Origin of the sequence: Paraburkholderia sp. PREW-6R (assembly GCF_039621805.1) — a bacterium.
Taxonomy (GTDB): domain Bacteria; phylum Pseudomonadota; class Gammaproteobacteria; order Burkholderiales; family Burkholderiaceae; genus Paraburkholderia.
In genome coordinates, this window is record NZ_CP155073.1 from 2,931,486 (window position 1) to 2,989,156 (window position 57,671).

Consider the following 57,671-nt stretch of genomic DNA (forward strand, 5'->3'; position numbering starts at 1 on the left):
TCATGCGCCCGCTGTTGCGCGTCACAGTTGATGCACGAAAGACCGGATTCCGCCGAGCATCATCTCCACTGAAATCGCCACCAGCACGAGACCCATCAAGCGTTCGAAAGCCATCATGGTGCGCTCGCCGAGCCATGCCTGAATGCGCTCCGCAAGCATCAGCACGATGGCGCACACCACCATCGTGACGGTCAACGCGCCGATCCATTCGAACATTTTGCCGGGTGCCTGCGACGTGAGCAGCATGACCGTGGCCAATGCGGACGGACCGGCGAGCGCCGGAATGGCAAGCGGCACGATCAGCGGCTCGCCGCCGCGCGTGTCACCGCCGAACGGCCCATCCGGATGCGGAAACACCATTCTTAGCGCGATCAGAAACAGCACAATTCCGCCGCCGATGCGCAGCGACTGGTCGGTCAGACTCATCATGCGCAGGAAGCCGTCGCCGACCACCATGAACACCAGCAGGATCGCAAAAGCGATTGCCACTTCCCGCAGAATGACCACCGTGCGCCGCTGCGGCGACACCCCGCGAAGACAGCTGATAAAGAGCGGAATGTTGCCCAACGGATCGGTAATCAGAATCAGCAGAATGGTGGCGGACAGGAAGGTGTACTCCACCGTCCGCTCCGCTTAGCGCGCCAGCGCTGCGCGCACTTTGCCGATCACCGTTTGCGCGGCTTCTTCGACCGGCAGCAGTGTGGCTTCCGCGTCGCGGCGGCCCTGATACTCGAGCTTGCCTTCTTTCAGACCACGGTCGCCAATCACGAGGCGATGCGGCACGCCGATCAGTTCCCAGTCGGCGAACATCACGCCGGGGCGCTCGCCACGGTCGTCCAGAATCACGTCGATGCCGGCTTCCATCAATTCTGCGTACAGCTTGTCGGCCTGCTCGCGAACGGCGTCGCTGCGGTCATAGCCCATCGGGCACAGCACCACTACGAACGGCGCAATCGACTCCGGCCAGATGATGCCCTTGTCGTCGAAATTCTGTTCGATCGCCGCGCCCAGAATGCGCGTGACGCCGATCCCGTAGCAGCCCATTTCCATCGGACGCGGCTTGCCGGTTTCGTCGAGGCACGTCGCGCCCATTGCTTCCGAATACTTGGTGCCGAGCTGGAACACGTGGCCCACTTCGATCCCGCGGCAGATGTCGATCTCACCCTTGCCGTCCGGCGAAGGATCGCCCTTCTTCACATTGCGAATGTCGGCGACGACCGGTTCCGGCAGATCACGGCCCCAGTTCACGCCCGTGATGTGGTAGTCCACTTCGTTCGCGCCAACCACGAAGTCGCTCATGTTTGCGACCGTGCGGTCCGCGACGACCTTGACCGGCTTCTTCGTGTTGATCGGACCGAGGTAACCCGGCGGCGTGCCGAAGGTCTCGATGATCTCGGCCTCGGTGGCCATGCGGAATTCCGCGAGGCCCGGCAACTTGCTGGCCTTGATCTCGTTCAGATCATGGTCGCCGCGCAGCATCAGCAACCAGATGGTCGGCTCGGCGCCTTCGTTTTCGGTGGCAAGAATGATGGACTTGATCGTGCGTTCGAGCGGAATGTTCAGCAACTCGGCGACGGCTTCGCACTTGGCCTTGCCGGGCGTAGCGGTTTTTTTCATGTCTTCGGCAGGCGCCGCGCGTTGCGCGTAAAGCGGCAACGCTTCGGCGGCTTCGACGTTCGCCGCGAAATCCGACGTCGGCGAATAGGCGATCGCGTCTTCGCCGGTATCGGCGATCACGTGGAATTCATGCGAGCCGCTGCCGCCGATCGAACCGTTATCCGCCGCCACCGCGCGGAAGTCCAGACCGAGGCGCGTGAAGATACGCACGTACGCGTCGTACATCTTGCGATACGACTCGCGCATACCTTCGACGTCCTTATCGAACGAGTACGCGTCTTTCATGATGAACTCGCGCCCGCGCATCACGCCGAAACGCGGCCGGATCTCGTCGCGAAACTTTGTCTGGATCTGATAGAAATTTACCGGCAGTTGCCGGTAGCTCTTGATCTGATTGCGCGCAATGTCCGTCACCACTTCTTCGTGAGTCGGTCCGATCACGAAATCGGACTGCTTGCGGTCCTTGAAGCGCAACAACTCAGGGCCGTACTTTTCCCAACGGCCCGACTCCTGCCACAACTCCGCCGGCTGCACGGCCGGCATCAGCAGTTCGATCGCGCCTGCCCGGTTCATTTCTTCCCGCACGATGGCTTCGACCTTGCGGATCGAGCGAAGGCCGATTGGCAGGTAGTTATAAATGCCGCCTGCCACGCGACGGATCATGCCGGCGCGGACCATCAGTTTATGGCTGACGATTTCGGCGTCGGCCGGCGCTTCTTTCAGGGTGCCGATAAAGAAACGGGAAGCTTTCATTCAGATTATCCAAAAGCGGCGGCTCCGGAAGGACCGCCCGATAGGTGACAACGAGAGGGATCGAAACAGGCCCGGCGTCGTGGCGCGCGGGTGCGTCAACGCGCAAAGCCCTTGCTGCAAGGGATCAGGCACGGAAAGACTGACAGGCTACCGCAAAGCCAGGGCTATTGCGGCCAATCGTTCCAATCTGGTGCGAATCGGTGCGTCGAGCCCGTTATCTGTTTATAATCAAAGCAATTTTAAAGGATTCGAAGGTGGTTGTATGCTGGATCGTGAAGGCTTTCGCCCGAACGTCGGCATCATCCTCTTGAACGCGCACAACGAGGTGTTTTGGGGCAAACGGCTCCGTGAACATTCCTGGCAGTTTCCGCAAGGGGGCATCAAGTACGGAGAGACCCCCGTGCAAGCGATGTATCGGGAGTTACACGAAGAAACCGGGCTGCTTCCTGAGCACGTTAAGGTGATCGGTCGCACACGCGACTGGTTGCGTTACGAGGTGCCTGACAAGTTCATCAAGCGCGAAGTACGCGGTCATTACCGCGGCCAGAAACAAATCTGGTTTTTGCTACGGATGGTTGGACGCGACTGCGACATCTGCTTGCGCGCCACCGACCACCCGGAGTTCGATGCATGGCGTTGGAACGAGTACTGGGTGCCGCTCGACTGTGTGATCGAGTTCAAGCGGGATGTGTATCAGTTGGCGCTGACGGAGCTATCCCGTTTCATGCGCCGGGCTGCGCCGCGTGCGGATAAACCTGGCGGGCATCATGGGCCGCGTTATCCACGGATAGCGTCGTCGATGGAGAGTCCGCCGGATTCTAAGGTAGTGACGGTGACTTCCGTAACATCGGTCACGTCCGTGAGCATCGAGACATCGGTTCGCACCACGATCACGTCCGATTGTGGTTCCGACGCCGACTCCAAGGCCTAGGCTGAGGCAGGAACCCCTTCCGGAGCACGGAGGCGGCCGGCGCATGAAAGCACCGGCACGCCGTTCCGCCCCGGGTGTGCTAACTGATCAACGCTGTACGGCTATTCCCTGCTGGCTCTGCTGGCGCGGCTTCTGACGCCGCGCCCGTGTTTGAAGGAAATCATATTGAAAGCATTTGCCCTCGTCGTGGCGTGCGTCGCCACCGGCGCCCTGCTGGCTGGCTGTTCGAGCTCCGGCAAACCCAGCAATAAAGACGACAGCGCATTCACCTACCTGCTGGACCGCAAGAGTAACTGGGTGGAAAACAAGGTGGATACATTGCCGCCGCTGCCGCAAGACGCCAATCTGTTGCCCTTCGACGTGTCCGGTAATACGCCGCTGCAATTCTCCATTGACCGGAATTCGCTTAGTGTCGGCACCGATGGTGTGGTGCGTTACACAGTGGTCGTCACAAGTCCGAGCGGCGCGCGAAACGTCAATTACGAAGGGATTCGCTGCGATACGTATGAATGGCGTCAGTACGCAGGCCTGAATGCGGATCACGACGGTTGGGATACCACCGTCGCCAACGATTTCACGCGCATTGAAAACGGCGCGCTGAATGCCTACCAAGCGGCGTTGTACCAGGACTACCTGTGCGCGAACAAAATGCCGACCGGGAGCGCCGCACAGATTCTTGAAAACATTCGCTACAAGCGGACGGCGAGTTCACAGATCCATTGAGGATGTCATGCGCGGCGCTGATGTCGATCGCGCCGTCGGTTAAAAAAAGCCGTTTCAGCTCGATCACGCTGAAACGGCTTTTTTGTCATTTGCGCTGGCGAACCGCGGGGCGTTCACACCAGCACGAGATTGTCGCGATGAATCAGCTCGGGTTCGAGCATGTAGCCCAGCACCGTTTCTATCTCGCCGCTCGGGCGCCGCTGGATCAGTTTCGTTTCCGCGCTGCTGTAGTTCGTGAGACCGCGCGCGACTTCGCGCCCCGCAGCGCTCAGACAGGCAATCACCTCGCCGCGCGCAAACGCGCCCTGCACGCCGACAATGCCGATTGGCAGCAAGCTCTTGCCGCCATCGGTAAGTTTCTCGACCGCGCCGTCGTCGATCACTACGTGACCGCGCACCTGCAGGTGATCCGCCATCCATTGTTTGCGAGCGGCCATGCGTGCCGTGCGCGCAATCAGTTGCGTGCCGATTGCCTCGCCCGAAGCAAGACGCGACAGCACGTCCGCTTCACGGCCGCTCGCGATCACCGTGTTCGCACCGCTGTGCGCCGCGCGTTTCGCCGCAAGAATCTTGGTGAGCATGCCGCCCCGGCCGAGGCTGGAGCCGGCGCCGCCTGCCATGGCCTCGAGCGTCGGGTCACCGGCGTCGGCCTGCTGAACCAGCGTCGCGGTCGGGTCCTTGCGCGGGTCGGCGGTGAAAAGACCTTGCTGGTCAGTGAGAATGACGAGCGCGTCGCCTTCAATCAAATTTGCGACCAGCGCGCCGAGCGTGTCGTTATCGCCGAACTTGATTTCGTCCGTTACGACCGTGTCGTTCTCGTTGATGATCGGCACCACGCCCAGACGCAATAGCGTGAGCAGCGTGGAGCGTGCATTCAGATAGCGTTCGCGGTCGGCAAGGTCCGCGTGGGTCAGGAGAATCTGCGCGGTCTGGATGGAATGCTCAGCGAAACGGCTTTCGTACACCTGCGCGAGACCCATCTGCCCCACGGCTGCGGCGGCCTGCAATTCATCGATTTCGCGTGGCCGTTTGGTCCAGCCGAGCCGCTGCATACCTTCGGCAATCGCGCCTGAACTCACCAGCACGACCTCTTTGCCCTGCGCGCGAAGCGCCGCGATCTGCGCGGCCCAGCGGCCGATCGCAGCATGATCCAGTCCGCGCCCGTCATTCGTGACGAGGCTCGAACCGACTTTGACTACCAATCGCCGTGAATCCGCGATGACAGAACGCATTGTGCGCAGTCTCCCAAGTGACGCGTGGTGCAAGCCGGCAGCCCGTTCACCGCCGGCGCTGGAGCCAGGATTATTGCTGTGGGTCGGCGCTGGACTCGTCTGAAGCCGCCGCTTCCGGCTTTGCGCGGAAGCGCACGTCTGCAGCGAGGTCTTCTGCTTCAGCGGCGCGCTGCGCATCCGAATGCGCGGCGATGTGGTCGTACACCGCGTAGCACAGGTTTTCGCAGCCCTGACCCGTCAGCGCGGAAATTTCGAACACTGGACCCTCCCAGCCAAAGCCTTCAAGGAACGCCGACACACGCGCCTCGCGCTCGCTTTCCGGAACCATGTCGAGTTTGTTCAGCACGAGCCAGCGCGGCTTTTCATACAGCAGTTCGTCGTATTTGCGCAGCTCGTTGACAATGGCTTTGGCTTCCGCAACCGGATCGACAGATTCGTCCAACGGCGCGAGGTCGACGATATGCAGAAGCAGTCCAGTGCGCTGCAAGTGACGCAGAAACTGGTGGCCGAGGCCCGCGCCTTCCGCCGCGCCCTCGATGAGCCCGGGGATGTCCGCGATCACGAAACTGCGGCTTGGGCCGACCCGTACGACGCCAAGGTTCGGCGCAAGCGTGGTGAACGGATAGTCCGCGATTTTCGGACGCGCGTTCGACACTGCTGAAATAAAGGTCGATTTGCCGGCGTTCGGCATGCCGAGCAGGCCGACGTCCGCCAGCACCTTCAATTCGAGGCGCACCATGCGACGTTCGCCCGGCTTGCCGTCAGTCTTCTGACGCGGCGCGCGATTCGTACTGGATTTGAAGTGCAGATTACCAAGGCCGCCCGCGCCGCCTTGCGCGATCTGCACGCTCTGATTGTGCTCGGTCAGATCGGCGATGAGTTCGCCGGTTTCCATGTCGGTAATCGTGGTGCCGACCGGCATGCGCAGCGTGATGTCTTCGCCACCCTTGCCGTAGCAGTCCGCGCCGCGGCCATTTTCACCGTTGCGCGCCATGTGTTTTTTCGCGTATCGATAGTCGATCAGCGTGTTGATGTTGCGGTCTGCCACCGCAATCACGCTGCCGCCGCGGCCACCGTCGCCGCCATCCGGACCGCCGAACGGAACGAACTTCTCGCGGCGCATCGACGCGCTGCCATCCCCTCCGTCGCCGGCGATGACTTCAATCCTCGCTTCGTCAATGAACTTCATGCGTAACTCCGTCCCGTGGTGTACTGCCTGATGGTGCTGCAAGATTTTGCTGCTGATTTGCTGCTATTTTGCCGCGCTCGCGGTGCGATGATCAATCAGACGAACGGCATAGGACGTTCGCGCCGGTATTCATCCACATGACGCGCGCTGCAATAAAAAAGGCCCCGCTAACTTCGCGGGGCCTTTTACCGGTCCTGAAGCCCGTGCCTGAGTGAACTCAGACTGCTGCCGGGACGACGTTGACCATGTGCTTCTTCGCTGCGCCCTTCGTCGAGAAATTGACGTGGCCGTCAGTCAGCGCGAACAAGGTGTGATCCTTGCCCATACCGACGTTCGTGCCCGGATGCATGCGCGTGCCGCGTTGGCGAACGATGATGCCGCCAGCGCTGATGGCCTGACCGCCGTAAACCTTCACGCCGAGACGCTTCGATTCAGAGTCGCGGCCGTTCCGGGACGATCCGCCTGCCTTTTTGTGTGCCATTTGATTTGCTCCTTAACCGTTGCGCTTACGCGTTGATCGCGTCGATGCGCAGTTCGGTATAGTTCTGGCGGTGGCCGCCATGCTTCTGGTAGTGCTTCCGGCGACGCATCTTGAAGATGGTCACTTTTGCGTGACGACCTTGCGACACGACGGTAGCCTTGACGGAAGCCCCACTGACCAGCGGCGCACCGAACTTAATCGATTCGCCTTCGCCCACTGCGAGAACCTGGTCGAGCGTGATTTCAGCGTCAATGTCTGCCGGTATCTGTTCTACTTTAAGTTTTTCGCCGACGGCAACCTTATACTGCTTGCCACCGGTTTTTATGACCGCGTACATTGAGAACCTCACTCTGTGTTCATTTTTCCCACGCACCGCGCGCGGAAACCCGTGATTATACATAGAGTTAGCTCCTCGGTCAAAACTCATTGAGAGACACAGCGGGCTTTGCACGGCGCCCTGTCGCACCATCCCGGCAAGCTTTCCCGTCGTGGCCCCAATTGCGCCGCGCCGCAGCCTGCGACCCGGAATTGTCGCGATTCGCCTTATAATTCGCGGCACTACCCAACTCAGCCATCATGTCGTCGACCGCCACCCCCTCCTCCAACGCCGCCAGCCTGCTTGCTCCGATCGCCGAAGACATGCAGCAGGTGAACCGCGTCATTCGGCACCGCCTGGCGTCCGACGTGATGCTGATCAATCAGATCTCCGAGTACATCATCAGCGCCGGCGGCAAGCGACTGCGGCCCGCATTGCTGCTGCTGGTGGCGGGCGCGCTGGGCGAGACGACAGGACATCGGCATGAATTGGCCGCGGTCGTCGAATTCATTCATACGGCTACGCTGCTGCACGACGACGTGGTGGACGAATCCGATCTGCGGCGCGGCCGTCAGACTGCCAATGCGTTGTTCGGCAACGCCGCAAGCGTGCTGGTGGGCGATTTTCTCTACTCGCGTTCGTTTCAGATGATGGTCGGCGTGGGCAAGATGCGCGTGATGGAGATTCTGTCCGAGGCCACGAACATCATTTCCGAAGGCGAGGTGCTGCAACTGCTGAATATGCACGACGCGGACGTGGATGAAGCCCGCTACATGCAGGTGATTCGCTACAAAACGGCCAAGCTGTTCGAGGCCGCCGCGCAACTCGGGGCAGTACTGGCCGGTTCGGACGCGAAAACGGAAGCAGCGGCAGCGGAGTTCGGCCGTCGCATCGGCACCGCGTTCCAGATCATGGATGACTGGCTCGACTACACCGGCACAGCTGAATCCATGGGCAAGAATGCCGGCGACGACCTTCGCGAAGGCAAGCCCACCTTACCGCTTATCTATCTGATTGAACGCGGCACGCCTGATCAGGCGGCGCTCGCGCGCGAAGCAATCGAGCAAGGCGGCACGGATCGCTTCGACACGATTTTCGAAGCGATCACGCGCTCCGGCGCACTCGACCACACGCTGGAATGTGCGAAGCAGGAAGCGCAGGCCGCTGCAGCCGCAATTTCTTCGTTTCCCAATTCCATTTTTAAAGAGAGCCTGCTAGAATTATGTTCTTACTCGACGGCAAGACAGTCTTGAATGAGACTGAAAGGCCGAGATAGTCTGAATCGAGTTCAGCAGTATCCAATTCGGGGTGTAGCTTAGCCTGGTAGAGCGCTACGTTCGGGACGTAGAGGCCGGAGGTTCGAATCCTCTCACCCCGACCAAATTTTCTCCTTACAAAAACAGCGGACTAGATGTCCGCTGTTTTTGTTTGTGCGCTCGGCAGTGGCAATTCGGTGGCAGTGGCCGCCTGGTTCGCCATTGAAAAAAGTTGAGAAAAAGTTGCCCGGCTGTTCTCAGGCACTTTTCGTCAACCACGCCCCCAGCGACAAATCATGCGCGCTTTTTCGACTTATACCGTGCTCCTCAACAAACTGGAGCATGGACATGGCGTCCATCGAAAACCGCTCGCGCTACGAAGTCACGGTCAGGAACCGGGATGACCTCACCAAGACCTTTCCCCACACCGCCAAATCGAGGGCCGAAACCTACTGTCAGCTGCTGACAGCTCAACGGCTCAAACCGAAGCTGGGTCGCCTGGATGATTGCTATGTCGTCCGTGACCGCAGCGTTTCGCGCAAGTCCCAGACGCTCCCTGCTTCCAGCGCCAAAGAGGCCAAGGAAATCCTGGACACGCTCAAAGCCGAACACAAACGCAGCCTGTTCATCGACTACGCCCAGGGGTTCAAGACAACCTTCGCTGACCTCCTGATTCGCTACCTGCGCGAAGAATCACCTCGTCACAAAAGCTTCGAGGTCGAGGCCTACAAAATCAACGCGCTCCTTGAGGACGCCGGGCTGGAGCGTCAGGACCTGGCTGAAATTGTCGCCAGGCACCCGAACGTCCATCCGAAGGTCGCTGCAATGAAGCTCCGGAAACCTACCGGAGCACGGATGGGGCAAACATCCGAGGCCAGCAAGTTCATCCGCAGGAGCTTCGCAGAACTTGTCCCGGACGACTTCAAGGACTACATCGACGAACGCTGCCAGGCCGTCGCAGAATCCACGGTCGACCGTGAAATTGATATTTTTTCTGCAGTCTGCCGCATGGCCATCGACAGCTGGCGCATTCACGTCGAAAAAAATCCGATGGACGGGGTGCGCCGTCCCCGTTATTACAACGAGCGGGACCGCCGACTCAAAGGCGATGAGGAAGAGCGCCTTCTCCGCGCAGCACGTGAGGAAGACCGCACCCAGTCCATCAACATGCGCCTCGAACAACTGATGGCGGCGGAGCGCCAGGAAGCCAACGATGCCCGCACGGTGTACCGCCGCAAGCAGGTCATCAAGAGCGCCCGCCAGCTCTACCTGCAGGAAGCCGAGAGCACCTATGAGCAGGTCCCGTTACTCGAGACCTTCGTGCAATTCCAGTTGATGACGGCCGCGCGGCGCAGCGAGACGCTGACGCTGACCTGGTCGAACGTCGACCTGGAAGCGCAGACGGCGTATCTGCCGGAAACGAAAAACGGCCGGGCGCGCAAGCTTGCGCTTCGCAGCGCGCTGGTCGAGATGCTGCGGCAACTGCCGCGCACCGGCGAGCTCGTGTTTCCGATTGGTGTCGACGGCCTGCGCAAGGCCTGGCAGCGGATGTGCCAGCAGGCTGGCCTGACTGACGGCAACGAACTGCGGATTCACGACCTGCGGCATGAAGCGATTTCGCGCGTCGCAGAAGCCGGCAGCAACACGCCCGGCGGATTTTCGCTGGTCGACCTCCAGCATTTCAGCGGCCATCGCGACGTGCGCATGCTGCTGCGTTATGCGCATCTCTGCACGCAGAGCCTGGCCAAGCGACTCGATGCTGCATTCGAATCGCCTTCCGAGTCCATTTCGCATCACGGACGGCGCCGTCTCACGGGTAAAGCGTCAATCACGCTCGAGGAGATTCTGAACGAAGCGACAGTCACGCCCGAATGCGCCATCGCCGTTCATAGCGACATCCAGCCCACCGCGCGCTGAACGCAAATCCCTCCAACGGTCAAGGACCCATCACCTTATGTCACATCTCACACTCGTTGCAGCCCATTCGGCGCCGACTAGCAAGACGACGGCTGCCGGCCGGACGCTGCACAGTGAATTTCTGGCCACAGAACTCGCACCTGGCATATCCATCGAAAAGGCATGCTACCCGTCCGTGGTTCTGTTCGAGATGCGCTGCCAGCCTACTCCACACGAGCTGGCTCAAGGCCGACTCCTACTTTATGGGGCTGGGCTTCTGTATTTGGAGGAGGACGCCTTCGAGCCGGGATACATCCTGCTCGAGAAACCGCTCAAGTTCGCCGCGAGATTCCCTGACCTGAAGCATCTCATCCCCCTCCTTTTGCATTCGAAGATACGAGTTCTGTCGAATTCAACCCCTATCGCACGCCCAAGCCTTGCCATCGTCCCATAACGTCCGAACGCTGCGCGAGTGTCCTATTAGGACACCGGTGAGCGATTTTTCGAAGACATGGGGGATTCACAAACCCGATAAGCATCATCTGATACCCACCATGCAGCAATATCACCAGTCGGCCGAATGCCCGGCTATTCGGCCAGCACGGGCTGCTGTGGCTCAGCGGCAAGACTAATGTGCTCCAGCCTCCAGCGCTTCAACTGCTTGAACATCTCGTACGTCAGCACCGACTCCGACATCGGCTCACAAAAGCGGAGTTCGATTTGCTGCCATTGCTTCGAAGGGGCGAGCAGCTTTTCCTTGAACGCCTTCTCGATGGCATCAGCGGCCGCCCTTGCAGCGCTTTCCGCAGCGACGAAATCAGGGGCCGCCTGGTGAAGAATAGTAATGTCGAGCACATAGGTGTCATCTGGACCGTTCCGAGTAACTTCCACACCTTCGTCCACGTCGAAGAAGACACCGATAATCAGTTCCCCATGCGGCTTGACGGCCTTCGCGATCTTCTCCGCCAGCTTGGTTTCCTTGGTCAGCCGGCGCTCGAATTCATCCGCAAAAGCGGAGCGACGGTATCGACTCGCCAGCCACATCTGAAGGACGGCGTAGTCCTCGGAACGGAGGCGGACTTCGGACCGAGGCAAGTATTCATTTAGCCTGAGCTTGTCGATACCAACTTTGGCCGTCGCCTCGAACTCCGCCCAGAAGGGAGCCTCGCCTGCAAATTCAACGTGAAGCTTGCGCGCATTTTTGGCGTGGGTGCAGTTGCCGTCCTTCACGGTCAAACATCCCACGACGACCTCGACGACCGGCTCGAACTGCGGGTCCTGTGCGAGGTCACAGTCGTGAGTTGCAACGACGACTATCGTCTTGTCGGGACTTGCCGCATGGCGAAGCCCCAACGCATCAATTGCGGCGTCGCTGAGCAGAAATCCTTGGCGCCACGGTGTCTCACGATTCCACTCCACCACTTCGCACCTTTACGCCTGGTCGTTGGATGAAGGAAGGTCAAAGTCGGCAGTAGCTGACGTCTTCGCGCGGTTCGCAATTCGAGCGTTCATACGCTCACGTTGTGCGCTCTCGCGCTGGTGAATCTGCGCCAGCACCAACGCTGCGTCGCGCGCAGACTCTCCTGACTGGGCGACTTGCATAAGCGTCCGGCCATTGGCGAATCTTCGCTTAAGCAATGCCGCGTTTACGGCGACCCCCTTGTGGGCTAGCACATCTGCCGCTTGAGCAAGGTCCGCCAATCTGGCTGCATTTTCCTCTGCAACCTGCTCGCCATTGAGCCAGTTGTAGACGGACTGACGGGACACACCGAGTGTCGCAGCAAGGTCCGACACGGCCGGACGCAAAACTTCGCGAATCCGCGCAAGGTCTTCTGCTGGCGTTCGAACATCCTCGACTACCGCTACATCGGCGGTGCTATAGAGCGCCTGCTGAGCACCAGTTTGAAGGCGCTCCAGTGACAAGTGGCCGCCCGTACCTATCACCGTCAATGCCGCTCCAGCCGCCGCGACCCACCCTACGAGCCGCACAAGGCTTGAACTGCCGCCAGTCGTCGCCGGGCGTTCGGTGACCCATCCACCGTAGGACATCTCGCTGCTCATAGCGCCTCCTTCAGGCCCAAGTGGCCAAGGCGTGGTCTGTTACGATAGCCTTGAAGCACTTGTCGATTTCGTTGTGAAGGGCTGTCAACCGGGTTTCGATTTTTTCCAAATCGAACACCTCCCGCTGAGTGACGGAGGCATCCGTATCGATTACGGCGTGCAAGCCTACGTGCTGTGTAAATCGAGGGTCTATATTTGGTGCCAGCGAGGTTAGTTCAACCGGCAGACCAACTTGCCCATGACGAATAATCACGCGCGAGACAAGCTGCCCTGCTGGACTGGTCACGAGCGTTTCACTGACCGAATGTTGGTGCTGCGCGTGGTCGCGCAACGAGAGTCCGAGGACCTCAGGTACAAGAAAGTCTCGCAGCGACTCCTTTTCTCCTGACGGCAACACAGCATCCAGATACCGGAGGCCGATTCTCTCGATAAAATCGAGATGCAGGGCGTCATGCACAGTGCCAAGACCTGCCAACAATGCATGAGAAAAGGCATCGAACGTTTCGTACTCTGTGGTCTGAAACGACAGTGCGTTCGTCTCCAGAACGAACCTTGTGCTGCCCGAAATATCGCCAAACTGGTACCTCGACTGAGGTGTGAAAGTCGGCGCCGCAACCTGGCCATGCTCAATAGCTCCGAAAGGAAGCACAAGTCGCTGGACCACCTCCTGTTTGAAGTCCGGAAAATGCTTTTCCCGCATTTTGGCCTGGATGGCCGAAATGTATGCGTCCAGATTCAGAACAGGGTTGAACTGGATTTGGGCGACGGTGTAGTAGACCGGTGCGTTGCTCAGCCTCTTACCCATGACTTCCTCGACATTAACTTGACAGGCGGGTTGACACTTTACACTGTACTTGACAGATTCACCATCGTAAAGTGCTTGCCGTTGTGTAATGTGACGCAGCGCCAAGCCCAGCATCTCGGTCGTACCTCGCCCGTTCGCGGGTGTCTCTCCAGCCTGTAAGCCTCCAGTCCGGGGCAAACGTTGCGTCCACCGTGTGTTCGCTCTCCGAGGGCAAATCGGTGGCATCTTTGATTCAATGTCGTGCGAAAAAAAACAGGTGGCAAATAGATGTCAATTTCGCGTGGATTGCCACCGAACAAAAAACATCACCCGACCATCGCGTTATACTAACTCATTGATATATAATGATTCTTCCCTAGCCCGGGGTACGGATATGTTCGGTAAAAGCGCGTTCGGGACGTAGAGGCCGGAGGTTCGAATCCTCTCACCCCGACCAGATTTACCTTGTTCGTTCAAGGTTCGAAAAACCGCCGCAGCTTGCTGGGCGGTTTTTTGTTTTCCGGCCGCTTTTCCCAAACTCCCAATTTGCCGCTCGGGCCACATCCCCGGGCGTTCGCGTTAGCGACGCAGTATGCGCGCCGGCTCGCCGCGCCCCCTCTGCTATATTCTCTCCATCCTTTCCCTCATCCTTCACTACGCGTGGAACAACTTCCCTTATGGGCGCAGATCGGCGCCGTCGCCGTGCTGCTCGTCTGCTCCAGCTTCTTTTCCATTTCTGAGACGGCGATGATGGCGCTCAACCGCCATCGGCTGAAACATCTTGCCAATCAGAACGCGCTCGGCGCGAGGACTACACAGGGATTACTGACGCACACCGACCAGCTGTTGAGCGTCGTGCTGATCGGCAACAATCTGTTCAACACGATCATCCCGGTGCTGACTACGTCGATCGCGCTACATACGTTCGGCCGCAACAACCTGGTGCTCTCGATCGCGACCGGGATTGTCGCGTTCCTGATTATCGTGTTCGCCGAAATTACGCCGAAGATCGTCGGCGCCACGTTCCCCGAAAAGATCGCGCTGCCGGCCAGTCTGCTGATCGCACCGCTAATGCGTGTCGCGAAGCCGCTCGTCTGGGTGGTCAACCTGTTTGCGAACGGCATTTTGCGCGTGCTGCATATCAATACGAAAGGCGGCCGCGACCAGCGCCTTTCTACGGAAGAGCTGCGCACCATCGTGCTCGAATCCGGCAGCTTCATGCCGACCAAACACCGCAGCATCCTGCTGAATCTGTTCGACCTCGAAAACATTTCTGTCGACGACGTAATGATCCCGCGCCGCCGCATCGAAGCGCTCGACTTCGACGCGCCGTTCGAGCAGATCCTGCATCAACTCGAAACGTGTTACCACAACAAGCTGATCGTCTATCAGGGCGACATAGACCGGGTTCTCGGCGTGCTGCACGTTCGCAAGACCCTGGCTGCGCTGCACAATCAGGAACTGGAGCGCGAAACGTTGCGCGAACTGCTCGCCGAACCCTATTTCGTACCAACCGGCACGCCGGTATTCCAGCAGTTGCAGTACTTCCAGGAAAGCCGTCACCGCACTGCGCTCGTCGTCAACGAATATGGCGAGCTGCAAGGACTGGTCACGCCGGAAGACATCATCGAGGAGTTGATCGGCGAGTTCACGACTTCCATTCCGCGCGGTGCGAATTCGCGCGGCGGGTGGAACGAGAACGGCGAATGCATTGTTGCCGGCAGTATGCCGCTGCGCGAACTGAACCGCTGGTTGCATCTCACTCTGCCCACCGATGGCCCAAAAACGCTCAACGGCCTGATCCTCGAAATTCTCGAGGACATTCCCGACGGGGACGTGTGTGTACAGATCGGCGAGGTAAAACTCGAAGTGATGCGCAGCGACGACCAGGCGATCCGCACGGTCAAGCTGTTCAAACCGCCCGCACGCACAAAAGCCCTCAAAGCATTGCGCGGCTAACTCCTCCACGCAGCAGCATTGCACACGGGCACGACGCCCGCCATTAGCCAAACGGCTGAATGGCGGCACCGATCGTGTTCCCGGAAGATGACGCCATTCTGTTCACAGGCGGCTCATCACCGGTCTCACATGCAAGCTTCCCCTCAACGCGCGGCAGCGCCACAGCGAACCATCGCGTTCGACCATGAGCGCGCGTCGAAAGCGAAACACGGCGCGTTCGCGAGCGAAGCGAGCGCCGGCACCAACGCCATGCCGGCCGATTCCGATAGCGCGCCTGCCGTGCGACTGTTGACCGACACGTTGCAGGAAGCAACCCGCCGCAACGCGTCCGACCTTCACATCGAACCTGCGGAACATGGCTGGCGCGTGCGTCTGCGAATCGACGGCGTGCTGCACGAAATCCCTGCGCCGCCGGCTCATCTGCGCGACGCTTTCATCACGCGTGTCAAGGTGCTCGCGCGCATGGATATCGCGGAACGGCGCGTCCCGCAGGACGGGCGGTTGCGAATCGCCACGTCGCGCGGCCGGGTGGAAGACTATCGCGTCAATTCGCTGCCCACGCTGTTCGGCGAAAAACTGGTGCTGCGCAGGCTGGATGCGTTGCCCACCGATCTCTCGCTCGACTCGCTCGGTCTCGACATGAATCAGCGCGAAACACTCGACGCCGCGATCCGCGCGCCGCATGGTCTGGTGCTCGTCACTGGACCGACCGGCAGCGGCAAAACGCTGTCGCTTTACTGTTTCCTGAGTCTGCTCAACAGCGAGGCGCGCAATCTCTGTTCGGTAGAAGATCCGGCGGAAATACAATTGGCGGGCATCAATCAGGTCAGCGTCAGAGAAAAGTCGGGCCTCACTTTCGCGGTCGCGCTGCGCGCGTTTCTGCGGCAGGACCCGGACGTCATCATGGTGGGCGAAATCCGTGATGAAGAGACTGCGGACGTCGCCGTAAAAGCTGCGCAGACCGGCCACCTCGTTCTCTCGACCTTGCACACGAACGACGCGCCTTCCGCGGTTGCGCGACTGATCGACATCGGCGTCGAGCCCTACAACCTGGCCGCCGCGCTGCGCATGGTGACTGCGCAAAGGCTCGTGCGCCGCCTGTGCGTCGCGTGCCGCCAGCCTGCGCCGCATTCAACCGCAGCGCTGCGTGCAGCCGGTTTCGCTGACCATCAGCTCGACGGCTGGCAGCCTTACGCGGCCGTCGGCTGCGCGACGTGTCACGGCATTGGCTATCGGGGGCGAGTGGGCATCCATCAGGTGATGCCCGTCTCCGACGCCATGCGCGAGTTGATCGTCGCGAGCGCCGGCACGCACGAGCTTGCGCGGCTTGCGCAAAGCGAGCGCGTCACCACGTTACGCGACGCGGCGCTCTCACGCGTGCGCGATGGCACCACCAGCCTCGCCGAAGCACTCGCCGCGACGGAGGTCGCATGAGCACCGTGCTGGTTCATCAGTCGCCGGCCGCCGACCTGCGGTTCAAATGGCGCGGCGTCGATACGGAAGGAACGCAGAAACACGGCGCGCTGATCGCACCGGATGCGCAGGCCGCCCGCGCAATGCTCAAGCGCGACCGGATGTTCGTCGTCGAACTTGCTGCGCAAGGGCCGGCACCTCGTCCCAAGGCGCGCGCGGTCGATGTCACGCTCTTCACGCGGCAGCTGGCCAGCCTGCTGCGCGCCGGCTTGCCGCTCGCACCTGCGCTCGATCTTCTCGCGCAAGCGCAGCCCTCGCGACGTCACGACTTGCCGCGCATCGCGGCCGCACTGGCTCGCGACATCACCGGCGGGCTGCGTTTCTCGGCGGCTTTGCAGCGGCATCCCGCGCAATTCAATGCGCTGTATTGCCAACTGGTCGAAGTCGGCGAGGCGGCGGGCGCGCTGGCTGCGGTGTTAGCGCGCATCGCCGAGGACCGTGAACGCGCCGCCGCGCAGCGTGGCAAAGTGCGCGCAGCGCTAACCTATCCCGTGGTGATTCTGCTGCTGGCTCTGGCGATCACAGCGGCGCTGCTGGTGTGGGTGGTGCCCACTTTCAAACAGATTTTCGACGGGTTCGGCGCCCAGCTGCCGGCCCCCACGCAATTTGTGCTGGCACTGTCGTCCGGCGCGGCGCGCTGGAGCGTCCCGTTGATCGTGCTAACCGCCGCCGCGAGTTCGGCGATGACCTTTCTGCTGAAACGTTCCGAACCGGCGCGTATCCGTTTTGCACGGCTCGCGCTGAAAATGCCGGTCGCGGGCCCACTGCTGCGCACGCTATGCGCGGCACGCTGGAGCCGAGCCCTCGGCACGTTGCTGTCAGCCGGCACGCCGCTCGCCGATGCTTTCGATTCACTCACACACGCCACCGGCAACGCTTTCTTCGACCGCGCCACTGCGCAGATCGCCACCCGCCTCAGGCGCGGCGAGCGGCTCGCCGCCGCCATGCACGCCGCGCACTGCTTCGCGCCGGAGGTCGTCCAGCCGGTTGCAATTGCCGAGGAGTCCGGAGCACTCGACACCATGCTGATCGACGTGGCGTCTCTCGCGGACCGGCAGGTGGATGAACAGATCGCCACGCTTTCGAGCCTGTGCGAGCCGCTCGTTATCGTCGTGCTGGGCGCGCTGGTCGGCGGCCTTGTAATCGCGATGTATCTTCCCATTATTCAACTCGGCAACGTGGTGTAGGATCGCAGCCGAATCCATCCTTTATCTATGCAGGCAATCTCCCCATTCGTGTCAGACACTTCCACCGGCCTGCTTTCGGGCGTGCTGTCCGGTCACTTTGCGTCCGGTCTGGGCATCGCGTTCCGCAGTTTGCCGGGCGGCGTGCAGTTCACGTTCGCGATCGTGTTGGGGCTCGTGATCGGCAGCTTTCTGAATGTGGTCGTGCATCGTGTGCCGATCATGCTCGAGCGCGCGTGGCGCGAGGAAGTCAGCGAGGCAACCGACGAGCCGCTCGAAGACGACGGCCTTCCCGCCCGCTACAACCTGTGGGTGCCAGGCAGCGCGTGTCCGCACTGCGGGCATGCGCTGAGCGCCTGGGAAAACCTGCCGGTGCTCAGCTACGTGCTGCTGCGCGGGCGCTGCTCGGCATGCAAGGCGCACGTGAGCTTGCGCTATCCGCTAGTGGAACTAGGCAGCGCTGCGCTTGCGGCCGGGGCGCTCGCCGTGTTCGGCCCGACTGGCGCCGCGCTCGCCGCATTTGGCCTCTGCGCAATGTTGCTCGCCATGAGCGCGATCGATGTCAACACGCACCTGTTGCCCGATTCGATGACGTTGCCCTTGCTGTGGGCCGGCATCATCGTCAATCTTGACGGCACGTTCGCGAGTCTGCACGACGCCGTGCTCGGTGCGATCTTCGGTTATCTCGTGTTGTGGGCGGTGCACTGGCTTTTCCGCCTGGTGCGAGGCGTCGAAGGGATGGGTTATGGCGACTTTAAACTGCTGGCGGCGCTCGGCGCGTGGCTCGGCTGGGCGGCGCTGCCGCAGATCGTGCTGATTGCGGCTGTCGCGGGCGCGGTGGTCGGTCTTGCGGCTACGTGGCGCGGCCGCATGCGTTTCGAGGAGCCGCTGCCGTTTGGGCCTTTTCTCGCAGTGGGCGGCGCTGTTACGCTGTTTCTCGGCACACCGCTCTACATGGCTCTGGGAGGCTGACGCATGTTTGCTGTGGGACTGACAGGCGGCATCGGCAGCGGCAAATCCACCGTCGCCGATCTGTTCGCCGCGCATGGCGTACCGCTCGTCGACGCTGATCTGATCGCACATCGCGTAACCGCGCCGCACGGCATTGCAATGCCGCAGATCGCCGCGGAATTCGGCGCTGAATTCGTCGCGCCCGACGGCTCACTGGACCGCGCCCGCATGCGAACCCTCGTCTTCAGCGACGAGACCGCGCGCAAGCGCCTCGAAAGCATCACCCATCCGCTGATTCGGGCGGAGACCGAGCGCGAGCAACGGGAAGCCCAAGGTCCGTATGTGATCGTCGTGGTACCGTTGCTCGTGGAGTCGGGCAGTTGGAAAAATCGTGTGGACCGCGTCTTGACCGTGGATTGCAGCGTCGGGACGCAGGTTGAGCGCGTGATGAAACGCAATGGCTTTAGCCGCGAACAGGTGCTCGCAATCATTGCCCGGCAGGCGACCCGGGAAGCACGCCTTGCCGCAGCCGACGACGTCATCGAGAACGACGACGCGCCGCTCGACGCACTCAGAGCGCAGGTCGACGCGCAACACAGCGCGTATCTGGCGCTCGCGGGCGCGTGAGGGCACGGGAGAGCGCGTCGGCCGTATCGGGAAGCGTCGAGAACGGGTTGAACTTTACGCACGGTTAAGAGCCGAATGCAGCGAGAAAACCGCCCCAAACACACCAGAAAAGTTGCAAAAGCACGCGGAAAAAGTGTGTGATTGCTAGGGTAGTCTCACGGCATTAGAATGTTCTGCATTCCCGTCACCGACCACGCCCGAGGCGAGCCCGCTTGATCCTTTACGAGTATCCCTTCAACGAGCGAATCCGGACGCTATTGCGCCTCGAAGACCTGTTCGAGCGCTTCACATTCTTTCTGACTCAGGAAGACGCCAGGGAACACCACGTCGCACTGACCACGCTGTTCGAGATCTCGGAGGTTGCGGGTCGCGCGGATCTGAAGTCGGATCTGATGAAAGAGCTCGAGCGTCAACGGCAGACGCTGGCGCCATTCCGCGGCAATCCGGGCATCGAGCAAAGCGCGCTCGAAGCGGTGCTGGGCGAAATCGAACAAACGCTGGCGGGCCTGTCGCAGATGCAGGGCAAAACCGGCCAGCATCTTGCGGAAAACGAGTGGCTCGCGAGTATTCGCAGCCGCGCGATCATTCCGGGCGGCACCTGCAAATTCGACCTGCCGTCATATTATGCGTGGCAACAACTGCATCCGGACCAGCGTCGGCAGGACATTGCGAAGTGGGTTACGCCGTTGCTGCCGCTGCGCGACGCGGCCACTATCGTATTGCGTCTCGCGCGCGAGTCAGGCCAGGCATCCAAGGTCATGGCCATGCAAGGCAGTTACCAGCAGATGCTGTCAGGCCGCTCGTATCAATTGATGCAAGTGCGCGTGGCACCTGAATTGCGGGTCATCCCCGAAGCCAGCGCCAACAAGTACATGCTGTGGGTGCGTTTTACGGTGCAGGACGGCGATCTGCGTCCGCGCGCTGTGGATGTCGACGTGCCCTTCCAGTTGACGCTCTGCAGCCTGTAGCGGGCCGATCGGCGCGCGTGTGACGTCGGTTGCATTCCGCGTGGCAGCACGAATCGAGGGGCCGCGACTTTGAAGCCGCCAAAAACGCCCCTATATTCGTTACTTGTTCTACTTGCGATTGACCGCCTGACCGTATGCCTACCGTCGTCAAATGCCCTACTTGCGGAAAGGACGTCCGCTGGACTCCGGAAAGCCGCTTCCGCCCTTTTTGCTCGGATCGCTGCAAGCAGATCGATCTCGGCGCCTGGGCCGCCGAAAAATACAAGATCGGCGGGAACGACCAGGAAGCCTCGTCCGATGAGCGACCGGCCGGCGAGCACAACCCGCACTGAGCGCGGCCTCCGCTTCTAGTTCTTCTCCGCTGCCAGCCATTCCAGCACGGGAATGGTGGCCGGCAACAACGGCTCGACATCGGCCGGCAGCTTTTGCCAGACAAACGCCTGACCTTCGCGGCCGTGCGGTTCGCCGATCCACTCTGTCACCTTGCAGAAGAATAACCGCACGTAAGCGTGCGGATAATCGTGCTCAAGCGTGTGCCACAGGTGGCTCGCCTTGACCTCGATTCCAAGTTCTTCGTGCAGTTCCCGAGCAAGCGCGGCCTCGACCGACTCGCCCGCTTCCAGCTTGCCGCCCGGAAACTCCCAGTAACCCTCATAGGGCTTTCCAGCCGGACGCTGCGCGAGCAGGTACCGCCCGTCTGGCTGAACCAGCACGCCGACGGCCACTTGCGTCACCTTGCGACCGGCCGCGTTTGTTTCGACATCGCTCATGCGGGGGCCGAACTCGAAGTCTTGCGCCCGGACCAGTCGCGAGCGAATTGCCACGCCACTCGCCCCGAGCGCGAACCGCGTTCGAGTGCCCACACCAGCGCGTCGCCGCGGGCGGCCTCGACTTCCGCGTCGTCGCAGCCGAAGTGCCGCAGCCAGTGGCCGATAATCGACAGGTAGTCGTCCTGTTTGAACGGGTAGAAGCTAACCCACAGCCCGAACCGCTCGGACAGCGAAATCTTTTCTTCCACCAGTTCGCCAGGATGAATCTCGCCGTCCGACGTGTGCTTGTACGTCTCGTTGTCGCTCATATACTCGGGCAGCAAATGGCGGCGATTCGACGTGGCGTAGATCAGCACATTGTCGGACTGCGCGGCAATCGAGCCGTCGAGCGCGACCTTCAGCGCCTTGTAACCCGACTCACCGTCTTCAAAAGACAGGTCGTCGCAAAACACCACGAAGCGCTCCGGCCGCTGCGCGATCAGGTCGACGATGTCGCCGAGATCGTGCAGATCGTCCTTGTCCACTTCGATCAGGCGCAGGCCGTCTTTCGCATACGCATTCAGGCAGGCCTTGATGAGCGACGATTTGCCCGTACCGCGTGCACCCGTCAGCAGCACATTGTTGGCCGGCTGTTTGTGCACGAATTGACGCGTGTTCTGCTCGATCAGCCCTTTCTGACGATCAATATTCTGCAAATCGTCAAGCGTGATCGTCGAAATGGCCGGTACCGGTTGCAGGTAGCCGCGGCCCTGACGCTTGCGCCAGCGGAACGCCACTGCGGCCGACCAGTCGATTTCCGGTGCAGCAGGAGGAAGCATGGCCTCCAGGCGAACGAGCACGGCTTCTGCCCGGGTCAAAAACTGTTCGAGTTTGTCCATGGTTTTAGGTAAGCGGCGCACAGGCCGCGCAATGAACCTGGTTACGAACGATAGTCGGCGTTGATGCTCACGTAATCGTGCGACAGATCGCAAGTCCAGATCGTGGCTTGCTCGTCGCCGCGGCCGAGTACGACGCGAATGCCGATCTCGCTCTTCTTCATGACGCGCTGGCCGTCTTCTTCACGGTAGGCCGGATTGCGGCCGCCGGCAGTAGCCACCAGCACGTCGTCCAGATATAGATCGATCTTGCCGACGTCGAGATCGTCCACGCCGGCATAGCCGATGGCCGCCAGGATGCGGCCAAGATTCGGGTCCGATGCGTAGAAAGCCGTTTTGACGAGCGGCGAATGCCCGATCGCATAAGCGATCTTGCGGCATTCGGCCACGTTCGCGCCGCCTTCCACTTGCACGGTCATAAATTTGGTCGCGCCTTCGCCGTCGCGCACGATCAGTTGTGCGAGGCTTTGGGCGACCGCGGTCACCGCGTCGCGCAGCGCTGCATAAGCGGGCGAATCGGTGGACGTAATCGCAGGCAGGCTCGATTTACCCGACGCGATCAGGATGAACGAATCGTTGGTCGACGTATCGCCATCGATCGTGATGCAATTGAACGAACGATCCGCCACGTACTTGACCAGCGCGTCGAGCACCGGCTGTGCGACCGCGGCGTCGAACGCGAGGAAACCGAGCATGGTCGCCATGTTCGGCTTGATCATGCCCGCGCCCTTGCTGATACCGGTAAGCGTGACGGTGTGGCCGTCGATCGTGACCTCGCGCGAAGCGGCTTTGGGCAAAGTGTCCGTGGTCATGATCGCCTGCGCAGCGTCGTACCAGTTGGCTTCCTTGCGGTTCGCCAGCGCGGCAGGCAGACCAGCCTTCAGACGGTCGACCGGCAGCGGTTCGAGAATCACGCCGGTGGAAAACGGCAGCACCTGTTCCGGCGCGATGTCCACGAGACGCGCGAGTTCTGCGCAGGTTTCGCGCGCCGCCACGAGGCCCGGCTCGCCCGTGCCGGCGTTGGCGTTGCCCGTGTTGATCACCAGCGCGCGAACCGGCTTGCCGCCGGCGCGCACGCGCTCCAGGTTCTCGCGACACACGGTAACCGGCGCCGCACAGAACCGGTTCTGCGTGAATACGCCGCCTACCGTCGCGCTTTCGTCGATGGAGATGACCAGCACGTCTTTACGGTTCGGCTTGCGGATATTCGCCTCGGCCCAACCGAGCGTGACGCCGGCGACAGGGTGGAGTTGAGCGGGTTCGATCGAAGGGAAATTGACAGCCATGGTCGCGACCTGTCGAAGAAATGCCGGCAGATGCCGGCATCGCGGATACGGAAACTGATGGCGTAGGCGTGCTGCCGAACCACCGCGAAATCAACAACAATCAGCGCGTAAAACGAAGCGGCGCGCCCATTAGCGCGCCGGCTTCGGCATTACGCGATCTTGCCGTGGCACTGCTTGTACTTTTTGCCGCTGCCGCACGGGCACGGATCGTTGCGCCCAACCTTCGGCACGTTGTCGGCCGTGACGTTCGCAGCAACCGCCGCTTGCGACGACGAAGCATGGCTCATTGCGTCGCCAATCATGGCGGCCGTGGCTGCTTCGACGGCGGCCGGTGCTGCTGCGGCAGCCTCGGCGAATTCGGCATGACGGAACTCGACGTTTTCGAGGTGGCCGCCCTGCTCTTCGAGTTGCTCGGCGGCCTGTTCCAGTTGTTCCGGCGACTGGATCTGCACGTTCATCACCACCCGCGTGACTTCGAGCTTGACGGCGTCGAGCATCGCGGCGAACAGTTCGAAAGCCTCGCGCTTGTATTCCTGCTTCGGATTCTTTTGCGCATAGCCGCGCAAATGGATGCCCTGACGCAGATGGTCGAGCGCGGCCAGATGTTCCCGCCAGCTGCGGTCGAGCGTTTGCAGCATGATCGAGCGTTCGAACGCGCTGAACGACTCGCGGCCGACCAGTTCGACCTTCGCCTCATAAGCCTCGTCCGCGGCGGCCTCGACGGCTTCGAGAATCTCGTCCGCGCTGATCGAGTTCGACTCGTTGATCATTTCCTGGATCGCGAGATCGAGCTGCCATTCGTTGCGCAGCACTTCTTCGAGCTCGGGCACATCCCACTGCTCTTCGATGCTGCCCGCCGGCACGAACTGATGAACGATATCCGCAATCACGCCATGACGCATTGCGCCGATGGTTTCGGTGATGTCGTTCGCTTCGAGCAATTCGTTGCGCTGCTGGTAGATCACCTTGCGCTGGTCGTTCGACACGTCGTCGTATTCGAGCAGCTGCTTGCGAATGTCGAAGTTGCGCGCTTCCACTTTGCGCTGCGCCGATTCGATCGAACGCGACACGATGCCCGCCTCGATCGCCTCGCCTTCCGGCATTTTCAGGCGGTCCATGATCGCGCGCACACGGTCGCCCGCGAAAATGCGCAGCAGCGGGTCTTCCAGCGACAGATAGAAACGCGACGAACCCGGATCGCCCTGACGGCCGGCACGGCCGCGCAACTGGTTGTCGATGCGGCGCGATTCGTGACGCTCGGTGCCGATAATGTGCAGGCCGCCGGCGGCCTTCACCTGATCGTGCAGAGCCTGCCACTCGTCGTGCAGCTTCTGGATGCGGCGTTTCTTTTCGTCCTCGGCGATCGTTTCGTCGAGTTCGATGAACGACGCCTGCTTTTCCGCGTTGCCGCCCAGCACGATGTCCGTGCCGCGACCGGCCATGTTCGTGGCGATCGTGATGCGCTTCGGACGGCCGGCTTCGGCCACGATTTCGGCTTCACGCGCATGCTGCTTGGCGTTCAGCACTTCGTGCGGCAAACCGGCCTGCTTCAGCAGGTGCGATAGCAACTCGGAGTTTTCGATCGACGTCGTGCCGACCAGCACTGGCTGACCGCGCTCGTAGCAATCGCGGATGTCGCGGATCACCGCGTCGTAACGTTCCTTGGCCGTCTTGTAGATCTGATCCTGCTTGTCGATCCGCTTCGGCGGACGGTTGGTCGGGATCACGACCGTTTCGAGACCGTAAATCTCGTTGAATTCGTACGCTTCCGTGTCCGCCGTGCCGGTCATGCCGGCCAGCTTCGCATACATCCGGAAGTAGTTCTGGAACGTGATCGACGCGAGTGTCTGGTTCTCGCTCTGGATCTTCACGTGTTCCTTCGCCTCAACCGCCTGATGCAAACCGTCCGACCAGCGGCGACCCGACATCAAACGGCCGGTGAATTCGTCGACGATAATGACTTCGCCGTTCTGCACGACGTAGTGCTGGTCTTTATGGAACAGCGTGTGCGCGCGCAACGCGGCGTACACGTGGTGCATCAGCGTGATGTTTTGCGGCGCGTACAGGCTTTCACCGTCGCCGATCAGGCCCCACTCGGCGAGCAGACGCTCGGCCTTTTCGTGGCCGGACTCCGTGAGGAATACCTGGCGGCCTTTTTCGTCCAGCGTGTAGTCGCCCGGCTTTTCCACGCCGGTGCCGTCCGCTTTTTCTTCGCCGATCTGGCGTTCGAGCAGCGGCGGCAGCGCGTTCATGCGCACGTAGAGTTCGGTGTGATCTTCGGCCTGGCCGGAGATGATGAGCGGGGTACGCGCTTCGTCGATCAGGATCGAGTCGACCTCGTCGACCACCGCGAAATTCAGCGCTCGTTGCACGCGCGCTTCGGTCTCGTAGACCATGTTGTCGCGCAGGTAGTCGAAGCCGAATTCGTTGTTCGTACCGTACGTGATGTCCGCGGCATACGCTTCCTGCTTCGCGCCGTGGTCCATCTGCGACAGGTTGATACCGACCGACAGGCCCAGGAAGTTGTACAGACGCGCCATCCATTCGGCGTCGCGCTGCGCGAGATAGTCGTTCACCGTGACGACGTGCACGCCGCGGCCCGACAACGCATTCAGGTAGACCGGCAGCGTAGCCACCAGCGTTTTACCCTCACCCGTGCGCATTTCGCCGATTTTGCCGTAGTGCAGAACCATGCCGCCGATCAGCTGCACGTCGAAGTGGCGCATTTTCAGCACCCGCTTGCTGGCCTCGCGACAGACCGCGAAGGCTTCGGGCAGCAGCTTGTCGAGCGACTCGCCGCTTGCCACGCGCTGGCGGAATTCACCCGTTTTGGCGCGCAGTTGATCGTCCGTCAATTGCTCGATCTGCGGTTCGAGCGCATTGATCGCCGCGACGGTCTTTTGATATTGCTTGACTAGCCGCTGGTTGCGACTGCCAAAAATCTTCTGTAGAAAACCGGTGGTCATCGGATCGGTGTCTGCGTCGCGGCTTCGGCTGGGAAGCGGCGTGCGGTTTCATGCACGTGCGCTCCGGGGGTCGGAAGGGCCTCGGCGGCTTAGTCCAAGAGTGAATTCGAATCGGGCATTTTAGCACGCGCCCCCGCGTGCGCCTGTGTCCGCGGTGCGACGACTGCCGGGGGTCCGGAGGCTATTGCGGCGCCACCGAAGGGCGCGCACAGGGGCGAGTCCGCCTACGTCCCGCGCGGTACAATCGCAACGTGACGCGCATTGGGTGCGCACACGCCTATGCCATCAAACATGAGCCGTTTTCCTTCCTTTTCAAGGCCGCCGCCCAGACAGTTCACCGCGCGCCGCCCGCAGCCGCTCGCTGAAGTGCTCAGTCGCACCGACGCGTTTGCAGCGCTGCGCGCGGGCGTCGAACAGATCGCAGCGCTCGAAAAGGATCTGCGGGAATTGTTGCCGGACTACCTGGGCTCCAGCGTGGAGCCGGGCTTCATCAAGGAAGGCGTGCTGGCGCTATTCGCCGCTCACAATGCGCTTGCCGCGCGCCTGCGGCATCTCGAACCGCGTTTGCTGTCGGATTTGCAGCAGCGCGGCTGGCCGGTCAACTCGCTGCGGATTCGCGTGCGGCCGCAACCGGCCAAAGCGCCACCGCCGGTGAAACAGGCGCGCATGTCTGCGGCTGGCGTGAATGCGCTGCACGAGTTGAGCGAGTCGCTCGCGCCGTCGCCGTTGCAGGAGGCGCTGGCGAAGATGGCGGCACGGCACCGGAAAAATCGCTGAACAAACAAAAAGCGGCCCTGAGGGCCGCTTTCGTTATCTACCCACGTTTCTGAAATTTCACACGAAACGTCGGCGGAATCTTAAGCAAATGCTGTTTGCGTCTCGAACGCGAAACCGCGTGGCGCTTTTTGCGTGTCGTCGAACGTGACGATTTCGTACGCATCTTCGTGGGCCAGCAGTTCGCGCAGCAGCGCGTTGTTCAGCCCGTGCCCCGACTTGTACGCCGTGTACGACGCCAGCAGCGGATGGCCGACTACATACAGATCGCCGATCGCGTCGAGCATTTTGTGTTTCACGAATTCGTCGTCGTAACGCAAACCGTCGTTGTTCAGAATGCGGTACTCGTCCAGCACGATCGCGTTGTCCATGCTGCCGCCGCGGGCCAGGCCCAGTTCACGCATCATTTCCACTTCATGCGCGAAGCCGAACGTGCGGGCGCGTGCGATTTCACGCACGTAGGACGTATTGGCAAAATCCACTTCCAGCGCCTGACCGGTTTTATCGACGGCGGGGTGACGGAAATCAATCGTGAACTTCAGTTTGAAACCAAAAAACGGGTCAAGACGCGCGTGTTTATCGCCATCGCGAATCTCGACCGGCTTGGTGACCTTGATGAACTTCTTCGCTGCGCCTTGCTCTTCAATGCCAGCCGACTGGATCAGGAACACGAACGAACCCGCGCTGCCGTCCATGATCGGAATTTCTTCGGCAGTGACATCCACGTACAGGTTGTCGATGCCCAAGCCCGCGCATGCCGACATCAGATGCTCGATGGTGGACACGCGCGCGCCGTCTTTCTGCAACACCGAAGCGAGCCGCGTATCGCCAATCGCCATCGCCGTCGCTGTAATATCCACCGGCGTAGGCAGATCCACGCGCGAAAACACGATGCCGGTATCCGGCGCCGCGGGGCGAAGCGTCAAGTTGACCTTGCGACCGGAATGCAGGCCGATCCCGACGGTCTTGACGATTGATTTGATAGTGCGCTGCTTCAACATGGTGGTCTTCTATTCGATTGAAAATCCCAATCGGGACTTTTTATTCCATAGCACGAATTATACTCCATCACCCTAAGGAGCGTCGTTGCGCGGAACGTATCAATCTGTTTCGCTGCATTACCCAATGGGCGCCCGTCAGGAAAGCGTGACGGGCCGACGTCCCGGAACGGAGGCGTTTCCGGTCGTCGGCCCGCGTAACGGCCTGTCACAAAAGCGTCTTCTCGACCGTTGCCGACGCACAACGCGCGCTGCGCGTTGCCGCTGCGAAGGTCGTGAGACCCGCCGTAACTAGCTCAACGTGGCGAGAATACTTGCTGCATCGCTGACTTCGAATTTGCCGGCGGCCTCGACGTTCAACGTCTTGACCACGCCGTCGTCGACCACCATCGCGTAACGCTGGGAACGGATTCCCATGCCACGCGCCGACAAATCCTGCTCCAGACCAAGCGCTCGCGTGAAAGCCGCACTGCCGTCCGCCATCATGCGCACCTTGCCCGAGGCGTGCTGATCGCGTCCCCACGCGCCCATTACGAACGCGTCGTTGACGGACACGCACCAGATTTCGTCGACGCCGAGAGCGCGCAACTTCTCGGCATGCTCGACATAGCCCGGTACATGTTTGGCCGAACAGGTCGGCGTGAACGCGCCCGGCAATCCAAAAATCACCACGCGCTTGCCCGCCGTCTGCTCGAGCACGCTGAAGCTGTTCGGCCCCAGCGTGCAGCCCGCCCGCTCGTCTTCGACAAATTCGAAAATCGTAGCGTCGGGTAGCTTTTCACCTGCCTGAATCATGCTCAGTCCTTTGCATCGATGCGAAGCACGCTCGCACGTCGTCGTGTCGCAGTGAAATTGGCGCGCCGCCTTGCGTAACTCCTTTCAGGGCGCCGCCAGCCGGCGACAATGGCCCAATCCGCTTCGCGAATCGAAGAGGGCACCTGTCCTTGTCGCGAATTTTTGACAATACGCGACTTGTTCGCCGTTCACCCACCACGCTCGTGCATTCGTCCGCCAGCGCGTGACAAAACCGCGCGGCAACGAAAGCCTGCCCCGTGCGCTCAGTCCGCCTGCTTGCGCAGGAACGCCGGAATGTCGTACGTATCGACGCCCTTTTCCTGCAGCGCCTGCACGTGCGAAGCCGCCGTATCACGCGACGTGCGCCACACAGCCGGTGTATCCAGCGCGCCGTAATCCGCCGTGTTCGCCTGTTGCGGTGCATACGAGCCATGTTGCATCGTGCCGACCGGCTGGTTGTCCGTGCCGGTGCGCAGCAGCGTCATCGGCGCCGACTGCTGCTTCTTCGCCGCGCGGCCCAGACCCGTTGCCACGACCGTCACGCGCAGCGCATCGCCCATTGCATCGTCGTACACCGCGCCGAAGATGACCGTTGCGTCTTCTGCAGCGTAGCTCTTGATCGTGTTCATCACTTCGCGCGTTTCCGACAGACGCAGCGAACGGCTCGACGTGATGTTCACCAGCACGCCACGCGCGCCCGACAGATCCACACCTTCCAGCAGCGGGCTGGCGACAGCCTGCTCGGCCGCGAGACGCGCGCGATCGACACCGGCCACCGTCGCCGTGCCCATCATCGCCTTGCCCTGCTCGCCCATGACCGTCTTCACGTCTTCAAAGTCGACGTTCACCAGACCGTCGACGTTGATGATTTCCGCGATGCCGGCAACTGCGTTGTTCAGAACGTCGTCTGCGCACTGGAAGCACTTGTCCATCTCGGCGTCGTCGCCCATCACCTCGAACAGCTTGTCGTTCAGGACGACGATCAGCGAGTCGACGTGATCCTCCAGTTGCTGCGAACCGGCTTCTGCCACGCGCATGCGCTTGCCGCCTTCGAATTCGAAAGGCTTGCTGACCACGCCAACGGTCAGAATGCCCATTTCCTTGGCGATCTGCGCGACCACGGGTGCTGCGCCCGTGCCCGTGCCGCCGCCCATGCCGGCGGTGATGAAGACCATGTGCGCGCCGCGCAGTGCGTCGGCGATGCGCTCACGTGCTTCTTCCGCTGCTGCGCGGCCCATTTCCGGCTTGGCGCCAGCGCCCAAACCCGTGTTGCCCAACTGGATCACCGCCGTGGCGCGCGAACGCGACAGAGCCTGCGCGTCCGTGTTCATCACGATGAAATCGACGCCTTGCACGCCTTTGTTGATCATGTGCTGCACGGCATTGCCGCCAGCGCCACCTACTCCGACCACCTTGATGATGGTGCCGTTCGTTTCGGTTTCCAGCATCTGGAATTCCATGTTGCCTCCGTCAAGATAAAAAATTACAGCCACTTCGGCCGTTATTCGGCAGGAGATCGGGCAACCTCCCGTCGCGCGCCAGCCGCCGGCACCAACGCGTATTTTTCAAACCGTGCTGCAACAGCCAACCGCACAAGCAAAAGCAAAAAGCAAAAGCAAAAATGGATGCGTCAGAAGTTGCCGAGGAACCAGTCCTTCATGCGCGTGAACACCTGGCCCATCGAGCCCGACTGCACCGCGACCTTGCGGCCACGCATGCGCTGCGAGCGTCCTTCGACGAGCAGGCCCATTGCCGTCGAATAGCGCGGGTTGCGCACGACGTCGGCGAGACCGCCTGCGTACTCGGGCACACCGATACGCACCGGCTTCAGGAAAATGTCCTCGCCCAGCTCGACCATGCCGAGCATCATCGACGCGCCGCCTGTCAGCACCACGCCGGAACTCAGCAGTTCCTCGTAACCCGACTCGCGCACCACCTGCTGCACGAGTGAAAACAGCTCTTCGACGCGCGGCTCGACCACCGCCGCCAGCGCCTGGCGCGATAACGTGCGCGGACCGCGTTCGCCGAGACCCGGCACTTCGATCATTTCGTCCGGATCGGCCAGCGCCTGTTTGGCGATGCCGTAGTCCACCTTGATGTCTTCCGCGTCCGGCGTCGGCGTGCGCAGCGCCATGGCGATGTCGCTCGTGATCTGGTCGCCCGCGATCGGAATCACCGCCGTGTGACGAATCGCGCCTTCGCTGAAAATCGCAATATCTGTCGTGCCGCCACCGATATCGACCAGCACCACGCCGAGTTCCTTTTCGTCTTCTGTCAATACCGCGAGCGACGACGCGAGCGGCTGCAGAATCAGGTCGTTCACTTCGAGCCCGCAACGGCGCACGCACTTCACGATGTTCTGCGCCGCGCTCACCGCGCCGGTGACGATATGCACCTTCACTTCCAGCCGGATGCCGCTCATGCCGATCGGCTCGCGCACATCTTCCTGACCGTCGATGATGAATTCCTGCGTCAGGATGTGCAGCACCTGCTGATCGGTTGGGATGTTGATCGCCTTCGCCGTTTCGATCACGCGCGCCACGTCCGTTTGCGTGACCTCTTTCTCCTTGATCGCCACCATGCCGCTCGAATTGAAGCTGCGGATATGGCTGCCGGCGATTCCGGTGAATACATTCGTGATCTTGCAGTCGGCCATCAACTCGGCTTCTTCGAGCGCGCGCTGAATAGACTGCACGGTGGCCTCGATGTTCACCACGACGCCTTTTTTGAGCCCCTTCGATTCGCTCTGGCCGAGGCCGATCACCTCGTAGTGACCCTCGCCCTTCAACTCGGCGACAATGGCCACGACCTTCGACGTCCCGATGTCGAGGGCGACCAGCAGATCTTTATAGTCTTTACTCATAGCGTGCTCATTGCGTGTGATGTCCGTTTACTTCTTGCCTTTGTCGGGTTCGCTGATAAAGCGCATGCCAGCGGCACGAATCGCGAAACCGTTCGGATAGCGCAAGTCCGCATACTCGATATCCTTTCCCCAACGTTGCGTCACTGCGCCCCACGCCGCCGTCAGACGTTTGCTGCGATCGAGCAGCGTGTCCTGATTGCGTTCGCGGCCAAGTTCAACCTGCGTACCATTCGACAGCTTCACCGTCCACGCATAACGCGCCGACAGCGTGACTTCTTCCGGCGTCGCGCCGAGCGGCGCAAACCACTTCTGGAAATCGTGATAGCGCGCGACGACTTCTTTGGCCGTGCCGTCCGGTCCATCGAACGCGGGCAGTTCCTGATCGAGCTCGCCCTGATTGGCGGTGAACAGATCGCCGTCCACGCTCACGAGCTGATCACTGCCCCAAGTTCCCAGCGGTTTGTACTCCTCCAGCGTGACAGCCAGCGCGTTCGGCCAGACTCGCCGCACACTGGCGTGACGCACCCACGGCATCTGCTCGAACGCCTGGCGCGCGACGTCGAGATCCACCGTAAAAAAATTGCCCTTCAGGCGGCCGACCACACCCGCGCGCACCGTGGGCGAATTGATGTGCTCCGTATCGCCGTCGATCTGGATTTCGCGCAGTGCGAAATTCGGCCGCTGAATCAGCCAGTAACCGCCTGCCGCCAGCAGCGCGAGCACCAGCAACGCATGCAGTGCGTTGGCGGCGAAATTGAGCTGGCGAACGTTGTTCCACATGGTGTTGCTTTCGGGTCGCCCCGGTTAGTCCTTCAACGTCAGCGCCAATACGCTGACAACCAGATCCTGATAGCTGATCCCCACCGCACGCGCCGCTTTCGGCGGCAGCGAGTGATCGGTCATGCCAGGCGCCGTGTTCACTTCGAGAAAATACGCGTTGCCTTGCGCATCGAGCATGAAATCGGCGCGGCCCCAGTCGGTGCAGCCGAGCACGTCGAATGCGCGACGCGCCAGCGCCTTCAACCGCGTTTCCTCTTCCGGCGCGAGACCGCACGGGATCAGGTACTGCGTGTCGTTGGCGATGTACTTCGCGTGGTAGTCGTAGAACTCGCCGGCCGGCACGATGCGGATCACCGGCAGATCGAGATCGCCCGCAATGCACGCCGTGTATTCGCCACCGCCTTCAATGCTCTTTTCCACCACGACGATCCTGTCGTATTGGACTGCTTCGATCAGCGCCGCCGGCAACGCGTCGGCGCTCTTGACCTTGATCACCGCGACGCTCGACCCTTCGCTTGCCGGCTTCACGAAAAGCGGCAAGCCGAGCTTTGCGACGATCTCTTTCGAGCGCGCTTCATAGTCGTCGCCGCGCATTACAGCCTCGAACGGCGGCGTGGGGATACCGAGTTGCTGCCACACGAGCTTGGTGCGGAATTTATCGAGCCCGAGCGCCGAGCCGAGTACGCCGCTGCCGTTGTATCTGATGCCGTAAAAGTCGAGCGCCCCCTGAATCTGGCCGTTTTCGCCATAGCCGCCATGCAACGCGATAAACGCGCGGTCGAAGCCTTCCGCTTTCAGGTCGGCGAGCGGACGCTCGGACGGATCGAACGGATGCGCGTCGATACCGGCGTCGCGCAATCCCTGCAGCACCAGGCGGCCGGACGTGAGCGACACCTCGCGCTCAGCGGACTCGCCGCCGAGCAGTACGGCTACCTTGCCAAATCGTTTCGGGTCGATACTGCTCATCTCACACCTTGTTTTCCTGCGCGAGACGACCCGGCACGCCGCCGATCGAACCCGCACCCATCGTAATCACCACATCGCCATCGCGCACGATTGCTGCAAGCGCGTCCGGCACTTCATCCACCGTATCGACGAACACCGGCTCGACCTTGGCCGCCACGCGCAACGCTCGCGCCATCGCGCGGCCGTCTGCGGCGACGATCGGCGCTTCACCGGCCGAATAGACTTCGGTCAGCACGAGCGCGTCTACCGTCGACAGTACTTTCACGAAATCTTCGAAGCAATCGCGCGTGCGCGTGAAGCGGTGCGGCTGGAACGCGAGCACGAGACGCCGGCCCGGGAATGCGCCGCGCGCCGCCGCAATCGTGGCCGCCATTTCGACCGGGTGATGACCGTAATCGTCGACCAGCGTGTACTCGCCCGCGGCGCGGCCTTCGGAGACGACCGGCACTTCGCCGTAGCGTTGGAAGCGTCGGCCGACACCGTTGAAATCCGCCAGCGCTCGCTGGATATCGGCATCTTTCACTTCAAGTTCAGTCGCAATCGCAATAGCGGCCAAAGCATTCTGCACATTGTGTTCGCCGGGCAGGTTCAACACGATGTCGAGCGCCGCCGCGTCTTCGCGCATGGCCGTGAAATGCATCTTGCCGCCATGCGCTTTTACGTTGACCGCGCGCACCTGGGCATCCGGCGCAAAGCCATAGCGAATGATGGGCTTCGACACGAACGGCAGGATCTCCTTCACGTTCGGATCATCGACACACAGCACGGCAATGCCATAAAACGGCAGACGGTGCGTGAATTCGATGAACGCCTGCTTGAGTCGCGCGAAATCGTGACCGTACGTGTCCATGTGATCCGCGTCGATATTCGTGATGACTTCGATCACCGGAAACAGGTTCAGGAACGACGCATCCGACTCGTCCGCCTCCGCGACGATGAAATCGCCCGTGCCGAGCCGCGCATTCGCACCCGCGCTGATCAGCCGGCCGCCGATCACAAAAGTCGGATCGAGTCCGCCCGCGGCGAGCACACTCGCGACCAGCGAAGTCGTCGTGGTTTTGCCATGCGTGCCGGCAATCGCGATGCCCTGCTTCAGGCGCATCAGTTCCGCGAGCATCACCGCACGCGGCACGATCGGAATGCGGCGATGGCGCGCCGCCAGCACTTCCGGGTTGTCGCTGCGCACGGCCGTGGACACCACCACGGCGTTGGCGCCTTCAATGTTTTCCGCCGCGTGACCGATCGCGATCCGCGCGCCGAGCGTGGCGAGGCGATCAGTCACCGCGTTGCTCGACAGATCCGAGCCGCTCACCTGATAGCCGAGATTGACCAGCACCTCCGCGATGCCGCTCATGCCGACACCGCCGATGCCGACAAAGTGAATATGTTTGACGATATGTTTCATTGCTTTCCTTCTGGGCTCGCGCCCGAATTCGAACCCGCCACGCTTGCGCAGATCTGCGCGACCTGCTGCGTGGCGTCGGGTTTCGCGAGCGAGCGCGAACGCTCCGCCATCTCCGCCAGCGTCTCCCGCGTCTGGCTGCGCAACCAGTCGGCGAGCATGTGCGCCGACAGATCGCGTTGCTGCACGACCAGCGCCGCGCCGTTGTCGGCGAGAAACGCTGCATTGGTTGTCTGGTGATCGTCTACGGCATAGGGGAACGGCACGAAAAACGCCGCCACGCCGACCGCCGAAATCTCCGACACCGTCATCGCGCCCGAGCGGCAGATCACCAGGTCGGCGTTCGCGTAGGCGCTCGTCATGTCGTCGATGAACGGCACGAGTTCCACGCTCGTCTGTTCATGCTCACCCGTTTGCAAACCGGCTGCCGCGTAGTTCTCGCGCAGCGCGTCGATGTGCTTCGCGCCCGCCTGATGCACGATGCGCGGACGTTCGTTCGGCGCAAGCAGCGCGACTGCGCGCGGCACCACTTCGTTTAACGCAGCCGCGCCCAGACTGCCGCCCACCACGAGCACATTCAGTGGACCGCTGCGTTGGGCGTAGCGTGCTTTGGGTGCGATTGCGCGCGCAAGTTCCTCACGAATCGGGTTTCCGGTCCATTCGCCGTGCGGCAGTGCATTCGGGAACGCAACGAGCACGCGTTTGGCGAGCTTCGCAAGCACCTTGTTGGCGAGGCCCGCAATTGAATTCTGTTCATGCAAAACCAGCGGACGGCCGCTCAACGCGGTCATCAGACCAGCCGGGAAAGTGATGTACCCACCCATGCCGAGCACGACGTCCGGCTTCACGCGACGCAGCACGCTCAGACTTTGCGTGCACGCACGCAGCAGATTGAGCGGCAGCATCAGCTTCGTCGTGATGCCCTTGCCGCGCACGCCGCCAAAACGCACGTATTCCATCGGGATGCCGTGCTTCGGCACGAGCGTCGCTTCCATGCCGGCGGGATTGCCGAGCCATACGACCTTCCAGCCCCACGCCTGCATCAGGTGAGCGACCGCGAGCCCCGGGAACACATGCCCCCCGGTGCCACCGGCCATCACCATCAGCGTGCGTTGCGGCAGAACGGTCATACTTTCCCTCCGCGCATCAACACCCTGTTCTCGTAATCCACACGCATCAAAACGGCCACGGCGACGCAGTTCAGCAAAATACCCGAGCCGCCATAGCTGACGAGCGGCAGTGTCAGCCCCTTGGTCGGCAGCAAACCGAGGTTCACGCCCATGTTGATGAAGGTCTGCGCACCGAACCAGATGCCGACGCCCTTCGCGACGAGACCCGCAAACGTGCGGTCGAGTGCGAGTGCCTGACGGCCGATCTCGAACGAACGGCGCACGATCCAGTAAAACATCAGGATCACCACGAGCACGCCGACAAAACCGAGTTCCTCACCGATCACCGCGAGGATGAAGTCGGTGTGCGCTTCCGGCAGATAGTTGAGTTTTTCGACGCTGCCGCCGAGGCCCACACCGAACCACTCGCCGCGACCGAATGCGATCAGCGAATGGGTCAACTGGTAAGCCTTGCCTTGCGCATAGCGGTCATCCCACGGATCGAGATACGCGAAGATCCGCTCGCGACGCCACGGCGACGCCCACACCAGCAGGCTGAACGTGCCGACCGCCGTCGCTACCAGGCCGCCGAACAGTTTGCCGTTCACGCCGCCGAGGAACAGCACGCCCATCGCGATGGCGGCGATCACCATGAAGGCGCCCATATCCGGCTCGAGCAGCAGCAACGCGCCGACGAGACCCACGGCAACCGCCATGGGCAGAAAGCCCTTGGCGAAGCTGTGCATGTATTCCTGTTTGCGCACGGTGTAGTTCGCGGCGTAAATCGTCACCGCGAGCTTCATGATTTCCGACGGCTGCATGTTCGTGATGCCGAGCGGAATCCAGCGGCGCGCGCCGTTCACGCCCTTGCCGACGTGGGGAATCAGCACGACCACCAGCGCGGCGAGCGCGATCAGGAACAGCTTGGGCGCATACTTGTCCCACGTCGAAATGGGAATGCGGAACGACACGACGCCGATCACCGCGCCCATCACCACGAAGATGATCTGGCGCAGCAGGAAAGCGTAGTCGCGATACGACGCGTACTTCGGCGAATCCGGCATCGCAATGGACGCCGAATACACCATCACGACGCCAAGACCCAGCAGCGCGACGACCACCCACAGCAGCGAGTGATCGTAATCGAGCATCCGCGAACGCAGCGGGCGCACGCCGTTGACGGCGCTCGCCAGCCCGCTGCCGCCGGAGCGGCTGGACCCGCGCGCCGCGCCGCCCGCACCGGCTGCGTCGCCAGCAGCGGCCTCACGTGAACCGAAACGTTCCGACCAGCTCATATTATTGTCCCCCGTTCGGCCGCGATCTCTTCCACCGTGCCGCGGAACACTTCCGCGCGGTGGGCGTAACCCTTGAACATGTCAAAGCTCGCGCAGGCCGGCGACAGCAGCACGGCGTCGCCCGGTTCGGCGAGCGCAGTGGCCGCGCGCGTGGCGTCTTCGAGCGTGGTGTGCTCGGTCATCGCAATGCCGGTGTGCTCCAGCGCGGCGCGAATCTGCGGCGCGTCGCGGCCGATCAGCATCACCGCGCGGCACCAGCGCGTGACCGGCGCGGCGAGCGGCTCGAATGCCTGGCCCTTGCCATCGCCGCCCGCGATCAGCACGACGCGCTGTGCGAGACCGTCCAGCGCGGCAACGGTCGCGCCGACGTTGGTGCCCTTGCTGTCGTCCACATAATCGATGCCTTCGATCGACGCGATCAGTTCCACGCGATGCGGCTCGCCCCGATACTCACGCAAGCCGTGCAGCAGTGGCGCGCCGGGCAGGCCGATCGCACGCGCGAGCGCATACGAGGCCAGCGCGTTCGCGGCGTTGTGCAATCCGCGAATGCGCAAAGCGTCTGCGGGCATCAGCCGTTTGAGCGCAATGTCCGGCGGCGTCACCGTGTCGTTCTTGCGACGGCGCTTCGGCTTCGGCTCGTCGTTCGCGTCACGGTCGTGTGCCTCGACCAGCCAGACCATCCCGTTATCGCGCAGCAGACCATAGTCGCCGTCGTTCTTCGGCTCGGTCACGCCGAACGTGATCATTTCGGCGTCACTCGACTCCGACGGCGCCAGCGCCATCACACGCGAGTCGTCACGATTGAGCACGCGCACGGTCTGCGGTCCGAAGATGCGGCCCTTCGCGGCGGCGTAAGCGTCGAGGCCGCCATGCCAGTCGAGGTGATCCTGCGTGATGTTCAGCACCGCGGCGGCGTCCGGTTCGAACGTGTGCGCCGTTTCAAGCTGGAAGCTCGACAGTTCCAGCACCCAGACGTCGGGCAGCGCGGTGGTGTCGATTGCTTCCATGAGTTTGTCGAGCAGCGACGGGCTGATGTTGCCCGCCACCGCGACCGTCTTGCCGGCGCGCTCGCACAGCAAGCCGGTGAGGCTCGTCGTCGTGGTCTTGCCGTTGGTGCCCGTGATCGCCACGACTTTCGGCGCGTAGCCGCTTTCGCCCAAAGCGCTCAGCGCTTGAGAAAACAGTTCGAGTTCGCCCCACACCGGAATGCCCTGCTCTCTGGCCGCGGAGATCAGCGGCAGCAGGTCGGCCGCGAGCGGCGACAGACCCGGGCTGATCGCCACGAGATCTACCCCTTCGAGCAGCACCGGCGAAAACGGGCCGCCGACGAAATCGGCGTCGACGCGGTGCGCTTGCAGTGCGGACAGGCTCGGCGGCACTTCACGCGTGTCGGCCACACGCAGCCGACAGCCGTGCCGCGCGCACCAGCGCGCCATGGCGAGACCGGATTCACCCAGTCCCAGCACGAGCACCATCGGCTTTTGCCGATCCCGAAACTTCTCGCCGAACATCGCCTGCTTCCTTTAATACCTGTTGCTTAACGCAATTTGAGCGTGGACAAACCAAAGAGACACAGCATCAGCGTGATGATCCAGAAACGCACGACGACCTGCGTCTCTTTCCACCCTGACAATTCGAAATGGTGATGCAGCGGCGCCATCTTGAAGAGACGCCGGCCTTCGCCGAAACGGCGCTTGGTGAATTTGAACCACGTGACCTGCATCATCACGGAAAGCGTTTCGGCAACGAAAATGCCGCCCATGATGAACAGCACGATTTCCTGCCGCACGATCACGGCGACCGTGCCGAGCGCGCCGCCGAGCGCAAGCGCGCCGACGTCGCCCATGAACATCTGCGCGGGGTGCGTGTTGTACCAGAGGAAGGCGAGCCCGGCGCCGCCCATTGCGGAGCAGAAAATGAGCAGTTCGCCCGCGCCGGCGATATGCGGAAACAGCAGGTATTTCGAGTAGACCGAGCTGCCCATCACATACGCGAACACGCCGAGCGACGAACCGACCAGCACGACCGGCATGATCACGAGACCGTCGAGACCGTCCGTGAGATTGACCGCATTGCTCGCACCGACGATCACCAGATACGTGAGCACGATGAAGCCCCACACGCCGAGCGGATAGCTGATCGACTTCACGAACGGCAACATCAGGTCGGCGCGTGCGGGCAGGCCCATCGACAGCCCGCTTTTCACCCATGCCATGAACAGATCGAAGACACGCACGTTGCTCGCTTCGGACACGCTGAACGCGAGATACACCGCGGCGAAGAGGCCGATTACCGACTGCCAGAAATACTTTTCACGCGACGACATGCCGCGCGGGTCCTTGTAGACCACCTTGCGGTAATCGTCGACCCAGCCGATCACGCCGAAACCGAACGTGACGAGAATAACGATCCAGATGAAGCGGTTGGTCAGATCGGCCCACAGCAGCGTGGCCACTGCGATGCCGAGCAGAATCAGCACGCCGCCCATGGTCGGCGTGCCCGACTTCACGAGGTGCGACTGCGGACCGTCTTTACGGACGGCCTGGCCGACCTTCATCGCGGTCAGCTTGCGAATCACCGCCGGGCCGCAGACGAGCCCGATCAGCAGTGCGGTGATGGTGGCCATCACCGCACGGAAAGTCAGATAACTGAACACGCGCAAGAAGCTTGCGTCATTCTGCAGCCATTGCGCCAGCGCCAGTAGCATGCTTCGGTCCTTCTATTTCAATGTGCAGCGGGCGTCTCGCCCGCTGCGTCGGGTTGTGGACTCGTTACGGCGTCCACCACGCGCTCCATCTGCATGAAGCGCGAGCCTTTCACGAGAAGCGTTGCAGCCGCGCCGAAACCGCGCTGCTGCAATTGCGCGACCAGCGTGCCGGCGTCGGCCACGTGATGCGCGCCCGCGCCGAACGCAGTGCAGGCGTCGCGCGAGGCGTCGCCCATTGCGTACAGCGCGTCGATACCGCGTTCCTTGGCGTACGCGCCAATTTCGCGGTGGAATGCCGGACCGTTGTCGCCGACTTCACCCATGTCGCCCATCACGAGAACGCGTGGCGACGCGCGCGATGCGAGCACGTCGATGGCGGCGCGCATCGAATCGGGATTGGCGTTGTAGGTGTCGTCGATCACGGTCGCGCCGGCCAGCGTGCCGAGTGCGCCCCGCTTCACCTGAAGACGGCCCTTCACGGCGCCGAACGATTCGAGGCCGCGCCGGATGGCGTCGAGCGGCACGCCTGCCGCGAGTGCAGCGGCGGTGGCCGCGAGCGCGTTGTGCGCATTGTGGTTGCCGAGCACCTGCAACGTGACGCCGATCTTGCCTTCCGGCGTTTCGATGCTCAGCACGCTGCCCGAGAAAGTGCCGGTAACGGCGGCTTCCGTAGACCGTTCCGCCGAGTTCAGCGCGAAGTCCATGATGCGGCTGCCGGTGGCCGCCACGCGCCAGATGCTCGCGTAGGCGTCGTCCGCGGGGAACACGGCCGTGCCTTCCGGCGACAGCGCGTGAATCACGCTCGCGTGTTCGAGCGCGACGGCTTCGACCGTCGCCATGAATTCCTGATGCTCGCGCTGCGCATTGTTCACCACGGCGACCGTCGGCTCGGCGATCTTCGCGAGCAACGCAGTTTCGCCCGGATGATTCATGCCAAGTTCGACGACCGCCAGTCGATGCGCGTCGTGCAGGCGGAACAGCGTAAGCGGCAGACCAATGTCGTTGTTGAAATTGCCGGCTGTGGCGAGGCGTGCGTCGACGCCGACCGCGGCGGCGAAGATCGACGCGATCATTTCCTTGACCGTGGTTTTGCCGTTGCTGCCGGTCACGGCGACAAGCGGCATGCTGAACTTGCGGCGCCAGCCACGCGCGAGCGCGCCGAGGCCCACGCGCGTGTCCGCAACGTGCAGCGCGGGCACGTTCCAGTCTTGCGGCACGCGCGACACCAGCACGGCCGTCACGTTGCGCGCGGCGACTTCCGGCAGGAAGTCGTGCGCGTCGAAACGATCGCCTTTGATGGCGATGAAGAGATCGCCGGGGCCCGCGCTGCGGCTGTCCGTCGACACGCGCTCGATCACCGCGCTTGCGTCGCCGGTCACGGTCGCGCCGGAGATCATCACGGCCGCTTCGTGCAGCGTGAACATGCCCTTTTCCTGCCGGCTCATTCGCCACCTCCGCGAGCGTGCGTCGCGCGTGCGGCCAGCGCGAGGCGAGCATGGTCCTGGTCGGAGAAAGCGCGTTTCTTGCCCATGATTTCCTGTGTTGCTTCGTGCCCTTTGCCGGCCAGCACGATGACGTCTTCCCGCGCGGCGCCGCGGATCGCCTGCAGGATCGCGCTCGCGCGATCCTCGACGCGGCGCGCTTTCGACGCGTCTTTCATCCCGGCCGCGATCTGGTCGATGATGGTTTGCGGATTCTCGCTGCGAGGGTTGTCGCTGGTCACGACGACGCTGTCAGCAAGCTTTTCGGCAATCGCGCCCATCCGCGGACGCTTGGTTGCGTCACGGTCGCCGCCGCAGCCGAACATGCACACGAGTTCGCCACCGCGCGCGATCGCCATCGGCCGCAGCGCTTCGAGCGTTTTTTCAAGCGCGTCGGGCGTGTGAGCGTAATCGATCACGACGAGCGGCTCGTCGTTCTGCAGGCGGCCACCGAGGCGCTGCATGCGCCCGTTCACCGATTCGAGCTTCGACAGTTCGGCGAGCGCGACGAAGAACGGCACGCCCGCAGCGAGCAGCGCTCCGAGCACACCGAGCAGATTGCTGACGTTGAACGCGCCGAGCGTTTGCACTTCGACTTCGGCGTCGCCCCAGTCCGACGTGTGCAGATGAAATGCGGTGCCGGTTGCCGTGGCGCGCACGTTCGAAGCCAGCAGCAACGCGTCGGCGGGCGGCGGGTTTTCGAGCGTGTCGTTCAGACCGAAGGCGATCGTGCGCGCGTGGCCCTTCGTGCTGACCAGCAGACGACGCCCTGCCGCATCGTCGCGATTGATCACGGCTGCGCGCAAACCCGGCCATGCGAAAAGACGCGCTTTCGCTGCCTCGTAGGCTTCGAACGTGCCGTGATAATCGAGGTGATCTTGCGTAAGGTTCGTGAAGACGGCGATATCGAACGACGTGCCGTTCACGCGCCCCTGATGTAACGCGTGCGACGACACTTCCATCGCAACGGCCTGCGCGCCCGCGTCGCGCAACTGCGCGAGACTGCGCTGCAGTTGCGGCGCGTCGGGCGTGGTAAAGCCGGTGTGCACGAGTTGACCCGGCAAGCCGGTGCCGAGCGTGCCGATAATCGCGCAGCGCGTGCCGAGCGCAGTGAGCGCCGCCGAAATCCACTGGCTGCAGGAGGTCTTGCCGTTCGTGCCCGTGACACCAACGGCGAGCATGGCGTCGCTCGGGTCCTGATACCAGCCGCTCGCAATCGATCCGGCGAGTTCGTTCAGCGCCGGCACGGCCAGCGTGTTGGACGCATCGATCGCGCCGTTAAACCCTTCGGGCTGAACCAGCACTGCCGCCGCACCGCGTTCGAGCGCGCCGGCGATGAACGGGCGATTGTCCGCGCCGTCCACCGCGTAAGCGAAGAATGCGTCGCCGGCCGCGAGCGAGCGTGTGTCGGCGTGCAGATGCGCGCCTCGCTGCACGTGAGCCTGCAGCCAGTCGAGCGCGTCGGCGATCTGCCGCTGCGCGGGGTGGTGCTTGCGCAACGCGCTCATCGAACCACTCCGGGATGGCTCTTCGCATTGGCGGAAATCGTCAACTTCTTCGCACCAGCGGAGGTGGAGAGCTTCTTGACCTGCGCCTGCGTGGCCGGCGCAGCCGGTGCGGCGGGCGCGGAGTCGTCCGACACCACCATCTGCTTGACCGGCATGTCCGGCGGCACATTCAGCGAGCGCAGCGTATCACCGACAATGCCGGAGAACACCGGACCCGACACCTGACCGCCGAAGTGACTACCGGCCGTCGGTTCGTCGACCGACACGGCCACGACGATGCGCGGATTCGGCATCGGCGCCATGCCGACGAACGACGCGCGGTATTTCGAGTGATCGTAACCATGCGCGCCGTGCTTGTATGCCGTACCGCTCTTGCCGCCGACGCGATAGCCCGGCACCGCGGCGTCCGGCGACGTGCCGCCCGGCGCGACCACGGTTTCGAGCATGGCGCGCACTTCGCGAGCCGTGGTGGGCGAGAAGATCTGCGGGCCGGTTGCCGGCTGGTCGCCTGGCGTGCGGAAAATCGACACCGGCATGATTTCGCCGTCGTGCGCGATCGCGGTGTAAGCACGGCCCAGCTGGAATAGCGATACCGAGAGGCCGTAGCCGTACGACATGGTGGCCTGCTCGATCCGGCGCCAGCTCTTCCACGGACGCAAACGGCCTGCCGCCGCGCCTGGGAATCCGACCTTCGGCGCCTGGCCGAGACCGATGCTGGTGTACATGTTCCACATCTCTTCCGGCCTGAGCTGCATCGCGATCTTCGTCGCGCCGATGTTGCTCGACTTCTGGATCACGCCGCCTACCGTGAGGACGCCAAAGCCGCTGTCGTCGGTAATCGGCGCACCGTCGAGCACGAAGCGGCCGCCGCCTGTATCAACCAGTGTAGTTGGCGTGACGCGATGCAGGTCCAGCGCGAGCGAAACCGTGAACGGCTTCATGATGGAGCCGGGCTCGAACGTGTCCGTCAGGATGCGGTTGCGTAGCTGGTCGCCCGTCAGGTGCGAACGGTCGTTCGGGTTATAGGTCGGGTAATTGACGAGCGCCAGTACTTCGCCGGTACGCACGTCGATCACCATCGCGGCGCCGGCTTTCGCCTTGAACTTTTCGACCGCTGCCTTCAGGTTCGTGTAGGCGATGTACTGGATCTTGCTGTCGATGGAAAGATCGACGTCCTGACCATTGTGCGGCACGACCTGCTCGTCCACGTCTTCGATGATGTGGCCCATGCGGTCTTTAATGACGCGGCGGCTGCCCGACATGCCGGCGAGCAATTTCTGATCGCCGAGTTCGACCCCTTCCTGCCCTTCGTCCTCGACGTTGGTAAAGCCGATCAGGTGAGCGGTAATCTCCCCTTCCGGATAGAAGCGCTTGTACTCATCACGCGCGTAAATGCCGGGGATGTCCAGTTCCTTGACCTTATCGGCGACATCCACCGGCACCTGGCGTTTCACGTACACGAAGGTCTTGTCTTCCGACAGCTTCGCGCGCAGTTCCTTGGTGGTCATGCCGAGCAGCTTGCCGAGCGACGTCAGCTTGTCTGCGCCGAGGTCGTCCGGCACCGACTCGGGAATTGCCCAGATGGCGCGCACCGGCAGACTCGTGGCCAGCACGAGACCGTTGCGATCGAGAATCTTGCCGCGTGTGGCAGGCAGTTCGAGCCGCCGCTGATAGCGGATTTCACCCTGCTTCTGATAGAACGCGTTGCCCGGGCCCTGAATCCAGAATGCGCGACCGGCCAGCGCGACGAACGCCATGAACAGCAGGAACACGACGAGCTTGGAGCGCCACATCGGCAGACGCACCGACAGAATCGGATTAGCCGAGAACGCGACGCTCTTGCGAGCGGACGATTTTTTCATCGCACACCTCCGCGACGGGTCGCCACCGGCGCGGACGCCGGACCGGAAGTGGGAATCGGCGCGTCCACCGCGCGGGCGGCGGTGGGGTCGAGCGTCAGATATTGCGTGCGACCCGTGGTGACCGATTGCATCTTCAGAGAATCAGTGGCGATCTGCTCGATGCGCGACGTCTTGGACAGCGCACTCTGATGATATTGAAGCTGTGAATAGTCCTGCTGCAGCTGACGCTCCTGAGACTGGGCACGCTGCAACTGGATAAAGATCTGACGCTGCTGATTGGTAGCGTTGACGACGGACAAGGCGCAACCCATGACGATGATCAGCAGGAAAATATTGAGGCGATTCATGGTGCGATCCGCTCCGCCACACGCATCACGGCAGAACGGGCGCGCGCGTTCGCGGCGACTTCAGCCTCGCTGGCGAATACACGGCCTATGATCTTGAGTGGAGGGCTCGGCAGGTCGACTGCACGAATCGGCAGGCGGCGATCCACCTTCGGCGCACTTGCGTGCGTCTGCATGAATCGCTTGACGATCCGGTCCTCGAGCGAATGAAAGCTGATGACCACCAGCCGTCCCCCTTGCTCCAACAGCGACAACGCTGCTTCTAAAACGACTTGCAGCTCCGCAAGCTCTTGATTTGTGTGAATCCGTATAGCCTGAAAGGTGCGGGTTGCCGGATCCTTGCCCTTCTCACGGGTTTTGACGACGTGAGCCACGATTTGGGCAAGCTCGCCCGTGGTGACGAGAGGCCCAAGACGGTCGGACTCTGCCCGGCGAGCAACAAGCGCCTTTGCAATCTGAAAAGCAAACCGTTCTTCCCCATAATCTCTTATCACCTCCGTCAATTCCTGCACCGTGGCCCGCGCCAGCCAGTCCGCCGCGGACTCGCCGCGCGTCGGGTCCATCCGCATGTCGAGCGGGCCGTCGGCGCGAAAGCTGAAGCCCCGCTCCGGATCGTCGACTTGCGGCGACGACACGCCCAGATCCAGCAACACGCCCGACACCCGCTCAACTCCACGCTCCGCCAAGGCTGAGCGCAGTGAAGCAAAACTCTCATGCACGATGCCAAAGCGCGGGTCCGCAATCTGCTGCGCCGTGGCAATGGCAAGCGGGTCTTTGTCGAAAGCGATCAGACGCCCCGCCTCTCCCAGCCTCTCCAACACCAGGCGGCTATGACCACCGCGCCCGAACGTACCGTCCACATACACGCCGTCGGCGCGCGTGACCAGCGCCGCCACCGCCTCGTCCAGCAGCACCGTGCGATGCTGCAATTCGTTTCCCATCGCAGGTGCCATATATGTAAGCCGCGATCAGAACGTGAAGTCTTTCAACGCTTCGGGCATGCCCTCAGCCATTGCCGCCTGTTCCTTCGCGGCGTATGTTGTTGCATCCCATAGCTCGAAGTGGCGCCCCATGCCGAGCAAGGTCACTTCCTTTTCCAGACCGCCGGCCGTGCGCAATTCCGGCGACACGAGCACGCGCCCTGCGCCGTCCATGTCCACGTCCATTGCGTTGCCGAGAAAAATGCGTTTCCACCAGGTTGCGTTCATGGGGAGCTTGTCGACCTTGTTACGGAAGACTTCCCACTCCGGGCGCGGAAAGAGCAACAGGCAGCCGTCCGGGTGCTTGGTAATCGTCACCCGTCCCTCTGCCTGTGATTGCAGCGCATCCCGATACCGAGAGGGCACAGACATCCGCCCTTTCGCATCGAGCGTCAGCGCCGACGCCCCTTGGAACACTTCGCTCTCCCCTGTCGACCGGAATCAGCGCTCCAGCGCTTTGCTCCGTTTCCATGCAGTCGCTGCGGTCAATCCGGTTGGCGTTTCACCGCTGCCCCTGATCGCTTGCAACCTGATTGCCCGTACGACGTCTCTGCGACGCACATCCTTGCGCCGCTTAACCGATCCGTGAAAATCTACCGCAAACCATTCGCGAGATCACACAAAAATACACTTTCTCACACTGTCTCCCACTTTAGAGTAACGCTAAACGGGGGTCAAGGGAGATACGTGCTTTTTGAGCGAATTTTGTTTGATAGAACAAGGACTTAGCGCGACTCCCTCACATCAGACATAAAACGGAAAACCGTTATAAATGAATGAGCTAGTGCAACTTGTGAAGGTGATACGTGAAAAGTCTGGGGGAAAGGTGCGGAAGTTAAGCGATCGCGAAGGCGGTTTGGAAGGGTTTAGCTGGCGATTCAGGTCAATCAGGTGGGACGGCGCATGGCGCGCCGTCCCACTTCAAACGGGTCGATGTAGTGAGTCGAAGCGCTAGATGTAATACGCCGTTGTCGTCATCACTTTGGATACGGCTCGCATCAACGCGCGGGCCGGGAACGGCAACTCGACCCCGCCCGCGTCCATCGCCGACTTGCCGTGCGCGGCTTCGTCCGCGCGCATCTGTTCGACGATTGCGCGCGACTCGTGATCCGCAGCGGGCAACTCTTCGAGATGACCGTTCAGATGCTGCTCCACCTGACGCTCGGTTTCCGCCATGAAGCCGAGGCTGACCCGATCTCCCATGCGCCCCGCCGCAAGGCCGATGGCCAGCGCGCCGGTGTACCACAGCGGGTTCAACAGACTTGGACGCGAGTCGAGGGCTTCGAGGCGCTTTGACGTCCATGCAAGATGGTCTTCTTCCTCGATCGCGGCGCGGTTGAACACTGCCCGCAACGACGGCGAGCGGGTGGCCAGCTTTTGCGCCTGGTAAAGCGCCTGCGCGCACACTTCGCCGACGTGATTCACGCGCATGAGCCCCGCGGCGTGAGTGCGTTCGGCCTGCGAAAGCTCGGTGTTTTCCCTTTCCGATACTTGCGGTAACGGCAACGGACGACTCATTCGGGACACGCCCGTCATTGAGCGTAAACCCCGATCGAACTCGCTGATCAACTCGTCCAGAAACATTCAGCACTCCCTCATTCGACGACTGCCCGGCCGTTGCGGCAGGTCCGTGCGACAAGGCTTTGCTGCGCAAAACCCGGCGTTACGGCAGCGTTGGAAACGCATAATCTGGGCAGGAATGAGTGATTCTAGACCATGTTGCGTAAACGAAACAGGAGCCTTCCTGGCCCTCTCCTTTTGCTTTGTGCCATGTATGCCTTTTGTTACATTACGTGCAACTTCTCGCGAAGTTGGACAAGCAAGGCCTCAACGCCAGATAAATATTCGCCTTGTACAAAAGATTCGTAATCCTTGGAGATCATTCGATGAAAAAGTCGCTTCTCGCTCTCGCAGCACTGGGCGCATTCGCAGGCGTCGCTCATGCCCAGAGCAGCGTGACCCTGTACGGTATCATTGACGAAGGCTTCAACATCAACACCAACGCAGGTGGCAAGCACCTGTACAACCTGTCGAGCGGCGTTCTGCAAGGCTCGCGCTGGGGTCTGCGTGGCACGGAAGACCTGGGTGGCGGTCTGAAGGCAATCTTCGTGTTGGAAAACGGCTTTGACGTGAACAACGGCAAGCTGGGTCAAGGCGGTCTGATGTTCGGTCGCCAGGCTTACGTCGGCCTGTCGAGCCAGTTCGGCGCCGTCACGCTGGGTCGTCAGTATGACTCCGTGGTTGACTACGTTGGTCCGCTGGAAGTGGGTGACCAGTGGGGCGGCTACATCGCGGCTCACCCGGGTGACCTCGACAACTTCAACAACGCGTACCGCACCAACAACACGGTCAAGTACACGAGCGCGAACTACGGCGGCCTGACGTTCGGCGGCACGTACAGCTTCGGCGGTGTTGCAGGCAACTTCTCGTCGAACCAGATCTGGTCGTTGGGCGCTGGCTACAACAACGGTCCGTTGGTCTTGGGCGTTGGCTATTTGAACGCGCGCACGCCGGCAGTGTCGGGCGGCCTGTTCAACAACAGCGGCACGGTTGCAACGCCGCAAACGGCTGTCACGTCGACGATCTACAGCGGCTTCACGTCGGCTAACACGTACCAGGTCATCGGTGCGGGCGGTGCCTACACGTTCGGCGCAGCGACCATCGGCGCAACGTACTCGAACATCCGCTTCGCGAACCTGGGTTCGGCGTATGCATCGCCGTTCAAGGGCCAGTCGGCAACGTTCAACAACGCTGAAGTCAACTTCAAGTACCAGTTGACCCCGGCATTGCTGGTCGGCGCAGCGTATGACTACACGCGCGGCGCGGAAATTAACGGCAACTCGCGTGCTCAGTATCACCAGGGTGCAGTGGGCGTGGACTACTTCCTGTCCAAGCGCACGGACGTGTACGTGACGGGTGTGTACCAGCACGCTCTGGGCGACACCGTCAACTCAGCGGGCGCAGTGGTCGCAGCAACGGCAGACATCAACAACCTGTCGCCGTCGTCGAACCAGAACCAGTTCACGGCTCGTATCGGTATTCGTCACAAGTTCTAATAAGTCGTAAAAAAGCAGTCTTCCTCAAAGGCGCCTTCGGGCGCCTTTTTTTCTGCGCTGCTCGTATCCGATGCCGCAACGAAAAAGGCCCAGCCGATGATGAGTCGGCTAGGCCTTTCTGTCTTCCAACGGAATAGCGAATTGGGTATTCGAGACTTTCGGCCGCCACGCGGCAGCTTCAATGGCTCACAGTGAGTGCTGCCTGGCTGTCCGCCTGCTCACGCTCGCCCGTCGCGCAGTTCCCGGCGCAGAATCTTGCCGACGTTGCTCTTCGGCAGTTCCGTACGAAACTCAACGATCTTGGGCCGCTTGTAGCCGGTCAGTTGCTGCTTGCAGTACGCAAAAATGTCCGCGTCCGTCAGCGCCTGATCGTTTTTGACGACGAAAAGCTTCACCGCCTCGCCCGAATGCTGATCCGGCACCCCCACGGCGGCAACTTCGAACACGCCCGGTATTTTCGCAACGACATCCTCGATTTCATTCGGATAAACGTTGAAGCCGGAGACCAGAATCATGTCCTTTTTGCGGTCGACGATCTTCACAAAGCCACCGGCGTTCATGAAGCCGACGTCGCCCGATTTGAAGAAGCCGTCCGGCGTCATGACTTTGGCCGTCTCGTCCGGTCGGTTCCAGTAGCCGGCCATAACTTGCGGCCCGCGAATGCAGATCTCGCCCGGCTGGCCGAGCGGGACTTCGTTGCCGTCGTCGTCACGAATGGAGATTTCCGTGGACGGCAACGGCAAGCCAATCGTGCCGCTGTACTCGGTGACGGTGACCGGATTGCAGGTCACGCACGGTGACGTTTCCGACAAGCCGTAGCCTTCGATAATCGGCGTATGCGTGTGTTCGAACCAGCGCTTCGCCACGGCTTCCTGCACGGCCATGCCGCCGCCGTTTGCGGCGATCAGCTTCGAAAAATCGAGCTTATGGAAATCGGGGCTGTTCAGCAACGCGTTGTACAGCGTGTTGACGGCGGGTATGGTCGTGATCGCATAGCCTTGCAGCGCTTTGACCATGCCCGGGATGTCGCGCGGATTCGGAATCAGCACGCCAAGACCACCCGTGCGGATGGTCAGCAGCCCGCACACGGTAAGGGCAAACACGTGATAAAGCGGCAGGGCGACAACGGTGATGAATTGATCGATATCGGCGCGGTTCATGCGAACCGGGTTGAGCCAGATTTCCGATTGCAAAACGTTGGCGATGAGATTCCGGTGCAGCAACGTGGCGCCCTTGGCCACGCCCGTCGTGCCGCCGGTGTACTGCAGGAACGCGACGTCGTCCGGGCCTTGCTGAACCGGCGTGAAAGTCTGGCGGCCGCCCTCCGCAATCGCGTCGTTGAACTTGACGTGCCCCGGCAGATTCCACGCCGGCACCATCTTCTTGACCTTGCGCACGACGAGATTGACCAGCGTACCCTTGATGCCCATCAGATCGCCCATCGCGGCAACGATCACGTGCTTCACAGACGTATTGCGCACGATTGCCTGCAGCGTGACCGCGAAATTTTCGAGCAGGATGATGGCCTCGGCGCCGCTATCCTTGAGTTGATGTTCAAGCTCGCGCGGCGTATAGAGCGGATTCACATTCACAACCACATAGCCCGCGCGCAGAATCGCAGCGATCGCGACCGGGTACTGCAGCACGTTCGGCATCATGATCGCGATGCGCGCGCCACGTGCGAGACCTTTCGACTGGAACCACGCGGCGAGTTTGCGCGACAAGGCGTCGAGCTCGCCATAGCTGATTTCCTTGCCCATGCAGACGAATGCCGGCTTCGCGCGGTGATCGCGGAAAGCCTCTTCGAGCAGTTCGGCCACCGACGAATAGCGCGTCGGGTCAATCTCTGCGGGAACGCCGGGCGGATAAGATTTCAGCCAGATTTTGTCCATGCAGCGTCTCCTCCTTTATTTTCGAATGGTCGTGCTAAAAACGCATCGTAGCATGGGCATCCTGGCGCACATGGCGAAAAGCAGGTGGTTAGACTTCCGCCTCGAACCGATTCCGGACGAGCCTGCGAGCGCCGTTTCAGGGGGATTTGACGGGGTTTCCATCGTTCGTCAAACCGGCTCGACCTCGACGAGGCAGTCGTAAAAGGTGGCCGACCCACCCAGATCCGTGAGCGCCTGACTCGTGACCTGGTTGGCGTTGCGGCCGTCCGGTGAAAGCTTTTTCCACCAGATCGACAAACCGACCACGAGTCCTTGGCGCGCCTTATCGGTGACGCGCGCGCGGGCCTGCATCGAGCCGCGGTCGTTGAAAATACGCACGAGGTTGCCGTCGACGATCCGGCGCGGCTGCGCGTCGGCCGGATGAATGTCGAGATGCGGCTCGCCTTCCGTCGCCCGCAAACTTTCGACGTTGACGAACGTACTGTTCAGGAAGTTACGCGCGGGTGGCGAGATCATCGCGAGCGGATAACGCGTGGCAAGTTCGGGCGCGCCGTCCGCGGATTCGCAAGGAGGCAGGTAGTCGGGCAGCGGGTCGAGTCCCATCTGCGCGAGGCGTGCGCTATAAAACTCGCATTTCCCCGATGGCGTTCGGAACGCGCCCTCGGCAAGCGGCGCGTCGGGCAGATCCAGTTTAAGCCAACCCGCCCTTTTCAACGCCGCCCAGTCTGCGCCCTTCAGCGTTTTGTCATGCCAACGGAACGCGGCCTGCGCAACCGCTTCATCGCTCTCGAAAAGCGCCGGCTCCGCGAGTTCCATGCGGCGCGCGATGCCGCGAAAAATCTCGGTGTTGGGAAGCGCTTCGCCGACGGGCGCGATCGCAGGCAGATTCGCCATCACATGCGTGTGCCCGTAAGACTTGTGGACGTCCAGATGTTCGAGTTGAGTGGTGGCCGGCAGCAAGAGGTCCGCATAGTCCGCCGTATCGGTCTGGAAGTGTTCAAGAACGATGGTGAATAGATCGTCGCGGGCGAAACCCGCCGCGACCCGCTCCGAATCGGGCGCCACTGCGACCGGGTTCGAGTTGTACACGACGATCGCCTCGAGCTTCGGGCCGAACGTCGCGTCACCCGCATGCAGCAACGCGTCGCGAATCGCGTTCATGTTGATCACGCGCGGCTGGCGAGCGGGCCAACCCGGCATCAGATCGGGGCGCTGCAGCGCATGCGAATCAACGGGCGCCCATCCGCTCGACGAGAGCAATGCGCCTCCCGAACGCTCGCGCCATGCGCCCGTCAGCGAAGGCAGGCAGGCGATTGCGCGTACGGCATTGCCGCCGCCGCGCACGCGCTGCAAACCGTAGTTCATCCGGATGCCGGCTTTTTTCGTGCTGCCGTACAGACGCGCGAGGTCGACGATTTCGTGCTCCTGAATGCCGCAAATTGCGGCAACGCGCGACGGCGGATAGGCCAGCGCGCGCGTTTTCAGTTCGGCAAAGCCGAGCGTGTGAGCATCGATATAGTCGTGATCGAGCTGATTTTCGGTGATCAACACGTACATCATGCCGAGCGCGAGTGCGCCGTCAGTGCCGGGCTTCAGCGCGATATGCTGGTGGCATTTCTCTGCGGTCAGCGAGCGATACGGATCGATCGCAATCAGACGCGCGCCACGGCGCTTGGCCTCTTGCGCGTGCGTCCAGAAATGCAGATTCGATGCAATCGGATTGGCGCCCCAGATCAGGATCACTTCGCTTTCGGCAAAGAACTCGGTGAGCATGCCGACGCTCGCGCCATACGTGTATTTCAGGCCGGCCGCGCCGGCGGCTGCGCAAATCGTGCGATCGAGCTGCGACGCGCCGAGCTTGTGAAAGAAGCGCTGCGCAATGCTGTCGCCCTGAACGAGGCCCATCGTGCCGGCGTAGCTGTACGGCAAGATGGCCTCCGGCGCGCGGGCGGCGATTTCTTTCAGACGTGTTGCGGCCAGGCTGAACGCTTCGTCCCAAGTGATCGGTTCAAAGAGCCCTTCGCCTTTGCGGCCAACGCGCTTCATCGGGGTAGTCAGCCGGCGCGGGTGATGCACACGGTCAGGATAACGGCTGACTTTCGTGCACAGCACTCCCTGCGTGGGCGGATGATCGGGATCGCCGCTCACTTTGGTCGCCCGACCATTTTCAACGGTCACGCGCATCGCGCAGGTGTCCGGGCAGTCGTGCGGGCAGACCGCGCGGGCAAAATCCTTCGGGGCGTTCATGAGCAATGCGTCCGTTGAAACGTCAGGCGTTCAGACAATGGGCGATTCTATTACGCGAATTGTCCGTTGACGCACGCGACGCCGCCAAAAATGGCTTCGGCGTAGAATCAATTGGGTCCGTGTCCGGGCCATGCGGCCCGCGTCACTTCATGTCAGCTGAAAGCACAAACGCATCTCACTCCATCATGAAACTGATTCCCGAAATCCAGGCCGCTCGCGGCGAAATTCAGACGATTCGACGAACGATTCACGCTCATCCGGAACTGCGTTACGAGGAAACCGCCACTGCCGACCTGGTGGCGAAAAGCCTTGAGTCATGGGGCATTGAAACTCACCGGGGACTGGGCAAGACTGGCGTGGTCGGCGTGCTCAAGCGTGGTAACGGAACGCGCTCAATCGGCCTGCGTGCCGACATGGACGCGCTGCCGATTCAGGAGGTTAACAGCTTCGATCATCGGTCAAAAAACGACGGAAAAATGCACGCATGCGGCCACGACGGACATACCGCCATGCTGCTCGGAGCAGCGCGTTACCTTGCGAAGCATGGAGAGTTCGACGGCACGATCGTGTTCATCTTCCAGCCTGCGGAGGAAGGCGGTGCGGGCGCGCAGGCGATGATCGACGACGGCTTGTTCGTCAAGTTTCCTGTCGACGCAGTGTTCGGCATTCACAACTGGCCGGGAATGCCTGCCGGCCAGTTCGGCGTGACGGAAGGTCCGATCATGGCGTCGAGCAACGAATTTCGTATCTCAATCAAGGGCATAGGGTCGCACGCGGCGCTGCCTCACAATGGTCACGACCCCGTCTTCACAGCAGTACAGATTGCGAATGGCTTGCAAAGCATCATCACGCGGAACAAGAAACCGCTCGACACTGCGGTGTTGTCCATCACTCAGATTCATGCTGGCGACGCGGTGAACGTCGTGCCGAACGACGCGTGGATTGCGGGCACTGTGCGCACTTTCACGACAGAGACACTGGATCTGATCGAAGAGCGGATGCGCAAGATCGCCCAAAGTACCGCCGAGGCGTATGACTGCTCAGTGGATATTCGCTTTCACCGAAACTACCCGCCGACTGTCAACAGTAGCGAAGAAGCGCGGTTTGCCGCCTCGGTGATGAAGGAGATTGTCGGCGCGGAAAACGTCGACGATGCCGTTGAGCCGACCATGGGCGCCGAGGACTTTTCGTTCATGCTGCTGGCAAGGCCAGGGTGCTACGCGTTTCTTGGCAACGGAGACGGAGGCCATCGCGAGTCCGGTCACGGCGCCGGGCCCTGCATGTTGCACAACGCAAGCTACGATTTCAACGACGAGTTGCTGCCGGTTGGGTCGACTTATTGGGTGCGGTTGGCGCAGCGCTTTCTGGAGCAGGGAAAGTGAGGCCGGTAATGCTTTGGAACGAAGCGGATGTTGATTCGGTAACGCAGGGTTCGATTGGGCTTTGTGTTGCGGCGTGACGTAGCTTTTGGGGGCTATCTGGGGATGGGCGGGCTGTTATGGCGGGCGGGTCTGGCGCATTGGACTCAGGACCGATGAAGCTTTCTTGCGCCTGCGCCCGAAGCTGTTGTGTTGCCGTTGTCGGGCAGCCGTTTCCGCACGCCGTAAACGCAGAAACCCCACCTTTTGGGGGTGGGGTTTCTGACACTGCTGGGGAGCCTGACGATGACCTACTTTCACACGGGTAATCCGCACTATCATCGGCGTGGCGTCGTTTCACGGTCCTGTTCGGGATGGGAAGGGGTGGGACCGACGCACTATGGTCATCAGGCATGACTTGTTGTTGCGCTGTCTTTTGGGGGGACAGCCCAACCAATCGGGGAAGAAGTAGTGTCTGGTGAGGCTCACCAGAGTTTTAGGGTTGTGCTGTTTCTGGCACAACACTGATCTCAACCGTGTGTGGTCTGCACAAGACCCTGCGCGTGGCGCAGGGTGGGGCCGCCATGAGTGCTTGCGCACTGACGGCTGGCCGTCACACACCTGTTATAGGATCAAGCCTTACGGGCAATTAGTATCAGTTAGCTTAACGCATTACTGCGCTTCCACACCTGACCTATCAACGTCCTGGTCTTGAACGACCCTTCAAGGGGCTCGAAGCCCCGGGGATATCTCATCTCAAGGCGAGTTTCCCGCTTAGATGCTTTCAGCGGTTATCTCTTCCGAACATAGCTACCCGGCGATGCCACTGGCGTGACAACCGGTACACCAGAGGTTCGTCCACTCCGGTCCTCTCGTACTAGGAGCAGCCCCCTTCAAATATCCAGCGCCCACGGCAGATAGGGACCAAACTGTCTCACGACGTTTTAAACCCAGCTCACGTACCTCTTTAAATGGCGAACAGCCATACCCTTGGGACCGGCTACAGCCCCAGGATGAGATGAGCCGACATCGAGGTGCCAAACACCGCCGTCGATATGAACTCTTGGGCGGTATCAGCCTGTTATCCCCAGAGTACCTTTTATCCGTTGAGCGATGGCCCTTCCATACAGAACCACCGGATCACTATGACCTGCTTTCGCACCTGTTCGACTTGTCAGTCTCACAGTCAAGCACGCTTATGCCATTGCACTATCAGCACGATTTCCGACCGTACCTAGCGTACCTTCGTACTCCTCCGTTACACTTTGGGAGGAGACCGCCCCAGTCAAACTGCCTACCATGCACTGTCCCCGGTCCGGATAACGGACCCAGGTTAGAACCTCAAACAGATCAGGGTGGTATTTCAAGGTTGGCTCCACGCAAACTGGCGTTCACGCTTCAAAGCCTCCCACCTATCCTACACAGACCGGTTCAAAGTCCAATGCAAAGCTACAGTAAAGGTTCATGGGGTCTTTCCGTCTAGCCGCGGGGAGATTGCATCATCACAAACACTTCAACTTCGCTGAGTCTCGGGAGGAGACAGTGTGGCCATCGTTACGCCATTCGTGCAGGTCGGAACTTACCCGACAAGGAATTTCGCTACCTTAGGACCGTTATAGTTACGGCCGCCGTTTACCGGGACTTCAATCAGGAGCTTGCACCCCATCATTTAATCTTCCGGCACCGGGCAGGCGTCACACCCTATACGTCCACTTTCGTGTTTGCAGAGTGCTGTGTTTTTATTAAACAGTCGCAGCCACCAGTTTATTGCAACCCCTTCACCCTCTGCCCGCAGGGGCATCAAGCTACAGGGGCGTACCTTATCCCGAAGTTACGGTACCAATTTGCCGAGTTCCTTCTCCCGAGTTCTCTCAAGCGCCTTAGAATACTCATCTCGCCCACCTGTGTCGGTTTGCGGTACGGTCACTGTCAAACTGAAGCTTAGAGGCTTTTCCTGGAACCACTTCCGATTGCTTCTTCACCGAAGTGAATGGCCTCGCACCCTTGAATTCCGCGCCCGGATTTGCCAAAGCGCCTTCTCCAATGCAAGGACCGGGACGTCCAACACCCGGACAACCTTCCGCGATCCGTCCCCCCATCGCATTTGACAATGGTGCAGGAATATTGACCTGCTTCCCATCAGCTACGCATTTCTGCCTCGCCTTAGGGGCCGACTCACCCTACGCCGATGAACGTTGCGTAGGAAACCTTGGGCTTACGGCGAGGGGGCTTTTCACCCCCTTTATCGCTACTCATGTCAGCATTCGCACTTCCGATACCTCCAGCACACTTTCCAGTGCACCTTCGCAGGCTTACGGAACGCTCTCCTACCATGCATATAAATATGCATCCGCAGCTTCGGTATATTGCTTAGCCCCGTTACATCTTCCGCGCAGGACGACTCGATCAGTGAGCTATTACGCTTTCTTTAAAGGATGGCTGCTTCTAAGCCAACCTCCTGACTGTTTTAGCCTTCCCACTTCGTTTCCCACTTAGCAATATTTGGGGACCTTAGCTGGCGGTCTGGGTTGTTTCCCTCTTGACACCGGACGTTAGCACCCGATGTCTGTCTCCCGTGATTGCACTCTTCGGTATTCGGAGTTTGCTATGGCGTAGTAATCCGCAATGGACCCCACAACCATGACAGTGCTCTACCCCCGAAGGTGATACACGAGGCACTACCTAAATAGTTTTCGGAGAGAACCAGCTATTTCCAGGTTTGTTTAGCCTTTCACCCCTATCCACAGCTCATCCCCTAACTTTTCAACGTTAGTGGGTTCGGACCTCCAGTACGTGTTACCGCACCTTCATCCTGGCCATGGATAGATCACCTGGTTTCGGGTCTACACCCAGCGACTGAAATCGCCCTGTTCGGACTCGCTTTCGCTACGCCTGCCCTAATCGGTTAAGCTTGCCACTGAATGTAAGTCGCTGACCCATTATACAAAAGGTACGC

47 protein-coding genes, 1 tRNA gene and 2 rRNA genes (1 of these 50 only partly in view) are annotated in these 57,671 nt (G+C 61.4%); 15 read left to right on the forward strand and 35 right to left on the reverse strand.

Annotated elements, in window-relative coordinates:
- Positions 1–21: 21 nt before the first annotated feature.
- Positions 22–621, reverse strand: coding sequence for a MarC family protein (locus tag AAGS40_RS12850; RefSeq protein WP_345811812.1), 600 nt, complete (start codon positions 619–621; stop codon positions 22–24).
- Between the two features lie 12 nt (positions 622–633).
- Positions 634–2,370, reverse strand: coding sequence for a proline--tRNA ligase (locus tag AAGS40_RS12855; protein ID WP_345811813.1), 1,737 nt, complete (start codon positions 2,368–2,370; stop codon positions 634–636).
- A 262-nt stretch (positions 2,371–2,632) separates the two neighbouring features.
- Between AAGS40_RS12855 and AAGS40_RS12860 the strand changes: the two genes are divergently transcribed.
- On the forward strand, positions 2,633–3,301 hold the full coding sequence (locus AAGS40_RS12860; protein ID WP_345811814.1) for an RNA pyrophosphohydrolase: 669 nt from the start codon (positions 2,633–2,635) through the stop codon (positions 3,299–3,301).
- Between the two features lie 165 nt (positions 3,302–3,466).
- Positions 3,467–4,024, forward strand: coding sequence for a CNP1-like family protein (locus tag AAGS40_RS12865; RefSeq protein WP_345811815.1), 558 nt, complete (start codon positions 3,467–3,469; stop codon positions 4,022–4,024).
- A gap of 113 nt (positions 4,025–4,137) precedes the next feature.
- On the opposite strand, the gene proB is transcribed toward AAGS40_RS12865, so the two are convergent.
- The 4 genes from proB to rplU form a co-directional block, all read right to left on the reverse strand.
- Positions 4,138–5,256: a glutamate 5-kinase gene (gene proB, locus AAGS40_RS12870; RefSeq protein ID WP_345811816.1), complete on the reverse strand. Its 1,119-nt coding sequence runs from the start codon at positions 5,254–5,256 to the stop codon at positions 4,138–4,140.
- Positions 5,257–5,326: 70 nt separating this feature from the next.
- A complete protein-coding gene (cgtA, locus tag AAGS40_RS12875) occupies positions 5,327–6,445 on the reverse strand; it encodes an Obg family GTPase CgtA (protein WP_345811817.1) in 1,119 nt (372 codons plus the stop codon).
- A gap of 217 nt (positions 6,446–6,662) precedes the next feature.
- Positions 6,663–6,926 (reverse strand): 50S ribosomal protein L27, encoded by a 264-nt coding sequence (rpmA, locus tag AAGS40_RS12880; protein WP_345811818.1) that lies wholly within the window; start codon positions 6,924–6,926, stop codon positions 6,663–6,665.
- 25 nt (positions 6,927–6,951) lie between these two features.
- Positions 6,952–7,263, reverse strand: a complete 312-nt coding sequence (gene rplU, locus AAGS40_RS12885; RefSeq protein ID WP_345811819.1) for a 50S ribosomal protein L21 — start codon at positions 7,261–7,263, stop codon at positions 6,952–6,954.
- A gap of 239 nt (positions 7,264–7,502) precedes the next feature.
- On the opposite strand from rplU, the gene AAGS40_RS12890 reads away from it, so the two are divergent.
- From AAGS40_RS12890 to AAGS40_RS12900, 3 genes are all read left to right on the forward strand, one after another.
- Complete coding sequence (locus AAGS40_RS12890; protein ID WP_345811820.1) at positions 7,503–8,495, forward strand: polyprenyl synthetase family protein; 993 nt, start codon at positions 7,503–7,505, stop codon at positions 8,493–8,495.
- A 51-nt stretch (positions 8,496–8,546) separates the two neighbouring features.
- Positions 8,547–8,623, forward strand: a tRNA-Pro gene (locus AAGS40_RS12895).
- 223 nt (positions 8,624–8,846) lie between these two features.
- Entirely contained in the window at positions 8,847–10,415 is a 1,569-nt protein-coding gene (locus AAGS40_RS12900; protein ID WP_345811821.1) for a site-specific integrase, read from the forward strand.
- 567 nt (positions 10,416–10,982) lie between these two features.
- On the opposite strand, the gene AAGS40_RS12905 is transcribed toward AAGS40_RS12900, so the two are convergent.
- Genes AAGS40_RS12905 through AAGS40_RS12915 form a run of 3 tightly spaced genes read right to left on the reverse strand, consistent with a single transcriptional unit; the run spans position 10,983 to position 13,260 of the window.
- The gene (locus tag AAGS40_RS12905) at positions 10,983–11,813 is read right to left on the reverse strand and encodes a hypothetical protein (protein WP_345811822.1); all 831 of its coding nucleotides are present in this window, start codon (positions 11,811–11,813) and stop codon (positions 10,983–10,985) included.
- Between the two features lie 12 nt (positions 11,814–11,825).
- Entirely contained in the window at positions 11,826–12,455 is a 630-nt protein-coding gene (locus AAGS40_RS12910) for a hypothetical protein (RefSeq protein WP_345811823.1), read from the reverse strand.
- A gap of 10 nt (positions 12,456–12,465) precedes the next feature.
- A complete protein-coding gene (locus AAGS40_RS12915; protein WP_345811824.1) occupies positions 12,466–13,260 on the reverse strand; it encodes a TIGR04255 family protein in 795 nt (264 codons plus the stop codon).
- Between the two features lie 639 nt (positions 13,261–13,899).
- On the opposite strand from AAGS40_RS12915, the gene AAGS40_RS12920 reads away from it, so the two are divergent.
- From AAGS40_RS12920 to yacG, 7 genes are all read left to right on the forward strand, one after another.
- Positions 13,900–15,198: an HlyC/CorC family transporter gene (locus AAGS40_RS12920; protein WP_345811825.1), complete on the forward strand. Its 1,299-nt coding sequence runs from the start codon at positions 13,900–13,902 to the stop codon at positions 15,196–15,198.
- Between the two features lie 129 nt (positions 15,199–15,327).
- On the forward strand, positions 15,328–16,632 hold the full coding sequence (locus tag AAGS40_RS12925) for an ATPase, T2SS/T4P/T4SS family (RefSeq protein WP_345811826.1): 1,305 nt from the start codon (positions 15,328–15,330) through the stop codon (positions 16,630–16,632).
- Positions 16,629–17,858 carry a type II secretion system F family protein gene (locus AAGS40_RS12930; RefSeq protein ID WP_345811827.1) on the forward strand — a complete coding sequence of 410 codons (1,230 nt, stop codon included), beginning with the start codon at positions 16,629–16,631 and terminating at the stop codon, positions 17,856–17,858. The genes AAGS40_RS12925 and AAGS40_RS12930 overlap by 4 nt, the downstream gene beginning before the upstream one ends.
- Positions 17,859–17,885: 27 nt before the next feature.
- On the forward strand, positions 17,886–18,827 hold the full coding sequence (locus AAGS40_RS12935) for an A24 family peptidase (protein ID WP_345811828.1): 942 nt from the start codon (positions 17,886–17,888) through the stop codon (positions 18,825–18,827).
- Positions 18,828–18,830: 3 nt separating this feature from the next.
- The gene (gene coaE / locus AAGS40_RS12940) at positions 18,831–19,433 is read left to right on the forward strand and encodes a dephospho-CoA kinase (RefSeq protein ID WP_345811829.1); all 603 of its coding nucleotides are present in this window, start codon (positions 18,831–18,833) and stop codon (positions 19,431–19,433) included.
- Between the two features lie 212 nt (positions 19,434–19,645).
- Positions 19,646–20,401, forward strand: coding sequence for a cell division protein ZapD (gene zapD, locus AAGS40_RS12945; RefSeq protein WP_345811830.1), 756 nt, complete (start codon positions 19,646–19,648; stop codon positions 20,399–20,401).
- A 134-nt stretch (positions 20,402–20,535) separates the two neighbouring features.
- The gene (gene yacG, locus AAGS40_RS12950) at positions 20,536–20,733 is read left to right on the forward strand and encodes a DNA gyrase inhibitor YacG (RefSeq protein WP_345811831.1); all 198 of its coding nucleotides are present in this window, start codon (positions 20,536–20,538) and stop codon (positions 20,731–20,733) included.
- 15 nt (positions 20,734–20,748) lie between these two features.
- Here the strand turns inward: yacG and mutT are convergent, their stop codons facing one another.
- The 4 genes from mutT to secA all read right to left on the reverse strand — a co-directional run bounded on the left by mutT (position 20,749) and on the right by secA (position 26,298).
- Entirely contained in the window at positions 20,749–21,171 is a 423-nt protein-coding gene (gene mutT, locus AAGS40_RS12955) for an 8-oxo-dGTP diphosphatase MutT (protein WP_345811832.1), read from the reverse strand.
- Positions 21,168–22,049, reverse strand: a complete 882-nt coding sequence (locus AAGS40_RS12960; RefSeq protein WP_345811833.1) for an ATP-binding protein — start codon at positions 22,047–22,049, stop codon at positions 21,168–21,170. The genes mutT and AAGS40_RS12960 overlap by 4 nt, the downstream gene beginning before the upstream one ends.
- 41 nt (positions 22,050–22,090) lie before the next feature.
- Positions 22,091–23,332 (reverse strand): bifunctional glutamate N-acetyltransferase/amino-acid acetyltransferase ArgJ, encoded by a 1,242-nt coding sequence (gene argJ, locus AAGS40_RS12965; protein WP_345811834.1) that lies wholly within the window; start codon positions 23,330–23,332, stop codon positions 22,091–22,093.
- Positions 23,333–23,481: 149 nt separating this feature from the next.
- Positions 23,482–26,298, reverse strand: a complete 2,817-nt coding sequence (secA, locus tag AAGS40_RS12970; protein WP_345811835.1) for a preprotein translocase subunit SecA — start codon at positions 26,296–26,298, stop codon at positions 23,482–23,484.
- 291 nt (positions 26,299–26,589) lie between these two features.
- Here secA and AAGS40_RS12975 point away from each other — a divergent pair, with 291 nt between their 5' ends.
- The gene (locus tag AAGS40_RS12975; protein ID WP_345811836.1) at positions 26,590–27,075 is read left to right on the forward strand and encodes a DciA family protein; all 486 of its coding nucleotides are present in this window, start codon (positions 26,590–26,592) and stop codon (positions 27,073–27,075) included.
- Positions 27,076–27,155: 80 nt separating this feature from the next.
- Here AAGS40_RS12975 and lpxC read toward each other — a convergent pair whose 3' ends face one another.
- The 18 genes from lpxC to coq7 all read right to left on the reverse strand — a co-directional run bounded on the left by lpxC (position 27,156) and on the right by coq7 (position 47,746).
- A complete protein-coding gene (lpxC, locus tag AAGS40_RS12980) occupies positions 27,156–28,073 on the reverse strand; it encodes a UDP-3-O-acyl-N-acetylglucosamine deacetylase (protein WP_345811837.1) in 918 nt (305 codons plus the stop codon).
- Positions 28,074–28,361: 288 nt separating this feature from the next.
- Complete coding sequence (locus tag AAGS40_RS12985; RefSeq protein WP_345811838.1) at positions 28,362–28,865, reverse strand: peroxiredoxin; 504 nt, start codon at positions 28,863–28,865, stop codon at positions 28,362–28,364.
- Between the two features lie 263 nt (positions 28,866–29,128).
- A complete protein-coding gene (gene ftsZ, locus AAGS40_RS12990; protein ID WP_345811839.1) occupies positions 29,129–30,325 on the reverse strand; it encodes a cell division protein FtsZ in 1,197 nt (398 codons plus the stop codon).
- 170 nt (positions 30,326–30,495) lie between these two features.
- Positions 30,496–31,728 (reverse strand): cell division protein FtsA, encoded by a 1,233-nt coding sequence (gene ftsA / locus AAGS40_RS12995; RefSeq protein ID WP_007180311.1) that lies wholly within the window; start codon positions 31,726–31,728, stop codon positions 30,496–30,498.
- Between the two features lie 27 nt (positions 31,729–31,755).
- Entirely contained in the window at positions 31,756–32,508 is a 753-nt protein-coding gene (locus tag AAGS40_RS13000) for a cell division protein FtsQ/DivIB (RefSeq protein ID WP_345811845.1), read from the reverse strand.
- A 24-nt stretch (positions 32,509–32,532) separates the two neighbouring features.
- Positions 32,533–33,474: a D-alanine--D-alanine ligase gene (locus AAGS40_RS13005; protein WP_345811846.1), complete on the reverse strand. Its 942-nt coding sequence runs from the start codon at positions 33,472–33,474 to the stop codon at positions 32,533–32,535.
- A 1-nt stretch (position 33,475) separates the two neighbouring features.
- A complete protein-coding gene (murC, locus tag AAGS40_RS13010; RefSeq protein ID WP_345811847.1) occupies positions 33,476–34,879 on the reverse strand; it encodes a UDP-N-acetylmuramate--L-alanine ligase in 1,404 nt (467 codons plus the stop codon).
- Positions 34,876–36,006, reverse strand: coding sequence for an undecaprenyldiphospho-muramoylpentapeptide beta-N-acetylglucosaminyltransferase (murG, locus tag AAGS40_RS13015; RefSeq protein WP_345811848.1), 1,131 nt, complete (start codon positions 36,004–36,006; stop codon positions 34,876–34,878). The genes murC and murG overlap by 4 nt, the downstream gene beginning before the upstream one ends.
- Positions 36,003–37,280, reverse strand: a complete 1,278-nt coding sequence (gene ftsW, locus AAGS40_RS13020) for a putative lipid II flippase FtsW (RefSeq protein ID WP_345811849.1) — start codon at positions 37,278–37,280, stop codon at positions 36,003–36,005. The genes murG and ftsW overlap by 4 nt, the downstream gene beginning before the upstream one ends.
- Positions 37,277–38,791 (reverse strand): UDP-N-acetylmuramoyl-L-alanine--D-glutamate ligase, encoded by a 1,515-nt coding sequence (murD, locus tag AAGS40_RS13025; RefSeq protein WP_345811851.1) that lies wholly within the window; start codon positions 38,789–38,791, stop codon positions 37,277–37,279. Before murD ends, ftsW begins: the two co-directional genes overlap by 4 nt.
- A 26-nt stretch (positions 38,792–38,817) precedes the next feature.
- Positions 38,818–39,987 (reverse strand): phospho-N-acetylmuramoyl-pentapeptide-transferase, encoded by a 1,170-nt coding sequence (gene mraY, locus AAGS40_RS13030; RefSeq protein WP_345811853.1) that lies wholly within the window; start codon positions 39,985–39,987, stop codon positions 38,818–38,820.
- Positions 39,988–40,004: 17 nt separating this feature from the next.
- A complete protein-coding gene (gene murF / locus AAGS40_RS13035) occupies positions 40,005–41,432 on the reverse strand; it encodes a UDP-N-acetylmuramoyl-tripeptide--D-alanyl-D-alanine ligase (RefSeq protein WP_345811855.1) in 1,428 nt (475 codons plus the stop codon).
- Positions 41,429–42,976, reverse strand: a complete 1,548-nt coding sequence (locus AAGS40_RS13040; protein WP_345811856.1) for a UDP-N-acetylmuramoyl-L-alanyl-D-glutamate--2,6-diaminopimelate ligase — start codon at positions 42,974–42,976, stop codon at positions 41,429–41,431. Before AAGS40_RS13040 ends, murF begins: the two co-directional genes overlap by 4 nt.
- Complete coding sequence (locus AAGS40_RS13045) at positions 42,973–44,838, reverse strand: penicillin-binding protein 2 (RefSeq protein ID WP_345811857.1); 1,866 nt, start codon at positions 44,836–44,838, stop codon at positions 42,973–42,975. Before AAGS40_RS13045 ends, AAGS40_RS13040 begins: the two co-directional genes overlap by 4 nt.
- On the reverse strand, positions 44,835–45,185 hold the full coding sequence (ftsL, locus tag AAGS40_RS13050) for a cell division protein FtsL (RefSeq protein ID WP_345811858.1): 351 nt from the start codon (positions 45,183–45,185) through the stop codon (positions 44,835–44,837). The genes AAGS40_RS13045 and ftsL overlap by 4 nt, the downstream gene beginning before the upstream one ends.
- A complete protein-coding gene (rsmH, locus tag AAGS40_RS13055) occupies positions 45,182–46,135 on the reverse strand; it encodes a 16S rRNA (cytosine(1402)-N(4))-methyltransferase RsmH (RefSeq protein WP_345811859.1) in 954 nt (317 codons plus the stop codon). The genes ftsL and rsmH overlap by 4 nt, the downstream gene beginning before the upstream one ends.
- A 15-nt stretch (positions 46,136–46,150) precedes the next feature.
- Positions 46,151–46,579, reverse strand: coding sequence for a division/cell wall cluster transcriptional repressor MraZ (gene mraZ / locus AAGS40_RS13060; RefSeq protein WP_345811861.1), 429 nt, complete (start codon positions 46,577–46,579; stop codon positions 46,151–46,153).
- Positions 46,580–47,113: 534 nt separating this feature from the next.
- Complete coding sequence (gene coq7, locus AAGS40_RS13065; RefSeq protein WP_345811862.1) at positions 47,114–47,746, reverse strand: 2-polyprenyl-3-methyl-6-methoxy-1,4-benzoquinone monooxygenase; 633 nt, start codon at positions 47,744–47,746, stop codon at positions 47,114–47,116.
- A gap of 302 nt (positions 47,747–48,048) precedes the next feature.
- On the opposite strand from coq7, the gene AAGS40_RS13070 reads away from it, so the two are divergent.
- On the forward strand, positions 48,049–49,218 hold the full coding sequence (locus tag AAGS40_RS13070; protein ID WP_345811865.1) for a porin: 1,170 nt from the start codon (positions 48,049–48,051) through the stop codon (positions 49,216–49,218).
- Between the two features lie 218 nt (positions 49,219–49,436).
- On the opposite strand, the gene AAGS40_RS13075 is transcribed toward AAGS40_RS13070, so the two are convergent.
- Both AAGS40_RS13075 and AAGS40_RS13080 read right to left on the reverse strand, forming a co-directional pair.
- Positions 49,437–51,110 (reverse strand): long-chain fatty acid--CoA ligase, encoded by a 1,674-nt coding sequence (locus AAGS40_RS13075; protein WP_345811867.1) that lies wholly within the window; start codon positions 51,108–51,110, stop codon positions 49,437–49,439.
- A gap of 168 nt (positions 51,111–51,278) precedes the next feature.
- Positions 51,279–53,357: a molybdopterin oxidoreductase family protein gene (locus AAGS40_RS13080; protein WP_345811868.1), complete on the reverse strand. Its 2,079-nt coding sequence runs from the start codon at positions 53,355–53,357 to the stop codon at positions 51,279–51,281.
- A gap of 185 nt (positions 53,358–53,542) precedes the next feature.
- Here AAGS40_RS13080 and AAGS40_RS13085 point away from each other — a divergent pair, with 185 nt between their 5' ends.
- Positions 53,543–54,739, forward strand: a complete 1,197-nt coding sequence (locus tag AAGS40_RS13085; protein ID WP_345811869.1) for a M20 aminoacylase family protein — start codon at positions 53,543–53,545, stop codon at positions 54,737–54,739.
- 274 nt (positions 54,740–55,013) lie between these two features.
- On the opposite strand, the gene rrf is transcribed toward AAGS40_RS13085, so the two are convergent.
- Positions 55,014–55,127, reverse strand: a 5S ribosomal RNA gene (gene rrf / locus AAGS40_RS13090).
- Between the two features lie 216 nt (positions 55,128–55,343).
- Positions 55,344–57,671, reverse strand: a 23S ribosomal RNA gene (locus AAGS40_RS13095) (it continues 556 nt past the right edge of the window).

What these genes read in the sequence shown, in the direction of transcription:
- AAGS40_RS12935 (WP_345811828.1), top strand. Translation starts at nt 17,886, where the DNA reads ATGCAGGCAATCTCCCCATTCGTGTCAGACACTTCCACCGGCCTGCTT.
- ftsW (WP_345811849.1), bottom strand. Translation starts at nt 37,280, where the DNA reads ATGAGCTGGTCGGAACGTTTCGGTTCACGTGAGGCCGCTGCTGGCGAC.
- AAGS40_RS12915 (WP_345811824.1), bottom strand. Translation starts at nt 13,260, where the DNA reads ATGGGTAAGAGGCTGAGCAACGCACCGGTCTACTACACCGTCGCCCAA.
- AAGS40_RS12985 (WP_345811838.1), bottom strand. Translation starts at nt 28,865, where the DNA reads ATGATTCAGGCAGGTGAAAAGCTACCCGACGCTACGATTTTCGAATTT.
- rplU (WP_345811819.1), bottom strand. Translation starts at nt 7,263, where the DNA reads ATGTACGCGGTCATAAAAACCGGTGGCAAGCAGTATAAGGTTGCCGTC.
- murD (WP_345811851.1), bottom strand. Translation starts at nt 38,791, where the DNA reads ATGTTCGGCGAGAAGTTTCGGGATCGGCAAAAGCCGATGGTGCTCGTG.
- AAGS40_RS12860 (WP_345811814.1), top strand. Translation starts at nt 2,633, where the DNA reads ATGCTGGATCGTGAAGGCTTTCGCCCGAACGTCGGCATCATCCTCTTG.
- lpxC (WP_345811837.1), bottom strand. Translation starts at nt 28,073, where the DNA reads ATGTTGAAGCAGCGCACTATCAAATCAATCGTCAAGACCGTCGGGATC.
- AAGS40_RS12910 (WP_345811823.1), bottom strand. Translation starts at nt 12,455, where the DNA reads ATGAGCAGCGAGATGTCCTACGGTGGATGGGTCACCGAACGCCCGGCG.
- AAGS40_RS13070 (WP_345811865.1), top strand. Translation starts at nt 48,049, where the DNA reads ATGAAAAAGTCGCTTCTCGCTCTCGCAGCACTGGGCGCATTCGCAGGC.
- cgtA (WP_345811817.1), bottom strand. Translation starts at nt 6,445, where the DNA reads ATGAAGTTCATTGACGAAGCGAGGATTGAAGTCATCGCCGGCGACGGA.
- AAGS40_RS12855 (WP_345811813.1), bottom strand. Translation starts at nt 2,370, where the DNA reads ATGAAAGCTTCCCGTTTCTTTATCGGCACCCTGAAAGAAGCGCCGGCC.
- murF (WP_345811855.1), bottom strand. Translation starts at nt 41,432, where the DNA reads ATGAGCCGGCAGGAAAAGGGCATGTTCACGCTGCACGAAGCGGCCGTG.
- AAGS40_RS12930 (WP_345811827.1), top strand. Translation starts at nt 16,629, where the DNA reads ATGAGCACCGTGCTGGTTCATCAGTCGCCGGCCGCCGACCTGCGGTTC.
- argJ (WP_345811834.1), bottom strand. Translation starts at nt 23,332, where the DNA reads ATGGCTGTCAATTTCCCTTCGATCGAACCCGCTCAACTCCACCCTGTC.
- coq7 (WP_345811862.1), bottom strand. Translation starts at nt 47,746, where the DNA reads ATGTTTCTGGACGAGTTGATCAGCGAGTTCGATCGGGGTTTACGCTCA.
- proB (WP_345811816.1), bottom strand. Translation starts at nt 5,256, where the DNA reads ATGCGTTCTGTCATCGCGGATTCACGGCGATTGGTAGTCAAAGTCGGT.
- coaE (WP_345811829.1), top strand. Translation starts at nt 18,831, where the DNA reads ATGTTTGCTGTGGGACTGACAGGCGGCATCGGCAGCGGCAAATCCACC.
- AAGS40_RS13045 (WP_345811857.1), bottom strand. Translation starts at nt 44,838, where the DNA reads ATGAAAAAATCGTCCGCTCGCAAGAGCGTCGCGTTCTCGGCTAATCCG.
- murG (WP_345811848.1), bottom strand. Translation starts at nt 36,006, where the DNA reads ATGACCGTTCTGCCGCAACGCACGCTGATGGTGATGGCCGGTGGCACC.
- mraY (WP_345811853.1), bottom strand. Translation starts at nt 39,987, where the DNA reads ATGCTACTGGCGCTGGCGCAATGGCTGCAGAATGACGCAAGCTTCTTG.
- AAGS40_RS13040 (WP_345811856.1), bottom strand. Translation starts at nt 42,976, where the DNA reads ATGAGCGCGTTGCGCAAGCACCACCCCGCGCAGCGGCAGATCGCCGAC.
- secA (WP_345811835.1), bottom strand. Translation starts at nt 26,298, where the DNA reads ATGACCACCGGTTTTCTACAGAAGATTTTTGGCAGTCGCAACCAGCGG.
- AAGS40_RS13075 (WP_345811867.1), bottom strand. Translation starts at nt 51,110, where the DNA reads ATGGACAAAATCTGGCTGAAATCTTATCCGCCCGGCGTTCCCGCAGAG.
- rpmA (WP_345811818.1), bottom strand. Translation starts at nt 6,926, where the DNA reads ATGGCACACAAAAAGGCAGGCGGATCGTCCCGGAACGGCCGCGACTCT.
- mutT (WP_345811832.1), bottom strand. Translation starts at nt 21,171, where the DNA reads ATGAGCGATGTCGAAACAAACGCGGCCGGTCGCAAGGTGACGCAAGTG.
- AAGS40_RS12975 (WP_345811836.1), top strand. Translation starts at nt 26,590, where the DNA reads ATGAGCCGTTTTCCTTCCTTTTCAAGGCCGCCGCCCAGACAGTTCACC.
- murC (WP_345811847.1), bottom strand. Translation starts at nt 34,879, where the DNA reads ATGAAACATATCGTCAAACATATTCACTTTGTCGGCATCGGCGGTGTC.
- AAGS40_RS12890 (WP_345811820.1), top strand. Translation starts at nt 7,503, where the DNA reads ATGTCGTCGACCGCCACCCCCTCCTCCAACGCCGCCAGCCTGCTTGCT.
- AAGS40_RS13085 (WP_345811869.1), top strand. Translation starts at nt 53,543, where the DNA reads ATGAAACTGATTCCCGAAATCCAGGCCGCTCGCGGCGAAATTCAGACG.
- rsmH (WP_345811859.1), bottom strand. Translation starts at nt 46,135, where the DNA reads ATGGCACCTGCGATGGGAAACGAATTGCAGCATCGCACGGTGCTGCTG.
- AAGS40_RS12925 (WP_345811826.1), top strand. Translation starts at nt 15,328, where the DNA reads ATGCAAGCTTCCCCTCAACGCGCGGCAGCGCCACAGCGAACCATCGCG.
- ftsZ (WP_345811839.1), bottom strand. Translation starts at nt 30,325, where the DNA reads ATGGAATTCCAGATGCTGGAAACCGAAACGAACGGCACCATCATCAAG.
- yacG (WP_345811831.1), top strand. Translation starts at nt 20,536, where the DNA reads ATGCCTACCGTCGTCAAATGCCCTACTTGCGGAAAGGACGTCCGCTGG.
- AAGS40_RS13000 (WP_345811845.1), bottom strand. Translation starts at nt 32,508, where the DNA reads ATGTGGAACAACGTTCGCCAGCTCAATTTCGCCGCCAACGCACTGCAT.
- AAGS40_RS13005 (WP_345811846.1), bottom strand. Translation starts at nt 33,474, where the DNA reads ATGAGCAGTATCGACCCGAAACGATTTGGCAAGGTAGCCGTACTGCTC.
- ftsA (WP_007180311.1), bottom strand. Translation starts at nt 31,728, where the DNA reads ATGAGTAAAGACTATAAAGATCTGCTGGTCGCCCTCGACATCGGGACG.
- AAGS40_RS13080 (WP_345811868.1), bottom strand. Translation starts at nt 53,357, where the DNA reads ATGAACGCCCCGAAGGATTTTGCCCGCGCGGTCTGCCCGCACGACTGC.
- ftsL (WP_345811858.1), bottom strand. Translation starts at nt 45,185, where the DNA reads ATGAATCGCCTCAATATTTTCCTGCTGATCATCGTCATGGGTTGCGCC.
- AAGS40_RS12960 (WP_345811833.1), bottom strand. Translation starts at nt 22,049, where the DNA reads ATGGACAAACTCGAACAGTTTTTGACCCGGGCAGAAGCCGTGCTCGTT.
- AAGS40_RS12900 (WP_345811821.1), top strand. Translation starts at nt 8,847, where the DNA reads ATGGCGTCCATCGAAAACCGCTCGCGCTACGAAGTCACGGTCAGGAAC.